Origin of the sequence: Streptomyces sp. NBC_01176 (assembly GCF_045039825.1) — a bacterium.
Taxonomy (GTDB): Bacteria; Actinomycetota; Actinomycetes; order Streptomycetales; family Streptomycetaceae; genus Streptomyces.
This window is the reverse complement of record NZ_CP108600.1, coordinates 743,663-800,481: the sequence shown is the minus strand read 5'-3', so window position 1 is coordinate 800,481 and position 56,819 is coordinate 743,663. Positions and strand designations below refer to the sequence as shown.

Annotated in this window: 51 protein-coding genes (2 of these 51 running past the window's edge); 25 read left to right on the top strand and 26 right to left on the bottom strand. The window is 69.7% G+C overall.

Translation table 11 applies throughout. The features are described 5' to 3' along the window. Window positions 1-901, top strand: the 3' portion of a protein-coding gene (locus OG199_RS03160) for an NF041680 family putative transposase (RefSeq protein ID WP_331727747.1). It extends 542 nt beyond the left edge of the window; only the last 901 of its 1,443 coding nucleotides appear in the window; its start codon lies beyond the left edge, outside the window; the stop codon is at window positions 899-901. Between the two features lie 305 nt (window positions 902-1,206). Here the strand turns inward: OG199_RS03160 and OG199_RS03155 are convergent, their stop codons facing one another. From OG199_RS03155 to OG199_RS03130, 6 genes are all read right to left on the bottom strand, one after another. Continuing rightward, complete coding sequence (locus tag OG199_RS03155) at window positions 1,207-2,415, bottom strand: IS701 family transposase (protein WP_405827786.1); 1,209 nt, start codon at window positions 2,413-2,415, stop codon at window positions 1,207-1,209. Window positions 2,416-2,620: 205 nt separating this feature from the next. Further along, the gene (locus OG199_RS03150) at window positions 2,621-3,052 is read right to left on the bottom strand and encodes an ankyrin repeat domain-containing protein (RefSeq protein WP_405827784.1); all 432 of its coding nucleotides are present in this window, start codon (window positions 3,050-3,052) and stop codon (window positions 2,621-2,623) included. Between the two features lie 285 nt (window positions 3,053-3,337). After that, entirely contained in the window at window positions 3,338-4,039 is a 702-nt protein-coding gene (locus OG199_RS03145; RefSeq protein WP_405827782.1) for a hypothetical protein, read from the bottom strand. Window positions 4,040-4,420: 381 nt separating this feature from the next. Continuing rightward, entirely contained in the window at window positions 4,421-5,335 is a 915-nt protein-coding gene (locus tag OG199_RS03140) for an RNA polymerase subunit sigma-70 (protein WP_401809203.1), read from the bottom strand. Window positions 5,336-5,346: 11 nt separating this feature from the next. Further along, window positions 5,347-5,901: a dihydrofolate reductase family protein gene (locus tag OG199_RS03135; protein ID WP_401809205.1), complete on the bottom strand. Its 555-nt coding sequence runs from the start codon at window positions 5,899-5,901 to the stop codon at window positions 5,347-5,349. Between the two features lie 367 nt (window positions 5,902-6,268). Continuing rightward, window positions 6,269-6,484: a 4-oxalocrotonate tautomerase family protein gene (locus OG199_RS03130; protein WP_057602221.1), complete on the bottom strand. Its 216-nt coding sequence runs from the start codon at window positions 6,482-6,484 to the stop codon at window positions 6,269-6,271. A gap of 167 nt (window positions 6,485-6,651) precedes the next feature. Here OG199_RS03130 and OG199_RS03125 point away from each other — a divergent pair, with 167 nt between their 5' ends. Continuing rightward, on the top strand, window positions 6,652-7,617 hold the full coding sequence (locus OG199_RS03125) for a helix-turn-helix domain-containing protein (protein WP_401809210.1): 966 nt from the start codon (window positions 6,652-6,654) through the stop codon (window positions 7,615-7,617). A gap of 7 nt (window positions 7,618-7,624) precedes the next feature. Here the strand turns inward: OG199_RS03125 and OG199_RS03120 are convergent, their stop codons facing one another. From OG199_RS03120 to OG199_RS03110, 3 genes are all read right to left on the bottom strand, one after another. Next, window positions 7,625-8,284, bottom strand: a complete 660-nt coding sequence (locus OG199_RS03120; RefSeq protein WP_405834409.1) for an NADPH-dependent F420 reductase — start codon at window positions 8,282-8,284, stop codon at window positions 7,625-7,627. 78 nt (window positions 8,285-8,362) lie between these two features. Next, on the bottom strand, window positions 8,363-9,301 hold the full coding sequence (locus tag OG199_RS03115) for an SDR family oxidoreductase (RefSeq protein ID WP_405827779.1): 939 nt from the start codon (window positions 9,299-9,301) through the stop codon (window positions 8,363-8,365). 92 nt (window positions 9,302-9,393) lie between these two features. Beyond that, complete coding sequence (locus OG199_RS03110; protein WP_356802522.1) at window positions 9,394-10,026, bottom strand: NAD(P)-binding domain-containing protein; 633 nt, start codon at window positions 10,024-10,026, stop codon at window positions 9,394-9,396. A gap of 278 nt (window positions 10,027-10,304) precedes the next feature. On the opposite strand from OG199_RS03110, the gene OG199_RS03105 reads away from it, so the two are divergent. After that, window positions 10,305-11,216 carry a LysR family transcriptional regulator gene (locus OG199_RS03105; protein WP_405827777.1) on the top strand — a complete coding sequence of 304 codons (912 nt, stop codon included), beginning with the start codon at window positions 10,305-10,307 and terminating at the stop codon, window positions 11,214-11,216. Between the two features lie 542 nt (window positions 11,217-11,758). On the opposite strand, the gene OG199_RS03100 is transcribed toward OG199_RS03105, so the two are convergent. Then, window positions 11,759-12,370: a TetR/AcrR family transcriptional regulator gene (locus tag OG199_RS03100; RefSeq protein ID WP_405827775.1), complete on the bottom strand. Its 612-nt coding sequence runs from the start codon at window positions 12,368-12,370 to the stop codon at window positions 11,759-11,761. Window positions 12,371-12,513: 143 nt separating this feature from the next. Between OG199_RS03100 and OG199_RS03095 the strand changes: the two genes are divergently transcribed. From OG199_RS03095 to OG199_RS03075, 5 genes are all read left to right on the top strand, one after another. Next, window positions 12,514-13,248 carry an SDR family NAD(P)-dependent oxidoreductase gene (locus tag OG199_RS03095; protein WP_405827773.1) on the top strand — a complete coding sequence of 245 codons (735 nt, stop codon included), beginning with the start codon at window positions 12,514-12,516 and terminating at the stop codon, window positions 13,246-13,248. Window positions 13,249-13,281: 33 nt separating this feature from the next. Then, window positions 13,282-13,905 (top strand): NADPH-dependent F420 reductase, encoded by a 624-nt coding sequence (locus OG199_RS03090; protein WP_405827771.1) that lies wholly within the window; start codon window positions 13,282-13,284, stop codon window positions 13,903-13,905. Between the two features lie 473 nt (window positions 13,906-14,378). Continuing rightward, entirely contained in the window at window positions 14,379-14,783 is a 405-nt protein-coding gene (locus OG199_RS03085; RefSeq protein WP_356802515.1) for an STAS domain-containing protein, read from the top strand. Window positions 14,784-14,905: 122 nt separating this feature from the next. Beyond that, entirely contained in the window at window positions 14,906-15,454 is a 549-nt protein-coding gene (locus OG199_RS03080) for an ABATE domain-containing protein (RefSeq protein ID WP_356802513.1), read from the top strand. A 199-nt stretch (window positions 15,455-15,653) separates the two neighbouring features. After that, complete coding sequence (locus OG199_RS03075) at window positions 15,654-16,319, top strand: nitroreductase (protein WP_401804391.1); 666 nt, start codon at window positions 15,654-15,656, stop codon at window positions 16,317-16,319. A 255-nt stretch (window positions 16,320-16,574) separates the two neighbouring features. Here the strand turns inward: OG199_RS03075 and OG199_RS03070 are convergent, their stop codons facing one another. The 3 genes from OG199_RS03070 to OG199_RS03060 all read right to left on the bottom strand — a co-directional run bounded on the left by OG199_RS03070 (window position 16,575) and on the right by OG199_RS03060 (window position 20,849). Next, a complete protein-coding gene (locus tag OG199_RS03070) occupies window positions 16,575-17,471 on the bottom strand; it encodes an alpha/beta fold hydrolase (RefSeq protein ID WP_405827768.1) in 897 nt (298 codons plus the stop codon). Window positions 17,472-17,702: 231 nt separating this feature from the next. After that, a complete protein-coding gene (locus OG199_RS03065; RefSeq protein ID WP_405827766.1) occupies window positions 17,703-18,806 on the bottom strand; it encodes a Gfo/Idh/MocA family protein in 1,104 nt (367 codons plus the stop codon). Window positions 18,807-19,202: 396 nt separating this feature from the next. Next, window positions 19,203-20,849 (bottom strand): alkaline phosphatase D family protein, encoded by a 1,647-nt coding sequence (locus tag OG199_RS03060; RefSeq protein ID WP_405827764.1) that lies wholly within the window; start codon window positions 20,847-20,849, stop codon window positions 19,203-19,205. Between the two features lie 376 nt (window positions 20,850-21,225). Here OG199_RS03060 and OG199_RS03055 point away from each other — a divergent pair, with 376 nt between their 5' ends. Next, window positions 21,226-21,984, top strand: a complete 759-nt coding sequence (locus OG199_RS03055; protein ID WP_405827762.1) for a DUF899 family protein — start codon at window positions 21,226-21,228, stop codon at window positions 21,982-21,984. A gap of 100 nt (window positions 21,985-22,084) precedes the next feature. Here the strand turns inward: OG199_RS03055 and OG199_RS03050 are convergent, their stop codons facing one another. The 3 genes from OG199_RS03050 to OG199_RS03040 form a co-directional block, all read right to left on the bottom strand. Beyond that, the gene (locus tag OG199_RS03050) at window positions 22,085-22,708 is read right to left on the bottom strand and encodes a hypothetical protein (RefSeq protein ID WP_401804404.1); all 624 of its coding nucleotides are present in this window, start codon (window positions 22,706-22,708) and stop codon (window positions 22,085-22,087) included. 144 nt (window positions 22,709-22,852) lie between these two features. After that, window positions 22,853-23,545 carry a DUF4142 domain-containing protein gene (locus tag OG199_RS03045; RefSeq protein WP_401805032.1) on the bottom strand — a complete coding sequence of 231 codons (693 nt, stop codon included), beginning with the start codon at window positions 23,543-23,545 and terminating at the stop codon, window positions 22,853-22,855. Between the two features lie 293 nt (window positions 23,546-23,838). Further along, window positions 23,839-25,776, bottom strand: a complete 1,938-nt coding sequence (locus OG199_RS03040; protein WP_405827760.1) for a BTAD domain-containing putative transcriptional regulator — start codon at window positions 25,774-25,776, stop codon at window positions 23,839-23,841. Between the two features lie 110 nt (window positions 25,777-25,886). Between OG199_RS03040 and OG199_RS03035 the strand changes: the two genes are divergently transcribed. Next, window positions 25,887-26,765: an alpha/beta fold hydrolase gene (locus OG199_RS03035; RefSeq protein WP_405827758.1), complete on the top strand. Its 879-nt coding sequence runs from the start codon at window positions 25,887-25,889 to the stop codon at window positions 26,763-26,765. A 328-nt stretch (window positions 26,766-27,093) separates the two neighbouring features. Further along, complete coding sequence (locus OG199_RS03030) at window positions 27,094-28,131, top strand: DUF6215 domain-containing protein (protein ID WP_405827757.1); 1,038 nt, start codon at window positions 27,094-27,096, stop codon at window positions 28,129-28,131. 153 nt (window positions 28,132-28,284) lie between these two features. Here the strand turns inward: OG199_RS03030 and OG199_RS03025 are convergent, their stop codons facing one another. Both OG199_RS03025 and OG199_RS03020 read right to left on the bottom strand, forming a co-directional pair. Continuing rightward, entirely contained in the window at window positions 28,285-29,160 is an 876-nt protein-coding gene (locus tag OG199_RS03025) for a PhzF family phenazine biosynthesis protein (protein WP_405827755.1), read from the bottom strand. Window positions 29,161-29,265: 105 nt separating this feature from the next. Next, window positions 29,266-29,961, bottom strand: coding sequence for a TetR/AcrR family transcriptional regulator (locus OG199_RS03020; protein WP_405827753.1), 696 nt, complete (start codon window positions 29,959-29,961; stop codon window positions 29,266-29,268). A gap of 261 nt (window positions 29,962-30,222) precedes the next feature. Between OG199_RS03020 and OG199_RS03015 the strand changes: the two genes are divergently transcribed. Further along, window positions 30,223-30,699 carry a hypothetical protein gene (locus OG199_RS03015; protein ID WP_405827752.1) on the top strand — a complete coding sequence of 159 codons (477 nt, stop codon included), beginning with the start codon at window positions 30,223-30,225 and terminating at the stop codon, window positions 30,697-30,699. A gap of 422 nt (window positions 30,700-31,121) precedes the next feature. Here the strand turns inward: OG199_RS03015 and OG199_RS03010 are convergent, their stop codons facing one another. After that, window positions 31,122-31,679 carry a TetR/AcrR family transcriptional regulator gene (locus OG199_RS03010; protein WP_405827750.1) on the bottom strand — a complete coding sequence of 186 codons (558 nt, stop codon included), beginning with the start codon at window positions 31,677-31,679 and terminating at the stop codon, window positions 31,122-31,124. A gap of 93 nt (window positions 31,680-31,772) precedes the next feature. Here OG199_RS03010 and OG199_RS03005 point away from each other — a divergent pair, with 93 nt between their 5' ends. From OG199_RS03005 to OG199_RS02995, 3 genes are all read left to right on the top strand, one after another. Further along, entirely contained in the window at window positions 31,773-32,822 is a 1,050-nt protein-coding gene (locus OG199_RS03005) for a zinc-binding dehydrogenase (RefSeq protein WP_405827748.1), read from the top strand. A 230-nt stretch (window positions 32,823-33,052) separates the two neighbouring features. Then, window positions 33,053-34,051 carry an NADPH:quinone reductase gene (locus OG199_RS03000; protein ID WP_356804867.1) on the top strand — a complete coding sequence of 333 codons (999 nt, stop codon included), beginning with the start codon at window positions 33,053-33,055 and terminating at the stop codon, window positions 34,049-34,051. 294 nt (window positions 34,052-34,345) lie between these two features. Further along, on the top strand, window positions 34,346-35,656 hold the full coding sequence (locus OG199_RS02995; RefSeq protein ID WP_405827746.1) for a PQQ-binding-like beta-propeller repeat protein: 1,311 nt from the start codon (window positions 34,346-34,348) through the stop codon (window positions 35,654-35,656). 148 nt (window positions 35,657-35,804) lie between these two features. On the opposite strand, the gene OG199_RS02990 is transcribed toward OG199_RS02995, so the two are convergent. Continuing rightward, complete coding sequence (locus OG199_RS02990) at window positions 35,805-36,845, bottom strand: hypothetical protein (protein WP_401804432.1); 1,041 nt, start codon at window positions 36,843-36,845, stop codon at window positions 35,805-35,807. A 389-nt stretch (window positions 36,846-37,234) separates the two neighbouring features. Further along, window positions 37,235-38,080 (bottom strand): helix-turn-helix transcriptional regulator, encoded by an 846-nt coding sequence (locus OG199_RS02985; RefSeq protein WP_405827745.1) that lies wholly within the window; start codon window positions 38,078-38,080, stop codon window positions 37,235-37,237. Between the two features lie 200 nt (window positions 38,081-38,280). Between OG199_RS02985 and OG199_RS02980 the strand changes: the two genes are divergently transcribed. Then, window positions 38,281-39,744, top strand: a complete 1,464-nt coding sequence (locus OG199_RS02980) for an aldehyde dehydrogenase (protein WP_405827743.1) — start codon at window positions 38,281-38,283, stop codon at window positions 39,742-39,744. 151 nt (window positions 39,745-39,895) lie between these two features. Here OG199_RS02980 and OG199_RS02975 read toward each other — a convergent pair whose 3' ends face one another. Beyond that, the gene (locus OG199_RS02975) at window positions 39,896-41,629 is read right to left on the bottom strand and encodes a RecQ family ATP-dependent DNA helicase (protein WP_401804439.1); all 1,734 of its coding nucleotides are present in this window, start codon (window positions 41,627-41,629) and stop codon (window positions 39,896-39,898) included. Between the two features lie 402 nt (window positions 41,630-42,031). Between OG199_RS02975 and OG199_RS02970 the strand changes: the two genes are divergently transcribed. The 3 genes from OG199_RS02970 to OG199_RS02960 all read left to right on the top strand — a co-directional run bounded on the left by OG199_RS02970 (window position 42,032) and on the right by OG199_RS02960 (window position 44,399). Then, window positions 42,032-42,694 (top strand): class I SAM-dependent methyltransferase, encoded by a 663-nt coding sequence (locus tag OG199_RS02970; RefSeq protein ID WP_356804855.1) that lies wholly within the window; start codon window positions 42,032-42,034, stop codon window positions 42,692-42,694. A 171-nt stretch (window positions 42,695-42,865) separates the two neighbouring features. Continuing rightward, on the top strand, window positions 42,866-43,447 hold the full coding sequence (locus tag OG199_RS02965) for a TIGR00730 family Rossman fold protein (RefSeq protein ID WP_405827740.1): 582 nt from the start codon (window positions 42,866-42,868) through the stop codon (window positions 43,445-43,447). Window positions 43,448-43,883: 436 nt separating this feature from the next. Then, window positions 43,884-44,399: a DinB family protein gene (locus tag OG199_RS02960; RefSeq protein WP_405827738.1), complete on the top strand. Its 516-nt coding sequence runs from the start codon at window positions 43,884-43,886 to the stop codon at window positions 44,397-44,399. Between the two features lie 84 nt (window positions 44,400-44,483). On the opposite strand, the gene OG199_RS02955 is transcribed toward OG199_RS02960, so the two are convergent. Continuing rightward, on the bottom strand, window positions 44,484-46,388 hold the full coding sequence (locus tag OG199_RS02955; protein ID WP_405827736.1) for an AMP-dependent synthetase/ligase: 1,905 nt from the start codon (window positions 46,386-46,388) through the stop codon (window positions 44,484-44,486). Between the two features lie 484 nt (window positions 46,389-46,872). Between OG199_RS02955 and OG199_RS02950 the strand changes: the two genes are divergently transcribed. Then, window positions 46,873-48,408 carry an AMP-binding protein gene (locus OG199_RS02950; protein WP_401805035.1) on the top strand — a complete coding sequence of 512 codons (1,536 nt, stop codon included), beginning with the start codon at window positions 46,873-46,875 and terminating at the stop codon, window positions 48,406-48,408. Window positions 48,409-48,464: 56 nt separating this feature from the next. Here the strand turns inward: OG199_RS02950 and OG199_RS02945 are convergent, their stop codons facing one another. Both OG199_RS02945 and OG199_RS02940 read right to left on the bottom strand, forming a co-directional pair. Next, the gene (locus OG199_RS02945; RefSeq protein WP_356804846.1) at window positions 48,465-49,469 is read right to left on the bottom strand and encodes a helix-turn-helix domain-containing protein; all 1,005 of its coding nucleotides are present in this window, start codon (window positions 49,467-49,469) and stop codon (window positions 48,465-48,467) included. A 146-nt stretch (window positions 49,470-49,615) separates the two neighbouring features. Further along, complete coding sequence (locus tag OG199_RS02940; RefSeq protein WP_405827734.1) at window positions 49,616-50,806, bottom strand: S1 family peptidase; 1,191 nt, start codon at window positions 50,804-50,806, stop codon at window positions 49,616-49,618. 498 nt (window positions 50,807-51,304) lie between these two features. On the opposite strand from OG199_RS02940, the gene OG199_RS02935 reads away from it, so the two are divergent. Then, entirely contained in the window at window positions 51,305-51,994 is a 690-nt protein-coding gene (locus OG199_RS02935) for a lamin tail domain-containing protein (RefSeq protein WP_405834406.1), read from the top strand. A gap of 233 nt (window positions 51,995-52,227) precedes the next feature. On the opposite strand, the gene OG199_RS02930 is transcribed toward OG199_RS02935, so the two are convergent. After that, window positions 52,228-52,680, bottom strand: coding sequence for a MarR family winged helix-turn-helix transcriptional regulator (locus OG199_RS02930; RefSeq protein ID WP_356807113.1), 453 nt, complete (start codon window positions 52,678-52,680; stop codon window positions 52,228-52,230). Window positions 52,681-52,899: 219 nt separating this feature from the next. Between OG199_RS02930 and OG199_RS02925 the strand changes: the two genes are divergently transcribed. The 4 genes from OG199_RS02925 to OG199_RS02910 all read left to right on the top strand — a co-directional run. Further along, window positions 52,900-53,943 carry a hypothetical protein gene (locus OG199_RS02925; protein WP_405827732.1) on the top strand — a complete coding sequence of 348 codons (1,044 nt, stop codon included), beginning with the start codon at window positions 52,900-52,902 and terminating at the stop codon, window positions 53,941-53,943. Between the two features lie 276 nt (window positions 53,944-54,219). Beyond that, entirely contained in the window at window positions 54,220-55,125 is a 906-nt protein-coding gene (locus tag OG199_RS02920; RefSeq protein WP_356807116.1) for an NAD(P)H-binding protein, read from the top strand. A gap of 187 nt (window positions 55,126-55,312) precedes the next feature. Beyond that, entirely contained in the window at window positions 55,313-56,596 is a 1,284-nt protein-coding gene (locus OG199_RS02915; protein WP_405827730.1) for a methyltransferase domain-containing protein, read from the top strand. 102 nt (window positions 56,597-56,698) lie between these two features. Next, window positions 56,699-56,819 carry the start of a cytochrome c biogenesis protein CcdA gene (locus OG199_RS02910; RefSeq protein ID WP_405827728.1) on the top strand. It continues 1,694 nt past the right edge of the window, so the window shows 121 of its 1,815 coding nt (coding positions 1-121); its start codon is at window positions 56,699-56,701; its stop codon lies beyond the right edge, outside the window.

Genomic DNA, 56,819 nt, shown 5'->3' with positions numbered 1-56,819 from the left:
GCTCATCGACGCGGGCCAGTGGCAGGCCGGGAACCCGGACATCCTGATCGTCAGCGACGCGGGCTACGACGTCACCCGCCTGGCGTGGGTCCTGCGTGACCTCCCCGTCGAGCTGGTCGGCCGGGTCCGCTCCGACCGCGTGATGCGGCTGCCGAAGCCACCGCGGATGCATGGGGTCAACGGCCGGCCGCCCAAGCACGGCCCGGAGTTCCGCTTCGCCAAGCCGGAGACCTGGCCCGAGCCCGCGATCACCACAGTCACCGACACCACCAACTACGGCAAGGCCGAGACCCAGGCGTGGGACCGGGTCCATCCCCGGCTCACCCACCGCTCTTCATGGCTCGACCACGACGGCGAACTGCCGCTGGTCGAGGGCACGTTGATCCGGCTGAAGGTCGAGCACCTGTCGAAGGACCGGGATGCCCCGCCCGTGTGGTTATGGTCCTCCAAGACCGGCGCCACCCCCGACGACGTGGACCGCTTCTGGCAGGCATTCCTCCGCCGCTTCGACCTGGAGCACACCTTCCGCTTCGCGAAGCAGACACTCGGCTGGACCACCCCGAAACTCCGTACTCCGGAGGCGGCGGACCGCTGGACCTGGATTCTGATCGTCGCCCACACCCAGCTCCGGCTCGCCCGGCCCCTCGCCACCGACCTCCGCCGGCCCTGGGAGAAACCCACAGCCTCCGACCGGCTCACCCCAGCCCGGGTCCGCCGAGGGTTCCGGAACATCCGCGCGCACCTCGCCTGCCCGACCCGAGTTCCCAAACCCCGCGGCACCGGACCCGGACGGCCACCCGGCGCCAAGAACAAACACCGGGCACCCCGCTACGACGTCGGCAAAACCGTCAAACGCCCCGAGACCCTCAAGGCCATCGGCAAGCCCGGAAGGTCTTGGTAGATAAAGAACAAGCTTAGGGCGTGTTGCGAAAGTCCCGCCTGCCTCGCGGCGTCTGGCACGTGCTCTCGCCGCACCGGGCGAAAACCCGAGTACGTCCAGTACGCGGGCTTCCGCCCGGCACGCCGAGAGCACGCACCAGACGCCGCGAGGCCCGCCCTCCGGGCGGACGACGGGACGTTCGCGACACGCCCTAGTAGTGCTTGGTCATGTTGGTGCGGGGTCTGGCATGTCACGGTGACAGGTGGGGCAGGCGCCGGTCCAGATCACGAGGAGTATCTGCAGCTCGCGGACGACTCGGTAGAGGGTCAGGCCGGCGCCGTCTCTTTTGGGGATCGGTTCAGTCGTTGCAGGGTGCAGAAGGCGTGGGCGACCGAGACGAGGGTGACGTGGTGGTGCCAGCCTGGCCAGGTCCGGCCTTCGAAGTGGGCCAGGCCCAGGGCCTGTTTCATCTCGCGGTAGTCGTTCTCGATGCGCCAGCGGAGCTTCGCGGTGCGCACGAGGACGGGCAACGGGGTGGTCTCGGGCAGGTTGGAGAGCCAGAACTGCACGGGCTCGTCCTGGTCGGCGGGCCATTCGGCCAGCAGCCAGCGGACCGGAAGCCCGGTGCCGGCCGTGGCCTTGCGGATCTCACGCCCGGCGGGCCGGATCCGCAGGGCCACGAAGCGCGAGTACATGCGCTTGTGCCCACTGCGGCCACTGCCCGGCCGTGATCCCTCCCTCCACTGCACCGGCCGTGCGGATGATTTACCGGCCGCGATGACCAGGCTCTTCACCCTCTGGGCAGGCTCGGGGTAGGCAGGAACCGGCGGTCTGCCCCGGCCTGTGTGGGCCGGGGTGCAGGGCTGTGCGTCCTCGGGTTGCGCGGTGGTCGTGGTCGAGATGCCCACCACGTAGTCGAGACCGCGTTCTTCCAGGCCGAGCCGGAAGGCGGCGGTGTCGCCATAGCCGCCGTCGGCGATGACCTGGGGCACCTCGATGCCCCAGGACCGCGTCTCGTCGATCATGTCGAGGGCCAGCTGCCACTTCTCGACATGGCCGATCTGGGCGGGGATGGCGCACTTGTCACGGCGGGCCACCTTGGCCGGATCGGCCTTCGGCGAGGCGGGATCCCAGCTCCCGGGCAGGAACAGACGCCAGTTCACCGCCACCGAGGCTCCGTTGGAAGCAAGGTGCAGCGAGACCCCGGCCTGGCAGTTGGTGACCTTGCCCGCGGTGCCGGTGTACTGCCGGGTCACGCACGCCGACGCATCCCCGTCCTTGAGGAACCCGGTGTCATCGATGACCAGCGCGGTGGGCTTGATGACCGGCTGCATACGCCAGGCCAACCGGGCCCGCACATGCGCCGCATCCCACGGGCTGGAGGTGACGAAGTGGGCCAGGGCCTGCCGGTTACCGTCCTCGCCCAAGCGGGCAGCCATCGGCTCCACCGACTTGCGCCCGCCGTCCAGCAGCAGCCCCCGTAGATAGACCCCGCCCCACCGTCGCTGATCCGCCCGCGCGAACGGCTCGAACATCTCCGCCGCGAAGTCCTCCAGATCACACCGGACCGCAGCCAGCTCCCCACTCAGCACACCCGATCAACGACACGACCGATCAAGAAGACACGCCGTCACGGACCGCACATGACCAAGCCCTACTAGGGGCGTGTTGCGAAAGTGACTCGAGATCCAGCGCGGTAGTCGGAGCGCGGTAGCGGAGCCCGGATGACGAACGGGGACGCTAGGGAGCTCCCCCAGGGGTGGCTCCCGCCGCGATGAGGAGATCGGCGGTTTCGGGATGGGGGCCGCGGGTCGCCCACGTCAGGGGGGCCCAGCCCGTGCCGTGATCCTCGTGCAGGTTCGCATCGGCGCCGTGCGCCAACAGTTCGCGCACCGTTTCGGTGTGCCCCCAGCATGCGGCCGCGCACAAGGGCGTGCCTTCCGCGCCGAGTCCGCGGCTCTCGGCGTCCGGAGAAGCCCCAGCGGCCAGAAGCAGACGGACGATCTCGGTCTTCCCGTTCACGGATGCCTCGTACAGAGGGGTGGTTCCCTCACTGTCCGCTCGACCCGGGTCGACTCCAGCCCGCAGAAGCGCCTTCACGACGGCGGTGTCACCCCCGGGAATGGCTTCGAAGAGACGTCGGGTGAGCTTCTTGCGCTGCCGCTGGTTCATGGGGGCTGAGGTTAGCGACCGGCTACGTGGCGGGGCCAGTCATATCCACTCGTCGAAGGCCGTGACCAGCACGTTCGCCAAGTAGCGGACGGCAAGCTGGTCCGCTCTCTTCTTGCCACCGCCCGATGCCTCTTCAAGTGGTGATCACACACTCCACCGCGCGGCGCTCGCGTTCGTCGGCCTTGCTGATCGTGCATTCCTCTCACCGCACTCGGCATCACGTGATCAAACCAGCTGTCACGCCGCCGACTGCCAGGCCACGCGGAACCGGATCGGTCCGCCGATCTACGCCGGGACAAGGACGGTGAGCCATTCCGCTTCACGTGGCCGGTACCCGTGACGGTCCCACAGTCCCGAGACGATCGCAGGGACGTGGCCGGCTCCGTAAACGATGGCCACCCGGATCGGTTCGTCGCCGCGCTGCCCGTGGATCTCACCGAGTGCGTCGAGCAACCGCTGGTCGCGCCGACCAGTCATCGCGCGCTCCACAGGATCGTCGGCCATCATCTCCACCCGGAGTGTTGACGGCAGATCCTCGACCGCCAGGTCTTCATCGAGGAAGGCGCGTGGACCGCGCAACGCGAACACCAGGCCCAGGACCGGGGCCGCGACGATGAGGAGCAAGTACATCCACCGCGGCAGTGCCTTCAAGTCGGCGATCGCCTCCGCCGCGGTCACGTCCGGGTTGATCACCGGCACGTCGTCGGGAAGGAGCAGCTCGTCGCGTTGCTCCTGCAGTCCGTTGCGCCGCCGGCGTGGGGCGAACCGGTAAGCGAGCGTAAGGGCGCTCACTGCGACCGAACTCCCCCGGATTCCCTCGATGACTATGAGGTCGCATTGCCGGAGCCTGACGCGGACCTGGGAGTAGAACGTCGGCGAAGCCACGTGCAGCATCGGGAAGATCACGAATTCGAGTGGCGCCCCTGTGCGTCTCATAGTGATCACAGCAGATCGGACGGCGTACCCGGTCACCTCGATGATCTGCATGATTCCCCCCCGTGAACCTTGCCCGGTTCCCCATCCACCCGTACCAGGACACGAGCTCGCCCGGGGCCGTGGTTCCCTCCCGGCGTCGACAACCGCCGGGCTGCGCAGACACTCCCACGACACCGGGCAAGGATCTGGACGTGGCCACTTCTCTCGGCACGACTGACATCCGGCAGTCGTTCGCTCTGTGCCGCGATGGTCCCTCGCGCGTGCTCCGCCACGAGAAACGCGCATGCATCTACCCCGGCACCGTCACCCTCGCCGTGCTCGTGACCTGGCTCCGCACAGGATCCGAGAACCAGGTGCCTCCTGCTCCATCCGTAGACCGTGAGCCTCTGGCGTGGTGGTCCGAGACCGCGAGACCGCCGCGGGTATGCGCGGTCATGCGAGCGCAGGGAATCCGAACCGCTTGACGAGCGCCGGATCCCCGAACGCGTTGATGCTCGCGATGCCCGTCGAGGTCACCGTGAGCATGAGGATGCCGTAGGGCCGCCCATGGTGATACCCGACGGCCGCGGGCCGGCCGTTCGCGCTGGTCGGCAGCAACCGCCAGTCGCCCGGCGAGCCCAGGACCCGGTGCACGAGGTAGGGCACACAGGTGGCACGGCCGGAGAACCAGGTGCGCCAAGGCGTCGCCTCGACCCTGGCATCAACACGTAGCAGCTGTTCGAGGGCGGCTCCGTCGGCCTCCTCGACGGCCGCGATGTACTGGGCGAGGACGTCGCTCAGGTCGCCGGGATCGACCGCTTCCTCGACATCGGGAGGCGCATGGTGCAGTCGCGCACGCGCACGCTGCAGTGTGCTCTTGACGGCTGCCGTGCTGGTGCCCATCACCTGCGCGACGTCCGACGCCGACCACGCCAGGACGTCTCGCAGGATGAAGACCGCCCGCTGACGACCGGGCAACTCCTGGAGGGCGGCGATCAGCGCGATCCGCAGGCTGTCGCGCGCCGTGACGATCACTGCCGGGTCGAGCATCGAGGTGGGCACGGGTTGCACCCATGGTGTTCCCGCAGCCGTCAGCGAGGCCAAGGGGTCCTCGGCAGGTCCGCCCAGACCCGACGGCAGGAAACGCCTACTGCGGTGCGACAACGCGGAAAGGCATGCGTTGGTGGCAATCCGGTAGAGCCAGTTGCGCACCGACGATCTGCCTTCGAACGACTCGAACGAACGCCAGGCACGCAGGTAGGTCTCCTGGACGACGTCCTCGGCGTCGTCCACCGATCCGAGGATGCGGTAGCAGTGCGCCAGCAGTTCACGCCGGTACGGTTCGGTGTCCGTCGTGAAATCGGCCATCCCGCTCGCCATCACGGAGCGTAGGTGAGTGTGACGACGCCTGTCGCACTCGGAGTTGCGGCGACGAACCGCGGCGAGCGCGGCAGCGCGGCGTCGAAGAGCCTCCTTCCCGCGCCGACGACAACGGGGTGGACACCGAGGTTCAGTTCGTCGATCAGGCCGTGCTGCAGCAGCGTTCGCATCAAGGTGAAGCTGCCGTACATGATGATGTCGCGGCCGCGCTCCTGCTTGAGCTTCGCGACCGTCTGCGCCGCTTCACCGTTGAGGGCGGTGGCCTTCCAGGGCAACGGCCCGCTCAGCGTGTTCGTGACGACTGCCTTGGGCAGGTTGTTCATCGCCTCGGCATACGGTCCGGTATTGCTCGACCAGGCCTTTTCGAGGATCTCGTAGGTCACCCGTCCCAGCAGGAAGGTGTCGCTCGCCAACAGGGCGTCGGTGGCCCGCCGACGCGACAGGTCGTCGAAGTACTCCAGCGCCCAGCCGCCGCTTTCGATCTCGCCGAAGCCGCCCGGATCCTGGACCACGTTGTCGAGCGTGACGAACGCTCCCGCGATGAGCTTGCGCATGTCGGTCTCCGTCCTCAGGACCGGCCGTTCCGGACCTCTGGAATGAAGACTCGGGTCGGCTCCGAAACGAATCGGTCGGCATGCCGGGGCGGTCGACGGTGCGCCAGGGCGGGTTCGAAGGGCTCGGCGTCGACCGCGGTCCGCTGAACGGCGACCGCCCTGCCCGGGGCCGGACGCGATCGCCCCGGAACTGGAGTGGAACGCGGGTGCGGTCGGGGTGAGGACGATCGCCCAGTTCACACGCCACGGGTGGGGGCGCGTGCCCGGACGCGCCCTTTGCACCGTGACTGTGGCCCCGTCGAGATCCGCACCGCCCTCCACGGGGCGAAGCATGCGGCCTCGCTGCGGGCGGTGACCCGCCAGGCCGTCACTCCTGCGGCGTCTGCCGGATCTTGGCCAGCGTCAGAACACCGCCGCCGATACCCCATCCCGCGTCGGCGACCTCTTCGACCAGTACGAGTGTGGTGGCCCGGGCGCGGTCGCCGAAGATCTCGGCGTACAGGTCGGTGGTGCGCGTGATGATCTGCTCCTTCTGCTCTGCGGTGAGGGCGCCGGCGGGGACCTTGAAGTTCGCGAACGGCATGGTGCTCTCTTTTCGTGCGGGGGCGCCGGAGCTGCTCACGACGAGCAGGTGGTCGACCCGGATGGGAGCAACGATCCGTCCGAGTCACCTGCTCCGACCAGGGCTGAGCCCACCCAGGGGTCACCAGCCCCTGGCTCGGACCTCGTCGGAGAGGCGACGATGAGCGGGTGAACCTCCCCGAGCTTGCAGCGTTCCTCAGGTCCCGGCGTGATCGGATCCGGCCCGCCGATGTCGGCCTGCCCGCCGGGCCCCGGCGTCGGGTGCCCGGCCTGCGGCGCGAGGAGGTCGCGCAGTTGGCGGGCCTGTCGGCCGACTACTACACCGAGCTGGAGCGCGGACGCGGCGCCCAGCCGTCGCCCCAGACACTGGCCGCCCTCGCCCGGGCGCTGCGGCTGGGCGGCGACCAGCGCGACCACCTGTTCCATCTCGCCGACCGCCCTCTGCCCGCATCGCCGCACGGCGCGAGCGCGCGACACGTCCAGCCCGCCCTGCTGGGGCTGCTCGACCGGTTGACCACCACGCCGGCCCAGGTCATCACCGACCTGCACGAGACCCTCGTCCAGAACGAGCAGGCCGTGGCACTGCTCGGCCGGGCCCCGGAGCCGCGCGGCCCCGCCAACGGCTTCGCCTACCGCTGGTTCACCGATCCGGCCTCCCGGGCGGTCTACCCGCCGGAGGATCACCCGCACCACTCACGGGTCTTCGTCGCTGACCTGCACGCGGTAGCCGCCCGCCGCGGCCGTGACACCGAGGTCGCCCGGATGACGGCGGCACTGCGGCAGCGCAGCGCGGAGTTCGCCGCCCTGTGGGACACCCACGACGTCGGCCTGCGCCGCACCGACCACAAGCGCATCGTGCACCCCGCGCTGGGTGTCATCGAGTTGGACTGCCACAGTCTGTTCAGCGAGGACGGCCGCCAGCGACTCCTGTGGTTCACGGCCCCGCCGGGCACCGAGGGCGCCGCTCAGCTTGCACTGCTCGGCGTCATCGGCACACAGGACATGGCGGCGACCGAGGGAGCCTCCCGCACCGAAGGCGACGGATTCGACGCCCTTGCGTGCGAAATATGCCCCCGCCCGGTATCCACCGGGCGGGGACATGGCACGGCCGGACCACATCACGGTCCGCGATAATCGACGGTCACCGCGTTGCGGCGGCCAATGCCGCGTGGATGGCGTCCTCGCCGGCCGGCCGGCCCTTCTCGTTCGAGTACGGCCCGTACGGTGTTCCCCACACCGGCGTGCCCGTCGCCTGCCGCCAGCTGTCGGACAGCGTTCCCGCGTCCACCACGCTGTAGCCGATGGAGTCGATGAATTCGGCCACCGCCGCCTTTGCCGATGCGGAGTCTCCGGCGATCGGAAGGTAGGAGCGGTCGGCCGCCCGTGCCGGGCGGGCGAGTGACAGCAGGTGCTTGAAGAAGATGGTGTTGAACGCCTTTACGAGCAGGGCGTCGGGGACGTACCGCAGGAGCAGCTCGCTCGAGGTGAGGGATTTGCTGTCGAGCTCAGGGATGTGCCCGTCACGCTCGGGGCCGTAGTTGCAGGTGTCGATGACCGTCTTCCCGGCCAGTGGCGCGGCGGGCACGTGGCGGAAGGCGCTGACCGGCACCGTGACCACGACCAGGTCACCGGCCGCCGCGGCCTCTTCGCTCGTCGCCGCGGACGCCCGCGGCCCCAGTTCCTGGGCCGTGTCCACGAGCGTTTCGGGACCGCGCGAGTTGCTGAGCACCACCTGGTGCCCGGCCCCGACGGCGAGTCGCGCGATGGTCCTGCCGATGCTTCCGCTTCCGATGAATCCCACAGTCGTCATTGTCTCAACGTCCTTCAGAAGAGCCGAAGTTGCCGGTTGCCGGGCTCGTTCCGGTCCCGGTTCCCGCCGTCACCCGGCGGGGAAATAGTGGCCGTTGTCCATGTCGGCGAGCAGGCCGCGCCGGGCGGGTTCCCAACCGAGCGTCCGGCGGGTGATGAGGTTGGACGCTGGGTAGCTCTGCGTGACGATATTCGTGAGGAACCCGAAGTACCCCGGCGTCATCAGGGAATCGTCGGGAACGCTCACGGCGGGCAGGCCCAGACGGCCGGCGATGGCCTCGGCGATCTCGCGGAACGGGATGGCCCCGTCCCCCACCGCGTGCCAGTACCTGCCGGCTGACCCCTTCTCCAGCGCCAGGCGGAACAAGGTGGCGGCATCGCGGATGTGCACGGCGTTCCACAGGTTCGCGCCGTCGCCGTGGTAGCCGACGAAACCCTTCTCCTTCGCGAGCGCGATCAGCGTGGGGAGGAAGCCGGCACGATCGGTCGTACTGTGCGCGATGTTGGCGATCCGAACGACCGAAGACCGCACCCCCTGCTCGGCGAGGTCGACCACGGCCCTTTCCACGACGTTGCGGATCCGCAGGGTGCCTTGGTGCTCCTCGCCGGCGGGGAGGGCCGGGTCCTCCTCGGTGGCCGGCCGGCCCAGGTGCTGTCCGGGTGAGCCAATACTCCCGGCCGCGACCAGCGGTTTTCCGGTTCCCGCCAGTGCCTCGCCGTACGCGAGCATGATCGGGAGCTCCGCGGCGGCCACGGCGTCCATCCCCCCGGAGGGCAGCAGATCCTGCCTGTGGGCCACGTGGATGACGCCATCGGACACCGACGCTGCCTCCTTGAGCCCGTCGAGATCCTGGACGTCGCCGCGACGCACCTTCGCGCCGAGCGCGGACAGGGCCGCCGCGGCCGCGTCCGACCGGGCCAGGCCCGTGACCTCGTGCCCGGCGGTGATGAGCTCGGGGATGATGTACGAACCGGAATGGCCGGTCCCCCCGGCGATGAATATTCGCATCTGACTTTCCTTGTGAGGGTAGGTACAGCGTCTTTTCGTGCCGCAAGTGAACTGGCGCAACGCGGCACGAAAGGCAGGGACAACGGGTGTGCTCAGCCGAGAAGGGTGATGCCGAGGGAGAAATTGGTGTGCTTGACGGAGTGGTTCATGAGGCCCAGCTCCAGCAGGCCGACGTTCTCCAGCGCCCGCGCCATGAACAGTTCCCCGGTGTCCCAGGGGCGCAGTCCCAGGCTCTCGACGAACGCCGACACGCGGGCCTTCGCCTGCGGGTCGTCGCCGGCGATGAACACGTCCAGCGGGCGATCGTCGGCCGGGCCGGCCGCCAGAACGTGGGAGAACACAGTGTTGAACGCCTTGACGACATACGCGTCGTCGGGAGCCGCCTTGGCGATCTCCTGTGCTCCAGAACTGTCGTCGGGGACGACGAGGCCCCGCAGGTCGGGGGCTACGGGGTTGGTGATGTCAACGATGATCTTGCCGCTGAGTACGTCCCCGTAATCCCTCACCACCGCCGCCGCCCCGGCGTACGGCACGGCGAGGACAACGATGTCCCCGGCCGGTGCGGTGCCGGCCGTCCCGACCGTGGCGCCACCGAGCGCAGCGGCCACTTCCTTGGCCTTGGCCTGGTCGCGGCCGATGATCTCGACGGTGTTACCGCCGGCGAGCGCCCGGTCGGCCAAAACGCGGGCCACGTTCCCCAGGCCGATCATGCTGATGCTGCTCATGGAGTTCCTGCTTTCCGGAGCTGGATAGGACGCCATGTCCAACCCGTCGTTTTTGACGGTTGTGTCGTCGACGCCGTCGAATGACACGATCGGACACGATCGGGGCGTTCAATTCCTGACGTGCTCATTCTGGGCCTGGGCCCTCCGATGTCGAATTCTTGTGCCGAATTCGCTCGGACCATTAGGTACCTATTCAGGTTGCCATTGGCCTGAGTGGGCGTCCAAGACTTCTTTTCGTTGCGGTGATACCCTGGAGGTATCACCGGCTCGGAGGGGTCATGGATCTGGACCTGCGCAAACTGCGTTACTTCGTCGCTGTGGCCGACCAGTTGCACTTCGGCCGCGCCGCCGATGAGCTGCACATCGCGCAGCCGGTGCTCAGCCGGCAGATCCGTGCGCTCGAGCAGGATCTCGGCGCCTCGCTGTTCACGAGGGATCGCCACGGCGTGGAGTTGACAGATGCGGGCCGGCAACTGCTGGCCGACGCCGGTCCGCTGCTCGCCTCAACCCACGCGGTCCGCCGCCGGGTGTCCGCGGCCGCCGGCGGCAAGCGGCGGCTGATGGTCGGCTTCCGGGCAGGCGTCGCAGTCACCCCGGCGGCCCGTGCGTTCGAGGACCGGCACCCGGACGTGGTCGTGGACGTGCAGCGGATCGAAGGGGACGACCAGGCTGCGATGCTGCTCGACGGCCGCATCGACGTCGGCTACGTGCGGCTGCCCATCGACGAGGCCGGCCTGCGCGTCACCCCGCTGTACACCGAGCCACGGGTAGCGGTACTGCCCGCCGGACACCGGTTCGCCGGCAAGGAGCAGGTCACCGAGGCCGACCTGGCCGGCGAACCGCTGGTCTGGCAGGGCGGCCCGAGCACGCAGCCCACCAAGCGCCCGCTCCCCAATGCCGGGTACCCGGTGCGTGGGGTGGACGAGACGCTCGAGCATGTCGCGGCCGGACGGGGCATCTCCTTCCTGGCCCGTTCGGCGTCCGTGTTCTACTCGCATCCGGACGTCGTCTATGTGCCCAGCCCGGATCTGGAGCCCGACCAGGTGTGCCTCGCGGTGGCGGCATCGCACATCTCACCGGTAGTGGATGACTTCGTCACTGCGGCCCAGTCGACGGCCGAGATCACGGCAGAATGCGGGAACTACGAAATGTGGCAGCTTGGTGGCGATGCGGTCACAAGGCGTGCTTGAGCAGTTCGGCTGACCCCCGAGACCGACTGGAAGTACGCGCCGCGGACGCGGCTCAAGTCGGCTGATCGCCCTGTAGTCGGAGCGGAGCCGTTCACCGACGGTCTGTCGTTCGTGGCGCCGAGAGTGGGTCCTTGCGATCCAGAACCCGACGGTGGGTTCCAGCCGGACGTGTTGGCTGCCCGGCCGTTGGCCTTCGTTTCCTGCCGGCGTGGACCAGATGGGCCACCCGCATCTTCAGAACCCCCAGCTGCATACGAGTCTTTCATGCGCCACCGTGTATACGGACTCATGTGATCAGCCGTCTGTTCGAACGGGCGGGGCGTGAGCGCCCTGGGCCGGGATGGCGGCCTCGAACTCCTGAAGCGTTCGGGAGGCGCCGGTCTCCCCGGCGGCCTCTGCCGCGGCTTTCGGCAGGCGGGCGGCCAGTTCCGTAAAAGCCCGCGGGTCCGGGCGAGGCGCCGGGCGGGGTCCGCTGGTGTCGCGTACCAGCGGGTGCAGCCGCGCGACCGGCAGCGCGTCCAGCCCGGCCGCGGAGGGTCAGGTCAACTCGACACTTCCTCCCGCCGCCGGTCATCGCCGGCTGTGGCGGGGATGGCGTTGTCGATGAGGACGGCGGCGATGGCGGCGGCGGTGGGGAAGGCGTCGGCGTTGAGGACCCGAGTGCGTGCCGCGGCGCCGTCGATGAGCAGCGCGAGCTGCTCGCCGAGCTGTTCAGGGTCGACGGCGCCGGCTTCGCGGGCCGTGTCGGCGAGCCGCGCGGCGACGGCTTTCTTGTAGTCGCGTGCGTACTGGGACGCGGGGTGCTCGGGGTCGTGGAGTTCGACGGCGGCGGCGATGTAGGGGCACAGGGGAGTGGTGGCGGGGATGTCGAAGGCGGCGAGGAGCCGTTCGCGCGGCGTGAGGTCGGCGCGGTCGAACACGTCGGACAGTACGGAGGGGTCGAACCGGCGCAGGTACTCGGCGACGAGTTCGTCCTTGCCGGTGAAGTGCTGGTAGGCCGTGCGCTTGGACACCTCGGCCGCCGCACAGAGCTGGTCCATGCCGGTGCGGTTGATGCCCTGCTCGCGGAACAGCTGCTGGGACGCGCTGATGATGCGCTCGCGGGCGCCTCGGCCGCGGCGCCGCCCCGTGGGGCCCTTCTCCAACTCCGTCATGGCTCCATCGTACCTCCCTTGGGTAACGACCGGTGTACATAGTTGCGTCCCGACCGCCCACCCCATAACGTAAGCACACAGGGCGGTGTACATAACGCCGCCGTCCCAGGTGCACACGGCACCACCGACTCAAGGGAGTGACGATGGGAAAGCTCGACGGCAAGGTCGCGGTCATCACCGGCGGCACCACCGGCATGGCGCTGGCCGGCGCGAAGCTGTTCGTCGACGAGGGAGCGCACGTCTTCATCACCGGCCGCCGCCAGGAGGCCCTGGACAAGGCCGTGCAGCAGATCGGCCGCAACGTCACCGGAGTTCAGGGCGACGCCTCCGACCTGGACGACCTGGACCGCCTGTACGACACCGTCAAGCGGGAGAAGGGCAGCCTCGACGTGCTGTGGGCCAGCGCCGGAGGGGGCGAGCCCGCCCCGCTCGGCGAGATCACCGAGACCCAGTTCGACACCTGGTTCGGGCTCAACGCCCGCGGCACCCTGTTCACCGTCCAGAAGGCCCTTCCGCTCTTCAACGACGGCGGCTCCATCCTCATGACCGGCTCCAACGCCTCCCTCGGCGCCTTCCCCGGCTGGAGCGTCTACGCCGGCAGCAAGGCCGTCCAGCAGGCCTGGGCCCGCATCTGGCTCAACGAACTCAAGGACCGCCGCATCCGCGTCAACGTCCTGACCCCTGGCCAGGTCGCCACCGCCAAGCAGGAAGAACTCTTCGACGAGGCCACCAAGCGCCAGTTCGAGTCCCTCATCCCGCGCGGACAGATGGCCCGCCCCGACGAGATCGCCACCGCCGCCCTCTTCCTCGCCTCCGACGACTCCAGCTACGTCAACGGCATGGAACTCGTCGCCGACGGCGGCACCACCGCCATCTGAACCGAACAACCCACAACCAGGGCAGGACTTCTCATGAGCAGCATCAGCATCATCGGCACCGGGAACATGGCCCGCACCATCGGTGCGCGGGCGATAGCGGGCGGCAACACCGTCGAGGTCATGGGCCGCGATCACTCCAAGGCCGCGGACCTGGCCACGGCGCTCGGCGGCGGCACCACGACGGGAGAATGGGGCACCGCCCCGGCCGGGGACATCGTCATAGTGGCCCTGCTGTACGACGGCGTCGTTCCGGCCGTCGCCCACTACGGAGACGCCCTCGCGGGCAAGATCATCGTCGACATCAGCAACCCCTTCAACTCCAGGTTCGACGGGCTGGCCCACCGCGAGGAGACCTCGATCGCGCAGGAAGTCGCCAAGGCGGCCCCGGCCGGCGCCGGCGTGGTGAAGGCGTTCAACACCGTCTTCCGCCATGTCCTGGAGAAGGGTCGGCCCGACGTCTTCCTCGCCGGCGACGATGCGCAGGCCAAGGCGCGTGTGGAGGCGTTCATCGAGAGCCTCGGGCTGCGCCCGCTGGACGTCGGCGGCCTGAAGATGGCGCACTGGCTGGAAGGAGCGGGCGTGGTCACGGTGGGCCTCGCCAACCACGGGGTGGGCAACCTGGACTTCGCCCTCAGCGTCACCGAACTTCCTGCCTGAGCAAACGGTCGACGGATCACCGAAAGGAGAGCGCACGCCGCGCAGCCCGCCGCCGCATCATGGCGCCGGGCAGCAGGCGGCACCCAGGCCATCCGAATGGATTGCGGGAGACGGAGTGCGAGCACGGAGACCTCGGCGTGCTCGCGGTCGGCGCCGGTGAGGGCGCTCTCGCGGCCGTAGAAGTTCTTGTCGTTGGTGGAGTTCCAGCTCTCGACGACCTGCAGTCCGCCGTTGATCGCGCGCCGGAGATGCTCATCAGCGAGATCACCGTCGGTTGTCACGGGCCCCCCGGCGCGTCTCGGAACACCTGTGGCGCAACCGAATCCGCATCGAGGCCGCGAACACGATGACGCCACGGCCTGGGGGCTCGTATGGTGGACACGAAGGGCGACATATACCGATACCGGCTGGTATCACGGAGGTGCGCGTCGCCGGGGGCTTCAGCCGTACCCGCCGCGGAGAAAGAGCCAGAGATGCGAACGAACATCATCCGCAACCGCGCCGTAGCCGTCAGTCACCACAGCCTCAACGGCTGGACCGTCTTCGAGGTCGACGGCGAAATCGATTTCCACACGGCCCCCCAAATACGCGAGGCGGCGATCGGCCTCCTCGACCAGGGGCACCGCCATTTCGTGCTGGACCTGTGCTTCGTCCCCTTCCTCGACTCCACAGGACTCGGCGCCATCGTCGCGATCACCAAACGCGTCAAAGCCTGCCAGGGCTCCCTCCGCATCGCCTGCCCCTCGCCCCGGATACGCAGAGTCTTCGAAATCAACAGCCTGCAACCGATCTACGACTTCTACGACTCGCCTCAGGACGCCACCCAGCACCCACCCACTCCGGACGGCCTCGCCCACTGGCCGCACCCCATAGTCTGAAACCCCGGCCGCCCCGGAAGCCGCACCTTCCGTCACCTCATGAAATCGGATGGTTTCGACAGGTCGCGTCGGTGGCCGGGGCGGGCGTTGCACATTCGGCTGTCACCGGTCAATATGGTGACGTGAACCATGCCTTTCCCTGCGGAACGCTTCCTCTCGACTTCGTCGGCACCCTGCGCGCGCGACGCAACGCGGTGCCCACGGAGAAGCTCCCCTCACCCGATCTGCTCGACGCGTGGTTCGTCGAGTCCGGGATGCTCGATGCGGAGCCCGGCGCGAACGACGCGGACCTCAAAGCCGCCTTGGAACTCCGTGAGTTGATCTACGAACTGGTCGTGGTGCGCCTCGCGGGTGAGGAACTGCCCGCGGCGGCGGTCACTGCGTTGAACCAGCGAGCGGCCGGTATGCCTGTGGAAGTGCGGCTCGGCCCGGACGGCGTGAGCCACACCGGGTCGGCCTCCCAGGGGCTTGCCGGCCTCGCGCGTGAGGCGGTCGAGATTCTCGGGGGTGATGAGGGGACACTGCTGCGCGAGTGCGCACGACCCGAGTGCACCCAGGTCTACCTCGACCGGTCGCGTGGTCACCGCAGAGAGTGGTGCGCGATGAAGACCTGCGGGAGTCGGGTCAAGTCGGCCGCCTATCGGGCGCGTCAGCGCAGCACGAAGAGCTGACGGGCCGCTCCGGGAGCCCCACCGGTCACCGGCGGGCACAGAGGACGTCGTCCAGGCCGACGAAGCCGCCCTCCTGTCACCCGCAGCCCCATCAACGACCCAACTGCCCGTCAGGAGACCGCCCTTGCCGGGTACCGGCCGACGCTGCCCGCTGAATACGGTTGCGGTGGTCCGTTGTTGAGGGAGAGGGCGGGAGACCGTGGATGTGTACGAAGCCGTGGAGAGCCGCCGGGCCGTGCGGGCGTTCAGTGATGAGCCGGTACCCATGGAGATACTCGAACGAGTGCTGTCCGCAGCCGCGCGAGCTCCGTCGAGCGGGAACCTCCAGCCGTGGCATGTGTACGTCGTAACCGGCGATCCCTTGGCCGAACTGAAGAGGCGCGCGACGGCCAGGGCACTGGCCGGAGACCCGGGTGACGAGCGGGAGTACCCGATGTACCCGGCCGACTTGACCTCGCCGTATCTGGACCGCTTCTCCGCCGCGGCCGCACAGCGTTACGCAACCCTGGGAATCGAGCGCGACGACCCGGAGAGGCCCCAAAAGATCGCCACCTTGAACGCGGGGGCGTTCGGGGCACCGGTCGTACTGTTCTGCTACCTCGACCGCGCGATGGGGCCCGGACAGTGGGGAGACGCGGGGATGTACCTGCAGACGGTCATGCTGTTGCTACGGGCGGAAGGGCTGCACAGTTGCCCCCAGGTGATGTGGACGATGTTTCGCAGGACTGTCACCCGGACGGTCGGAGCCGATGACGGACTCGCCCTGTTCTGCGGTGTCGCAGTCGGGTTCGAGAAGGAAGGCGTGACACATCTGCGTACGGGGCGGGCCGACATGGCGGAAACAGTGAGCTTCATCGGAGTGTGACCGCCACAACCGCAGTGGCCTCGGCGACGGCACACGATGCCGCCTTGCCGCACCGGGCAAGCAGGCTGCTGGCCCGGCGTGCGCCACCGTGGGCGGCCGACCGGTCCCGGGGGCCGCGGTGGGCGCACGCCGAAAGATGCGGCACCGCGTCGCGTCGTCGGACCGCCCGGACACCCCCGGTACGCGGACGGCCCTGCGCCCCACGACGCATCCCGTTCGGTGCCGCGCTGATCACCGAGGAGTACGGGACAGCCGTCAGGCCCCCGAGTGTCCGGCCCCCTCGCCAAGGAACTCGGTCACGGTGCGCACGAACGCCTCAGGTTCTTCGAGGTGCACGAAGTGACCGCTGCTCTCGAAGACGGTGAGCCGGGAACCCGGTATCCCCTCGTGCATCTCCTCGGCCCATCGGACGGGGCATATCCAGTCGTAGCGGCCGACGAGAATCTGTGTGGGGATGCCGACCTTTCCCAGAGCGCCCCGCACATCCCAGTTTCCCGCGGACGGAATGTACTCGACCTCCACGCTTCCGACGGCTTCCCTCAGCTCGTTCGGCATCCCCCAGTAGTCGGCGAAGTACGCGGGAATCAGGCGCCGTACGTGCTCCGTGACCTCGGCCTTGGTGGTCCGGGGTGTTTCCGACTGCCGGTAGGCGGTCACGACATCCGCGACCTCGGAACGCCCGGCGTTCCGTCGCTCGAACGCGCTCATCTGCACCTCCGCTTCCGCGTGCAGGTCCGGGCCGAGGAGGGGGGCGCTGTCGTAAAGGATCAGTCCCGCAAGTTTGCCCGGGTGGTCCAGCTCGTACTGCAGGGCGACGAATCCTCCCGCGGAGTGCCCCAACAGATAGACCTCCGGTACTCCCAGGTGGTCCACCAGCCCGTCGACGAAGCGCGCGTACCGCTCCATGCTGTAGTGGCCGTCGGGGAGCTCTCCGGACTCCCCGGCTCCTACCGGGGCCACATAGACGGCCGTCATGTGCCTTTCGAGGAGTGGCATCCGCAGGTATTCCCAGTGGACTCCCGGACCGCCGGAGTGCACCAGGCACACCGGGCCGTCGCCTGCCACGTGATAGCGCTGGATGACGCCGTCGATCACGATCTCGTGCACGCCGGGCGCGAGAGTCTCACTACGTTCGAGGTTGCGTTCGAACACTTCTTCTGTCCTTCTGATGCCGTCGAGGTGTCGCCCGCCGGTGCGGCCGACGCCTGTATGACCTGCCATCAGGGCCGGTTGTGACATGGGCACCGACGCGCGCGCAGGCTCGGGACGAACGGCGAGGCGAGGGCGGCCCACAGGGCGTTGCCGTCGACCGGTGTGCGTTCGCTCGGCAACCGTCGGCGAGACTCTCGACCAGGAGCAGACCTCCGCTGCTCGGCCGGTGGATCAGCGTGCCGCCCACGCCTCCACCGCGGTCGTCACCGGCGCTCCCGTACGCGCCGACTCTTCGACGGCCAACGCCAGCAGATGGTCCTGGCAGCCTTCGGCCAGCGGATACGGTTCGGGTCCGGCGTCCCGGACCCATGCCCCCGTGCGGCACAGCAGGTCCACGACGGCGAGATCGTCCTCGGACAAGCTCGCGCCCAGATAGTCGTTGCGCCACATCACCCGTCCGTCGAACGAGATGTGGTGCACCTCCGCCCCTTCCAGGTTGAGATCCGTCCCGGTTCGGCGACGCATCAGCGGGGACTCCACGGGCGTGCGCGGATCGGCCATCCGTACCACCGTGTCGTCCACCATCTCGCCGAGCGAGCCGCGTACCACGATCCGGCGGGCGCGCAGCGGATTCCACCACTGGTTGTCCGTGAAGTCGTAGAGGCCCGTGCGGGCCCCACCGAAGTCCAGGAAGGCGAGGGTGGTGACGGCGTCCTTGGGAGTGAGATCGTCCGACCAGCCGGCGGGGGACAGCGGATCGGAGAGCGGGGCGGTGAAGGCCTTCGCGGTCACGGTGACAGGCCCGCAGGCGACACCCAGCGTGTGCCGGATCAGCGACATCGCGTGATACATGTGCGTCGAGGACACCTGGACGGACGTGACGTCGCCGATCACGCCCTCGCGTACGAGGGCGATGCGAGCGGCGTGGCCGGGCATCAGGGTGTACTGTTCCGCGACCTGGACGAGCCCGCCGCCCCCGGCGCGTGTCGCGCCTCCCACGGCATCCCACAACTCCCGAAGGCCGCGGACGTCGGGCGCCGGCGGAGTCTCGGCGAGGACCGGCACCTCACGCTCGACGAGTTCCTGTACGACCTGCGGCGTGATCTCCCACGGCACCGACGGGATGACGAACTCGGGTTCGGCGGCGCACAGTTCGCCGACCGTCTGGAAGGCGGGTACACCCCACTCCGCCTCCAGCTGGGCAACGCGCTCGGCCGAACGTGTCACCACGCCGGCCACCGCCAGGCGCTCGGGCAGGAGCCTCGCCAGCCGGACGAAGAATTCGGCCCGCCAGCCACTGCCCACGATGCCGAACCGTATGGGTGATGTCCTCACGTGTCCGTTCCTCCCCGCATTCGCGGCCCGAGTCTAGCCCGGTGACCTGGGGCACGCGCCACCACGACCGGGCGTATGACCGGGCGCATGCGGCCCTGCGCCGCCTTCCGTACCACCCGATCAGGCAATGACCGTCCCGGAGGACCACGAGGACCACGAGGACCACGAGGACCACGAGGACCAGGAGGACCAGGAGGACCACGAGGACCACGAGGGCCCCAGCGGCGCGCGGCGCGCGGAGTTCTCGGCGGACGCCACCTGGCGGACCACCACGGTCGGTCCCGCGGCCAGGAGCCGGGTCCTGTGGTGTATCTGCTGGTGGGGCTGGCCGGGTCACGGCACGAGCCCCGGGGCACGCGCCCCGGGACTCGCCGTGTACCGCGACCGGTCAGAGGATCAGGCGGACCTGAGTCCCGGGTTGCCGGCCTCGGTGACGAAGGAGGCGGCCGTGGTGATGGGGGCGCCGGGCGTGGTCACCGCGGACACCGTCTTGAAGTCGGCGCGCGCCGTGTCCTCGCCGAGGGTCACCAAGGCATAGCCGCGCCGGCCGTTGTAGAACTTCAGGTGCGGGTTGGCCTGCATGTAGGTGGCCCAGTTGGACGGCTTGTCGGAGCCGTCCTTGCCGCTGGTGATCGAGCTGGTGACGATCTCGGTGCCGAGGGTCTTCGAGGCCGGGTCGTCGAAGTCCTTCTTGATGTCGAAGCCGTAGTGGACGTGTACGTCGCCGGTGAGGACGACGAGGTTGTCCCGGCCGGCGGACTCCCAGCCGTCGAGGAGGCGCTGCCGGGATGCCGGGTAGCCGTCCCAGGAGTCCATGGACACCTTGAAGTCCGGTGTCGTGCGGTCCTTGCGCTGGGCGAAGGTGACCTGCTGGGGAACGACGTTCCAGGTCGCCTTCGAGGTGCGCCAGCCGTCGATGAGCCAGCGCTCCTGGGTGGCGCCCGGCAACGTGCGGGCCGGGTCCTGCGACTCAGGGCCCGGGACCTGCCAGCCGTCGCCGTACGCCTGGTCGGAGCGGTACTGGCGGGTGTCGAGGATGTCGAACTGGGCGAGCCGCCCAAACTGCAGACGACGGTAGAGCTGAGCGTCGGGGCCGTGCGGGAGCTGCCGGCGCCGCAGCGGCTGGTTCTCCCAGTACGCGCGGTAGGCGGAGGCCCGCCGCAGCAGGAACTCCTCCGGGGGCACGTTGTTCTCGGGGGTGTCGTCCGCGTAGTTGTTCTCCGTCTCGTGGTCGTCCCAGGTGACCACGAACGGGTGTGCCGCGTGGGCCGCCATCAGGTCGGGGTCGGACTTGTAGAGGGCGTACCTGAGCCGGTAGTCCTCCAGTGTGAGGGTCTCCCGGTTGAAGATCTCGGGCAGGACGCGGTCGGTGTAGGCGCGGGCGCCCCCGGTCGCGGACACCGCGTACTCGTAGAGGTAGTCACCGAGGTGCAAGACCGCGTCGAGGTCCTCGTCGGCCAGGTGACGGTAGGCGGTGAAGTAGCCGTCGTGGTACGCCTGGCAGGACACCGCGGCCAGGCGCAGTTCGGTCAGCCGGGCGCCCTTCGACGGGGCGGTGCGGGTACGGCCCACGGGGCTCGCCCACTGGCCCACGCGGAAGCGGTAGTAGAGGACGCGGTCGGCGTCCAGGCCGTCCACCTCGACGTGCACGGCGTGGTTGTACTCCGGGTGCGCGTCGACGGTGCCGCGCCTGGTGACGCGGGTGAAGCGCTCGTCGTGGGCGAGTTCCCAGCGGACCTTGAAACGCTTCTGGGGCAGGCCGCTGCCGCTCTCGTAGGGGCGGGGGGCGAGCCGGGTCCACAGCAGTACCGAATCGGGCATCGGGTCACCCGAGGCCACGCCCAGCGTGAAGGGGTTCTCGGTGATCTGCACGGCGCTCGCCTCGGCCGCCGCGGCGGTGCCGCCGAGCGGGATGTTCGCGGCGAAGGCCAGCGTCGCCGCCGCCCCGGTGACGGTCAGGAAGCGGCGTCTGTCCAAGTGGCGTGCGGCGTGGCGTAGTTCGGGGGAGTGCCCGGACGGAGAAGCTGATGCGGAAGGCTGCATGGGTGTGCGCAATCCCTGACGTGCGGAGTACGGCCGTGGGGCCCGGCCGGTGGTGCCAGGGCATTGCAGTGGTGCAGTGCGGCGCGCAGTTGCCGGATGGTTGGCGCGTCCATGTCGAGCGGGTGACTGTTGATCTTCCCCGCCGTCCCGAGGCCTCTCTTCACGGTTCCCGCACGGATCCGCCATTCCCGAGGGGTTGTTCGGCGCGGTGCGGCCCGTCGCCGACGGCATCTACAACAGGGTCTGCCCGTCCTGTTCCACCTGTTGCCGGCGGTGCTGATGTCGGCGGGCGGGGCGTGGACCGGCTGCGGACGCGTGGCCCGCCTGCCTCGGACCCCGCCGATGAGTTTCTGTCGGTTGCCGGGTCAGTACGGGTATGACTGCTACGAACAGGCCGCCGGTCGTCTCCCGCTCGGAGTGGCTGGCCGCACATGACGCCCTCCGCGCCCGGGAGAAGGCGCACACCTGGGAGGGCGACGCGATCGCCGCCGCACGGCGACGGCTGCCCATGACCGAGGTCGACCCGTCGACCCCGCTCGTCGGAGGCAACGGAACGGTCTCCCTGATCGACGTCTTCGACGGCCGTACCCAGCTGTTCGCGTCGTACCACATGTGGCACGACGGCCGCCCCGCCGCCGACCAGTGTGAGGGCTGCACCTTCTTCACCGGCCAGGTCCGCGAACTGTCCTATCTGCACCAGCGCGACGTCACCTTCGCCGCCTTCTGCCAGGGCCCCTACGAGGAGTCCGAACGCTACCGGCGCTTCATGGGCTGGGAGATGCCCTGGTACTCCGTACCCGCCGAGTCCCACGAACGGCTCCTCACCGGCCGTCACTTCGGCATGAAGGCGTGCTACCTCCGCGACGGCGACCGCGTCTACGAGACGTACTGGACCACCGGACGAGGCGTCGAGCCCATGACGCCCTCCTACGGCATCCTCGACATGACCCTCTACGGACGGCAGGAGGTCTGGGAGGACTCCCCGGAAGGCTGGCCGCAGCCGTACGAGACCCGCGGCCAGCAGTTCCGCAAGAACGGACGGCCGACCGCGCAATGGGCACGGATCGCCGCCGGGCACGAGGACGACCTCCACGGCGGACAGCCCGGCACGGGCAGCACGGGCTGCTGCGGCTGAGCCCGGGCCCGACAGCCCCAGCGGAACCCGACAGCCCCAGCGGAACCACCGTCCCGAAGACCGCGGTGGGCACAGCGCGCGTGCCCACCGCGGTTCGCCCTCACTCGCTCTCCCACTCCCTGGGAGAGCGACGACCTCCGATGGAGGCGATCAATGCGTCCGCCACGATCGCCGCATCCGCCTCTGCGACATCCGCCGGGTATTCCGGCAGCAGATCGTCCCAGACGGGCATCCACGATCCGTACAGCTGGGTTTGTCCCTCGGGCCTGGCGAAGAACCAGATGTGCAGGTGTGCGCCTCCATCTCCGATGCGGTAGACGTGGGCTCGCGAAATGTGCGGCAGGGCCTGCACATGGCGGACGATGTGAGTGGACAGGACCCCCAGCTCGGCTGCCAGCTCATCGGGCAAATCAGCCATGTCGTGGTGCTCACGCGGATGCAGCATGAGCACCAGCGGCACACCGACTCCCGGGATCCGCGTGAGCCGCCAACTGTCGTTGAACCAGATGCCGTCGTCTCGGGCACGGCACGCCCCGCAGTCCGACGGGTCCTCGCCGTGTCGCGGAGGCTCGGGCAGAACCGGAGGGCGCAGCGCCGCGACGCGCAGTCCCTCCGGTTCGAACGGGCTGATGTCCCACCCTGTCATGCGCGCGAGCGGGAGCCGACGCTCACCGTCCGCAGCGGCAAGCGCGTGGTCGTAGAACTCGTCAGGTCGCAAGGCCATGGTCCGAAGGTTAGTTCGGCCTCGACACCCAGAGAGGGCCAGGGTGGCGGCGAACGCCGGCGTGCGGGTGATGCCAGGTGTGGACTGGTGAGCCGCTCCGGCACCACCGCGACGGCGGTCGCATCAGCCGAACCCTCGCGCCGTTCAGGAGGCGCTCAAATCCAGTGGTGTGGAAGTCGGGTTGGGCGGCGGGTTGAGAACGACCTGGGGCTGACCGGGCACCGGGTTCGGCGGGGTCATGTCGGACTTGGGCAGCTTGGGTGGGGTGGTCTGGTTGAAGACCGTGGTGTCGAAGTCGACAAGGCCGGTCTTCTCCATCACGGTGATGTGGTCGAGCACCGTGTCGTTCGCCTGATTGGCCAGGGCGCGGATCAGCGAGTTCTTGGTGGTCGAACGGACCTTGGCGATCGTGTTGAAGATCGAGCCGTGGGTCATGCGAAGGATGTTGGCGAAGTCGACGTCGAACTGCCGCCCCGATTCCCCCTTCAACTGGGTGACGAAGCCCTCCTGTTGAGGACTCGCCACGTTGGGCAGCGTGATGTTCAGCATCGGTGCGATCTTGCGGCAACTGGTGTCCAGGGCGGCGTGCCCGTCGACGAGGTGCTGGCTCGCGGTCTTCACGGCTTTGCTCTGTCCCTTCTGCAGGCCGATCTGGCCGAGCGGGTGCTCCCACAGGCCGGCCGCGCGCACCTTGACCACGAAGTCCCGCTCGCCTTCTGTCAGTGGTCCCCACTGCGTGTTGGCGATGACCCGGTCGGGCGTGGTCGACACGGTGTCCAGGCCGAGCATCGCTGGGTACGCGAGGGCGCAGAGTGTCAGGGCCAGCGCGCCGCCCACAAAAAGTGTCCCGATCACATTTCCCGAACGCTGCACCGTTCCTCCTGCCTGTCGACTTGTCCGCCGATCTGTCGTCGCCTGGTGCGGGCGGACGAAGAGGAGTACGCACGGGGAGCCGCTCGGACTCAGCGGACCTGGTGAAACCTGAGGATCCGAGATTCTTGCTCTCCGGCCGCCCCTGGTCGGCGAAGCCACGAACGGAGAGCGAGGCCGGCCCCATGACACCGGCCATGGCACCTTCCGCCACGTCGTCGAGCACGGACGGGGCTCGGGCCTTGCGCACCGCCCGGTGCCTACCCCGCTGCGACGCACGCCTCCGCCTCCGCCAAGTACAGCGCCACCGGGCCCAGAGTCAGCATGCCGCTGCCGGCGCCGGCGTGTTCTGCACAGGCATCACGCAGGGAAGCCTCCGCGCGTGCGGCGATTGCGCGCTCGCCGAGGCGTGCGGCGGCGCGGGCGGTCAGGCACCACATGGCCTCCTGCATGTGGTCACGCGCTGGTTCGGGCGCCGCGGTGAGGGCGGTACGCGCCTCCTCTCCCCGGTTCTGGGCGAGCAGCACGAGGGGTCGCGCCCAAGGCCGGTACGGGCCCCAGTCGAGGTGCGGATCAGTGGGCGCGGGCCGGTCGTGCAGCAGGCGCAGCCCGAGTAGGGCCAGCGGGAACAGACCGCGGTGCAGCCCCGGCATTCCGGCCGTCCGGAGGGCGTTCTTGGCAGCGCGGTAGTGCGCTGCGGCCGTGGCCGCGGTCGGTCCGCCGGGTTCAGCGCTGCGAGCTGCCGCGCTCCGGGCCCGGAACCATCCGGTGAGGACGGGGACGAGGGGCGCCTCGATGGTGGCGGCGAGCTCTTCGGCCGCTTTGGCGTGCGCGGTCGCGGCGTCGAGGTCGCCGAGGGCCGAGGCGGATTGAAGGCGGATGAGTCGGCCGAGCACGGCGAAGTTCGGCAGCTCGTGCCGGGTTGCCAGATCGAGGATCTCGACGCCGGTCCGGTCCCGTACCGCCGCCAGCCCGGGGCGGGCGAACGACTGCAGGAACACCCCGTTGAGGGCGAAGGCCAGCAGAGCGGGATCGGCCAGGGCCCGTGCCAGCGCCTCGGCTTGCTGTGCCGCCTGCCGCACACGCCTCCGCTCGGTACCGGACAGGTCGGCACTTCGGCTCTCGACGGCGATCGTGGCGAGGAGGCGGGCGGACAGATCGGCGGGGCCGTCGGGGCCGAGCGCGGCGAGCGTGCGTTCGGCAGCCGCGACGACGGCGCGGGACTGCTCGGGGTCGTCGGCCCGGCTCCAGACGGCGGGCACGTCGTAGGCGCCGATGACCCGGGCGGTCAGGGAGAGGTCTCCCGTGCGTTCCGCCGCCTGGATGGCGGCGAGGCGGTCGCGTCGCGAGTGGACGAGCGCGTCGCCACCCGCCAGTGCGAGGGTGCGGGCCACATCCACGGTGGTGCGCGGGCCGAGACGGACACCTATGCCGGTCCACGCGGTACGAGCGCCTTCGGGGGGCACGGACCCGTTGAGGATGTCGGTCTCCAGGCGTTGGAGGTCGGCAGCGGGGTCGAGTCCGAGTTGATCAACGAGCATGGCGCGGGCGCGGCGGAGGGCAGCCAGCGCGTCGGCCTGGCGACCCGCGCGGTACAGCGCGCGGGCAAGCAGCCCCCAGGCCGGCTCGCGCCACGGATGCTCGGCGACGTGGGCACCCAACTCGGCGACGAGATCACCCCCTTCCCCGTGGTCGAGGAGGATGCGGGCGCGCACCTCCACCCCTTCCAACCGCAACTCCTCCAGCCGGGTCCGCTCGCGCTGCGCCCACGCGGAGCCGGGCACATCGGCGTAGGCGGGTCCGCGCCAGGCCGCGAGTGCCGCGCCGAGGTCGGTCACCGCGTCGGGGTCGCGCCGGGCGCGGGCCAGGGTGTCCTGGAACCGATGGACGTCCACGTCCTCACGCGGCAGGCGCAGCGCGTAGCCGGGACCTTCGGTGACGAGAACGCGCGGCGGATCGCGGGGTGGCCGGCCGGGTTCGAGGGCGCGGCGCAGCGCGGCGACGAACGTACGCAGAGCACCCACGGCGCGGGTCGGCGGATCGGTCCACAGGTCATCGACGAGGGTGTCGGTGGTGACCATCCGCCCCTCGGCGGCGACCAGCCGGGCGAGCACCTCGCGATGGCGGGGTCCGCCCAGGTCGATCGGGCTGCCGTCGTCGCCGAGGGCTCGCACGGCACCGAGCACGTCGATTCGCATACCCCCATCCTCCGTGCCGGGCGTCGGCCGCGCCCACCCGTACTGATCGGCTGCTGATCGCTGTCGCCCAGGCTGATCCGGTCGGTCCCCGACCCGAAAGGACGGCTTTCATGACGCTCACCATTCCCGGCTTCGCTCACATCCGCCTGCCCGGTGCGGACGGTGTGGAGCTGGCTGCCGCTGTCGGCGGCAGCGGCAGCCCGGTCGTGCTGCTGCACGGCTTCCCCCAGACCCATCTGATGTGGCGACACGTCGCCGAGCGACTCTCCGTCGAGCACACGGTGATCTGCCCCGACCTGCGGGGCTACGGCGCCAGTGACAAACCGGCGGCCACCGAGCCCGACGCGTACGCCAAGCGCACCATGGCCGCCGACATCGTGACCCTGGCGGCGGCGCTCGGCCATGAACGCTTTGCCCTCGTCGGCCACGACCGAGGCGCCCTGGTCGCCTTCCGGGCGGGGCTTGACCACCCGGAGACCATCACGCACCTGGGCATCCTCGACATCGTGCCGACGCTCGACATGTGGAACGTCCTGCGCGGCACCTCGGCGGCGGTCGGCTACCACCTCTTTCTGATGGCGCAGCCGCCAGGCCTGCCGGAGGAGATGATCGCCAACAGCGCGGACATGTTCTTCGGCTCGTTCCTCGACGCCTGGGCCAACGACCCGACCGCCATACCGGAGGACGTGCGTGCCGAATACCTGCGGGCCGGCGCGGGGGCCGTGACGTCGATCGTCGCGGACTACCGGGCCTCGGCGGGCATCGACGTCGTGCACGACCAGGCGGACCTGGACGCAGGGTCGCAACTGGCCATGCCCGTGACGGTCGTCCAGCAGGACTGGGGCTCGCAGTTGGGCTACGACGCCGCCGCGGTGTGGAAGGCGTGGGCCCCGGATCTGGACCACCGACTGACCCGAGCGGGACACTTCATGGCCGAGGAGGCACCCGACGAGATCGCGGTGGTGATCCAGGATCTGCTGGTCCGTTGAACCGCCTGTTCGCGACTCGTCGGCCGGGCGCACGGTCGGTCTGCGGCGAGCCTTGACTGCGGCCGGGCCCCGCACCGGGGGACAACGAACTGCCTCATGTCCTAGGGAGCCTACGGAGCCTGTCCTACGGAGCCGGCTCGACCGGCGCCTTCGGTTCCCCTTTTGACCGGCGAGGGATCGGGGAAGTGACGGGTTCGGCTCAACCGTGGCCGGGCCCGTCCTGCAAGTCGGCGACATCCGGTTCGCCGACGCGCATCGGCCCTTGCCCGTACCCGGAACTGTGGCTTCCACCACGGCGAACGCGATCTTGCCGTGGTGAGATCATCGGATGCTCGGTTTCCTCCTCCGTCTCCTGCCGTTCTGGGTGCGCGAGCCCCTGCTCATCGCGGTCGGGTCCGTTCTCGGCGTACGCATCATGTATCTCGCCGTCAGCGATCACGATCGGGTCGCGGCCGGTCTCGGCGTGGTGTTCCTCGTGTTCACCGCCATACGTGTGCACATGGTGGTCCGGGCCCTGCGCGCACGACGGAACCCGAGCCGCGCGGCCTCCGAGGACGGAGCGGCGGTCGAGGCTGCGGCCCGGACCGGAGCTGAGCCGCGCCGTGCCCCGGACGCTCCGGCCGCTCCGGACGCTCCGGATGTCGCGGACGCTCGCGACGCTCCGGAGAAGGATCACAACGCGGGGGCCCAGGCCGTCGCGGCCGTGGCCGTGTTCGGCGCACTCGCGGCCGTGCTGTGGTGGGCACCACGCGTGATGCCGTCCGACGACAACTCCGCGCGGCCCGCCTCGTGTTCGGGTGAAAAGCCAGCGGAGCTGCCGAAGGTCTACAAGGAGAAGCCCCAGCCGGTGACCGGCGCAGAGCTGTGCAAGGCGCTCAACCGGCCCGACCTGGCCAAGCTCCTCGGGACGCCTGGAGAGACCGCGACCACCGCTTCCGGCACCAGCAACACCGCTCTCCTGACCGACGGGAAGGTCGCCCAGCCGGAGGCCGAGGTCGCGTTCGACACGTACACCGTGAATGTCTCGGCCACTTACAACGAGATGTCCACCGACCAGTATGTGAAGCTGATGAAGTTCGGGGACGAGACGGACGTCAAGACCCTTACGGTTCTCGGTCGGCCCGCGGTCTTCTCCTCGGATCACACCGTGAGGTTCCAGATCAGTCTCGGGAGTGGTGGAACCGGCGGACCGGCCGAACAAGGCCCCCTGGCCAGGACGCTGTCCGTGGCCTTTGACCGTGATGACCGGGGCGGCTACTACGACATCACCGTGTGGAGCACGTCCGGAGCCCTCCCGGACGACAGCGTTCTCCTCGGCATCGCCGAGAAGGTTCTTCCGACGATTCGCGGACGAGCTGTTCGATGAGGCGCCGAGATCCCCTCAGCGTTCCCGCACCGACCCTCCAGGAAAGAGGAAGAGGCGGGTGCGGGAGCACTTCGGGGATCGGGTGTCGCTGGGGCCTGGTTGCGCGTCGGCGGCGGCCTCCGTGCTCGCGGCCCGCGACGGTCCTGCCTTGCTTCAGCCGATGCGTGCTCCCGCGCCGCTGACTCGGACGTGCGGGTCACCCGCACGCAGCGTCACGGTGAGCTCGCCGGGGCGGCCCAGGTCCTCACCCTGATGCAGGGTGAGGACGGCGTCCCCGGCGACCAGGCCGAGTTCACGGACGTAGGCACCGAACGCGGCGGCCGCGGCGCCGGTCGCCGGGTCCTCGACGACGCCGCCGACGGGGAACGGGTCACGGACGTGGAAGACGGTGGCCGACTCCCGCCACACGAGCTGGACCGTCGTGAGGTCCAGGCGGTGCATGAGGGCTTCGAGGCGGGCGAAGTCGTAGGCGAGATCCGCGAGACGGGCGCGCGTCGCCGCCGCGAGGACGAGATGGCGGGCGCCGGCGAAGGCGATACGGGGCGGGAAGGCCGGGTCGAGATCGGTGGCCGGCCAGTCGAGCGCGGCGAGCGCCTCCGCGAGGTCGGCGTCGGCGATGTCCTCGGTGTGCGGCTCGACGCTGGTGAGCGTGGCCCGGAGCGTCCCGTCCTCCTCGGCCACCTCCACCGGCACGATGCCGGCGCGCGTGGCGAACACCAGCTTTCCGGGGCCTGTCCGCTCGGCGAGCGCGACGGCGGTCGCGATGGTGGCGTGCCCGCAGAACGGCACCTCGGCCTTGGGACTGAAGTAACGAATGCTGTACGCCCGCCCCTCCTGGCCGTCGAGGCCCTCCGGGGGCGGGGTCAGGAACGCGGACTCCGAGTATCCGAGGTCGGCGGCGATGGCCAGCATGTCGCTGTCGTCCAGGGCAGTGGCGTCCAGAACGACACCGGCGGGGTTTCCACCGTCGGGGGAGCTGGAGAAGGCGGTGTAGCGCAGCACCTCGGAACTCGGCGTATTCGTCGTCATGTTCGTGGCAACGCCGGGTGGGGCCGCGGCTGTTCCCGGACGCGCGTGGAGGCGGAAGTGGGCGTCCGCGGCGGGTCCTTGAGCCCGGCCTCGTCTCTCGCGCGGTCAGGACTGCTCGCGGCAGTCCTCTTCGTCGCACTCGAGGGCGACGAGGGTCTGGTCGACCTGCTGGCTGGTGAGAGGAGGTTCGGCCAGTTCGTGGGCGCCCTCGGTGCGGAAGGCGTCGAGCATCAGGTGAAGGTGGCGGCGCCAGGCTTGGGGAGCGACGGTGCGGGTGGCCTGGATGATCCCGGCCTGGGACCAGATCACGAAGGCGATGTCCTGCGCGGTGACGTCGCGACGCAGGACGCCCTGGTCCTGCGCGTTGCGCATGACCTGGGTGCAGAGTTCCTTGGCGCGTTCGAACATCGCGCGGCCGGCCACGTGAAGGGGCAGCTGTGCGGAGACCAGGTCGTTGAAGGCGCGGTCGCAGGCCTGCAGCTGGCAGAGTTTCTCCAGGTAGCGGCAGAACCCTTCCCAGGCGTCGTCCATGACCGCGGCCTCTTCCGCGGTGGCGAGCAGTTCCGTGTACTTCGCGTCGAAGAGCGTCTCGACCAGGGCGAGGCGGGTGGGGAAGTGTCGGTAGAGCGTGCCGATCGCGACGCCGGCCTCGCGGGCGACGCCCTCCAGGGACGCTCCGAGGCCCTGCTCTGCGAAGGCGGTGCGGGCGGCGGCCACGATCGCGTCCCTGTTGCGCTGTGCGTCACGGCGCAGGGGTTTCGCCCGTGTCCCACTCGCGGTCAGGACGTGATGGTGACTCATGGCTCGACCGTAACATGAGGCACCCCTCCAATTGGACAGCTGTCATGTTTCCGGTCGCAATTTCATGCCCCTGACGTGCTGTGATGATGCTCACTGCAAACATGAGGCATCCCTCGGGTACGGTGGCGGAGTCAACGTGAGGCACCCCTCCGGATGACCTTGGAGCCAGCCGACCGACCCGGGATTTCCGGATCTCGGTTCACATGGAAGCGGCGCCCGCCTGATCGGCGAAGCCGCGGCAGTTCTGTAAGGGAAATGACCATGAGCAGCATGACGAAGCGCCTCTCGATCGCACTCGCCTCCACGGCACTGGCCGGCGGAGCCCTTCTCGGGGCCGGCGGCTCGGCGTCGGCGGCCACGGCGTCGGTGCCCGTGCAGCACACGCAGTACGTGTCCGCGACCAGCGGCGAGCAGGCGGGCCGCCACACGGACGGCGACCGCCGTGGGCTGGACACGGTGCGCTACGTACGGGCCGCCGACCACGAGGGCGAGGCGGCTTCGTGGCACGGTGTGAGCGCCGCTCGTTGGTACGAGGACCAGGTCGACGAGGCGGCTTCGTGGCACGGTGTCAGTGCGGCCCGGTGGTACGAGGACCAGCTTGACGAGGCGGCTTCGTGGCACGGTGTCACTGCGGCCCGTTGGTACGAGGACCAGGTCGACGAGGCTGCCTCGGGACACGATGTCAGCGCCGCCCGCTGGTACGAGGGCCAGGTCGTGTGGTCCCTGGACCACAGCTGACGCGGCCCGAGCCGCGCCACTCGGGAACGTGGACGCCGGCCCGCGCGGCAGTACGACCGCACCCCCGGCCCACCTGAATCCCTGATCGCGCGCTGAATCCCTGATCGCGCGCACCGCGGCGGTCCGCACCCGCGTCGAGACGAACGCCGTACGCAAGGCGAAGGCAGTCCGGGCCCCAGTGCCCGCCGCACCGGCCGCGGCCAGGCCCGCACCGACACATGAACCTCGCCGACCGCCTCTCTTGCGGATCACCTCCCCACACGCCGTGACACCCCGCCGGGCCGGGCAGGTACTCTCCACGCCGGGACAGCCATCGGACGCGGTGGTGAGCGTGATCCAACCTCGGCGATCCTCCGCCCCGCGAGCGCAGGCTCCGGGTGCCGCCCTGCCCGGCCGAACGGCGGCCCCTTGTCGAAAGCGCTCTACCGGCGGGGCGATGTACTGGCCTGGACCAGGGCTCGTGCCAGGTCGATGCACTCCGGAAGGTTGTCGAGCGAGAGGGGCTGCGTGGCGACAGCCCCCTCGTGCAGTACGAAGAGCTGGGTGGCGAGGGTGGCCGGATGTGAGCAGCCCGCTGTGGCGGCGAGTTCCTTGAAAAGGTTCAGCAGCCAGAGCTTCTGGTCCGCGGCGATGCGGTGTGCGGGATGCGAGGGGTCCGGGAGTTCTGCCAGCGCGTTGATGAAGGCGCATCCGCGGGTGTTGGTCCCGCTCCAGGTCCGCAGTGCCTCGAAGGGGGCGGTGACGGCCTCGGCCGGAGTGTCGCTGGCGTCAACGGCGGCACGGACGAGTGACCGCCAGCGCCGGTCGCGTTCCGTGAGATAGGCCGCCACGAGGTGGTCCTTCGAACCGAACACGTTGTACAGGGTCCGCTTGGTCACGCCTGAGTACTCGGCGATCAGATCCACACCGACCGCCGTGATGCCGCGGCCGTAGAACAGCTCCTCGGCGGCCGCCACGATGCGGCGGCCGGCCGGCGTCATGGGCCGCGCTTCCTGCACTACGGGACCCCTTCACAGATCGGTGTACGGTGGGGGATGTTCACAGATCAGTATACCTGTGCGGAGGTTCAAGCGATGGGTGTGCCCGATGTCATGCGAGCGGTTCTCATCACCAGGCACGGAGGACCGGAGGTCCTTGAGCCGGCGGAGGTCGCCGTCCCCGTTCCTCGGGCAGGGGAGGTGCTGGTCCAGGTCGGCGCGGTGGCACTGAACAACACCGACCTGTGGACCCGGGAGGGCGCCTACGGTCGTCCGGACGACCCGAAGGCGCTGTCGGGCTGGCGAGGCCCGATCGACTTCCCGCGCATCCAGGGCGCCGACGTGGCCGGCCGGGTCGTGGCCGTCGGGTCCGGAGTCATGGGGGGACTCGTAGGACGTCGAGTGGTCGTCGACCCCGCGATCTACGACACCGAAGGGCCGGACGCCCACCCGGTGGGCCTGATGGGGAGCGAACGCGACGGCGGATACGCCGAATACGTGACGGCGCCGGTGGAGCGTGTACACGACGTGACGGAATCGCCGCTCACGGACGAGCAGCTCGCGACACTGCCGACCGCCTACGGCACGGCGCTGGGCATGATCGAGCGAGGCCGGCTGCGGAAGGGGGAAACCGCCCTGGTCTCGGGGGCGTCCGGCGGCGTCGGCCTCGCGCTGATTCAGATCGCCCGTGCCCGCGGCGCCAGGGTGCTCGCCATCAGTAGTGGACCCAAGATCGACACGGTGCGCGAAGCGGGCGCGCACGAAGTCATCGACCGCGCAGGAGACATCGCCGAGCAGATCCGTGCCGCCGCCCCGGAGGGCGTCGACGTCGCACTCGATGTCGTGGCGGGCGAACTGGTCAGCGAGGGGCTGCCGTTGCTCCGCGAAGGGGGCCGGTGGGTCATCGCCGGCGCACTCGGCGGGTACGACGTGGCCTTCGACGTGCGCCGCCTCTACCTGCACAACGCCCAGGTCATCGGGTCCGCGATGCACACGCCCACGCACTTCGAGCTCCTCATGAACCTCGCTCGTCGGGCAGAGGTCCAGCCCGTCATCGCCGCGACCTTCGCACTGAACCAGGCCGCTCAGGCCCAGGAAGAACTCTCCCGCAGGGAGCACGTGGGAAAGATCGTCATGCACCCGTGAGTCCATCCGACCGATCACGGGCGCAGCCATGAGCGATCTGAGGTGAAGTGCCGTGACGGGGGAGAGCGATATAGGGGAGCGTCGGACGCGGTCGCCTTTGGTGGCTGGACGTGGACGTGGACGTGGACGACGTCCGGCTGATGGTCGAGTGCGACGGACGAATGGACGAACGGACGAAGCGAACGTGTCGGGCCGGGAAGAACCAGGCTCGGCTGGGCCTTGTGCAGATCATGAAGGCAATCGTGTACACGGAAGGCGGCGGCCCTGAGGTGCTGCGCCTGACCGAACGTCCGCTGCCGGAGCCGGGGCCGGGCGAGGTGCGGGTACGGGTCGAGGTGTCCGGGGTGAACCCGACGGACTGGAAGTCGCGCACGGCCGGGCCGCGGGACAAGGGCGAGCAGGTGCCCAACCAGGACGGCGCCGGACTGGTCGACGCGGTCGGGGAGGGGGTCGACCCGGCCAGGACCGGTCAGCGCGTCTGGATCTGGGAGGCCGCCTGGCAGCGCCCGGACGGCACGGCGCAGGAGTACGTGGTGCTCCCCGAGGAACAGGCCGTACCGCTGCCCGACCACGCGTCCCTCGACCTCGGCGCGAGCATCCCCATTCCCGCGATGACGGCCCACCGCGCCCTCACCGTGCGGGACGGCGGCCCGGCCCGGCTCGGACCCGGCGCACTGCGCGAACGTACCGTGCTGGTCGCCGGCGGCGCGGGCGCGGTCGGCAACATGGCGATCCAGCTTGCGCGCTGGGCAGGGGCGACCGTGGTGGCCACCGTCAGCAGCCCGTTCAAGGCGCGTCTGGCCGAGGCCGCCGGCGCACACCATGTCGTCGACTACAAGGCCGAGGACGCGGCGGCGGCGATCCGCCGGGTGGCCCCGGACGGCGTCGACATCGTGGTGGAGGTCGCCATGGCGGCGAACGCGCGGCTCGACGTCTCGGTGACGGCCCAGAACGCCGCCGTCGCGTACTACGACGACGGCGCCGACGTGACACTGCCCCGCCGGACCTTCTTCGGCAACCTGCGCTTCCAGGGCGTACTCGTCTACACCATGCCGGCCGAGGCCAAGCGGGACGCCGTCGCCGCCATTACCGCCGCCCTCGCCGACGGGGCGCTGCGCGTGGGCGAGGAGGCGGGCCTGCCGCTGCACCGCTTCCCGCTGGAACGCACCGCGGACGCGCACACCGCTGTCGAGAAGGGAGCGGTGGGCAAGGTCCTCATCGACGTGTGAGTCCAGCGCAGCCGTCGCGTCCGCTCATCCTGTGAACCGTCGGCCGGCGGCTGAGGTGGGTGGCCCCAGTGATGCCCGGCTGACGGCACAAGGGATCTTGCCGCGCGTTCGGCCCGTCGGCGACGCTCGCCCTCGCGCCGGCTCTGGGCCCGGTCCGCTGCCCGACTCCCGGTGCCCGCCCCGGATCCCGGATCGTGACAGGTGTTTGACCTGTCCATGCTCGAACATCCGGCGCTACGCTGAAACACGGTCGGTGTGGCGTCGCTGCCGCAGGCACATCGTCAGGGGGTTCCGATGTGGTTCGGACGCACCATCAAGGCGACTGCCGGAGTCTGCGCGCTGGGGGCTCTGCTGCTGGTGGCCGGCTGCGGCGACAACGGGGACGAGCGCTCCGAACGGCCGCGCTCCGGCCGTTCCCACGACCCTTCCGCCGACGGAAGTCCGTCATCGACCGCCGCACCCAGGACGAGTTTTCCGTCGCCTCACACGTTCGACCTGACCAGTGCGGTCCCCCTGCCCGACGAGGCCGAGGGAGGTAGGCAGGTCACCCTGCACGGGACCACGGCCTACGTCTGGTCCCCGGAGAGCCTCCAGGCCGTCGACACCAGCACCGGCACCGTCCTCGCTCGTGTCACCCCCGAACGGGAAGCGGCGTTCAAGGTCACCGATGTGCTGCGCAGGGTGCCCCGGCCACCGGCCGTCAGCGGAACGGGAGCCGACGCGGAAGTCATTGCGCTCTTCCTGGTCAAGATCCCGGGATCCGGTACCGAGCCCGCCGATTACGGCCTGGAGATCATCGGCGTCGAGGCCGCGACCTCACGTCCGACATGGCGGACCGAGATCGTCCTTCCCACCTGGTCACGCGACAGGTATCCGACTCTGAGCGCCGAAGTCGCCGGCGTGGAGAACGGCATCGCGGTCGTCAGAGCCTCCGACGACGACAACGAGATGACTTATGCGGTAGACCTCTCCACCCACAAGACCGTCTGGCGGAAGGAACTCGCTCCCTGGGCCGTCACCGGTGGCGCGGTTGTCGGGCCGAACGTCGCCGACCCTTATGCGAAGAGGCACTTGACGGCCTTCGACATCCGCACCGGCAGGACGCTGTGGACCGGCGGCAAGTCCTCGGGGGCCGCGTCCGCCCGAGAGGCGGGTCCTCACCTCGTCCAGTTCACCGGGGGGTGGGGGATCGGCGAAAGGTTCGTGCAACTTCTCGACGCACGCACCGGCAAGGTGAGGAGCTCGATCGACGGCTCCTTCGCCGACATGGGCTGCACCTACGACGGCAGAGCCGTGATTGTCTGTACGGGCGGTGGTCTGCCCGCGTACGCGTTCGCCCTCGACGCCACCAGCGCGGACCTCGTGTGGCAACTCCCCGACAAGTCCACCGACCGGGTGGCTCCCACGGTCACCGCGGTGTTCAACGGCGCGGTCTACGGGAAGGTCACCGGCACCGAGGGAGCCGGTCCTGTCGTCCTCGACTCCCGGACCGGACTCGACATCGAGACATCACCAGGGATCGCCCCGGTCGCCGTGAACGGCTACGTGGGCATCGCCGAGGACAGCGGCAGCGACGCGGCCCTTGCCTACCGCACCACGGGTTAGTCCGACCAGCAGCACACAGGACCGACGACCGAAGGCGTCTCCGTAACTGACCGCTGTCCCCCCCCCCGCACGCCTGTGGGCGGGACCGGTGCGAGCGGACCGTGCCGACCGGCTTCCCGGGGGTGGCACGGTCCGCGTGTGTGGTTGCTCAGGTCCAGGTCTCGCGTTGCAGCCAGAGGTTGCGCGCGGTGCCCGATCCCTGGGTGAACACGTAGAGGAGCGCTTCCTGGTTGGCGATGGCGGGGCTCACGTCGACGTCGCCGATGACGCCGTCCAGGGACTGGAAGTCCTGGTACGTGGTGTCGTTCTCGGCGGCTTGGACGGCGACCCACAGGGCCTTGTCGGTGCCCTTGGCGAACACGTTGACCCGTCCGTCTAAGCCGAGGGCGGCGGTGGGCCGGTTGATGATCTGGCCGCCCAGGCTGGCAGAGGTCTGGAAGGTCTCGTAGTCGTCGTTCTGGCCGACGCGCCAGGCCGAGCCGTTCGAGCCGCGGTAGAGGATCTGCACGCGGGCCGCGGCGTCCAGAACCACGGAGGAGCGGGTGGTCACGCCGGTGGTCTCCTGGTTGTAGGGCTTCCAGTTGTCGAGACCGTTGGGTGTCTTCTGCTGGATGGTGTACAGGGTGTCGCTGCCGCCCTTGACCGCGACGACGATGCGGCCGGATCCGTCGAGGATGGGCGAGGGGGTGGCGTAGATGCTTCCGCCCAGCGATACGGGGCTGGTGTAGGCCTCGTAGAGGAGACCCTGGTTGCGGGTGTACCACAGAGCGCCGTCGGTGCCGCGGAAGAAGACCTGGATGCGGCCGTCGGCGTTCAGTGCGGCGGCCGGGTCGCCGCCGATGTTGGTCACGATCTGCTGCGGCGCGCCGAAGCCGGTGTTGGGGGTGTTCTGGGTGATGACTTCGAGGTGTCCGGCGGAGGAGCGGTAGAAGACCCGGATCTTGCCGTCCTTGCCGCGCACCGGGCTGGGAACGCCGGTGATCGCCACGCCCGGGTGCTGGTACCAGGGCGCCCAGGTCCGGCCCGCGTCACGCTGTTCCCAGCGGCTCCACAGGGTGTTGGAACCGCCCAGGACGAACACCTGGACGCGGTTGTCGGCGTTGAGGACGGGGGCGGGCTCGGCGAAGATGCCGCCCTCGAGATTGATCCATGTGCCCCAGGTGGTCCCGGGCGCGGTGGAAACGGGCATGGCGCTCTCTCTTTCACTCGCTGTTTCGGTGCGGATCCGCACCGAAACGGAGGGTGCCCATCCGAATGGCTCGCCATACAGGACGAATAGCACCTTGCCCGGATATCTATCAAATGGCCTTAAATACACTCATTTTAATGATGGGATGTTCGCTCTCTCTGTCTGCTGCCTCGGGGAAGCAAGTCCGCAGGCGCCCGCGGAGATGACGTGTCGAGGGCGGGGCGGCAGGCTGCCCCGGTGCACACGAGCCGGCGTTCAACCCGCGAAATCCGCTGACCGGGTCCGCCACGCAGTTCTTGACCGCCGACAAACGCCGAGTGGGCAACGGTCTGGGCGGGGTGGCGGTCCGGGCGTGGGGGAGGGGGCCGCCTGATGCCGGCCGCCGGGCCTCACAGGGCAGACGGCCGGGCCCGCCACTCGGTCACGAGTCGCTCGACTGCCTCTTCCGTGGGAGAACCCGGCTTCATCATGAAGATGTAGAGAGTCTGATCCCTGTCGGAGGGCGGCGATACACCCTCCACCTCGAATTCCAGGGTGCCCGCCGTGGGATGGCGGACCACTTTATGTGCGGGCACGTCGATCGCTACCCGGTTTTTCTCCCAGAATTCACAGAAGAGCGGGCTCTTCGCCTTCATGTCTTCGACGAGGGACTGCAGTCGGGAGTCGGAAGGATAGCGGCCGATATCGAGCCGGAGAACGCCGATGATGTCTCCGGCGACCTTGTCCCAGTCGTCGAACCGTCGTGAATCCTCGTCGAGGAAGAACCAGCGGGCGACATTGCGGTCCCTGGCGGGCTTCGCGTAGAAGTCGGTGATCACGGCGCGCGCCGCCTCGTTGACGGCCAGCACGTCCGTGCCCCGTCCGTGCAGGACGGCGGGGGTGGTGCCGAGGGTTTCCATGAGGCGGATCAGGCCCGGCCGCGCCGACTGTGCCGAGCCTCCTCCGTCGCGGACGGGTGCCGGTGAGTGGGCCAGGTCGAACAGGTGCAGGCGCTCCGTCTCGTCGAGGTCGAGCGCTGCCGCGATGGAGGTCAGGACACTTTCCGACGGGGCGGCCTGGCGGCCCTGCTCGAGGCGGGCGTAGTAGTCGACGCTGACACCGGCGAGCTGCGCGATCTCTTCGCGCCGCAGGCCGCGTACCCGGCGGAGCCCCGAGGACGGGAGCGGAGCCGATCCAGGATCGCTCGCCTTCCGCCGTGAGCGCAGGAATTCGCCCAAGGTGACATCCAGTGTCATTTTGGTCAGATCCTCATCACGGAATGCGCTTCTGTCAGGGTAGCACTGACAGACCTAGGAACCTGAGGGCGCAAGGACGGCCCCCATCGGTGAGCGCATGGTGTTTCGATGGCAGGAAACGAATCGGAAGAGGCAGGAATGCAGGTCTCTGCCGCAGTCCCCTCGAACTTCCGGCGAAGCGCCGATCCTGGTAGGTATCCATGCCTGAATTCCCTGTCGATATCCCGGACGAGTTCCGTCACTGCTTCTACGTGAACGGTCGCTGGACCCGCAGTGATTCCGACCGCCGCGTCACCCTGATCTCACCGGCGACGGAGGAGGAGACGCTGACCCTCCCTCTCGCCGACAGCACCGACGTCGAGCGCGCGGTCACCTCCGCCCGTATCGCCTTCGAAACGGGACCGTGGCCGCGCATGCCCGCCTCCGAGCGCGCGTCCCATCTCCGTCGCCTGGCCGATGAGACACGCGAACGGCTCCCGCTGCTCGCCCAGCTGTGGACCGCCCAGGTCGGAGCTCCGATCAGCTTCACCCATCAGCTCATTCACGCCGGGCAGAGCCGCTTCGACCACTTCGCCGAACTCGCCGGGAGGTACCCCTTCAGTGAGCGACGGCCCACGCGCCAGGGGCACGCGAGGGTCGTGCGTGAGCCGGTCGGGGTGGCGGCACTCATCGCACCGTGGAACGCCACCTTCAACATCTTCGCCCACAAGGTTCCCGCAGCTCTCGCCGCGGGCTGCACGGTGGTGATCAAGTCGCCGGTCGAAAGCCCCCTCGACGCACTGGTGATCGCCGAATGCGCCGCGGCCGCCGGTGTCCCGCCCGGTGTCGTCAATGTCATCACCGCCGACGCCGAGGAGTCCGCACAGCTTGTCGCCTCCCCCGAAGTGGACAAGATCAGTTTCACCGGCAGCGTGCCGACCGGCCGGCGTATCGCCGAATCCGTGGCGGGGCGCATGGCACGGGCCACGCTCGAACTGGGCGGCAAGTCCGCCGCGATCATCCTCGACGACGTGGATCTGTCCACAGCACTACCGGCCCTGACCCCGTTCACCATGCCGTTCGCCGGACAGATCTGCTTCGCCCAGACGCGCATCCTCGCCCCGCGACACCGCATCGTGGAAGTGGAGGAGGCCTACACCGCCGGTGTGCGGGCCCTGACCGTGGGAGACCCCTGGGACGCCACGACCGATATGGGGCCGGTCCTGAACCCGCGTCAGTACCAGCGGGTCCTCGACTACATCGAGGCTGGCCGGCAGGACGGCGCCCGTGTCCTCACCGGCGGCGGAAGAAGCCCCGGACTCGATACGGGGTACTACATCGAGCCGACCGTGTTCGCTGACGTCAGGCCGGAGATGAAGATCGCCCGCGAGGAGATTTTCGGCCCTGTGGTCACCGTGCAGGGGTACGACGACATCGACGAGGCTGTTCGCCTCGCCAACGACACGGACTTCGGTCTGAGCGGCAGCGTCTTCGGCGCGGATGCGGAGCGCGCTTTCGACGTGGCCCTCCGCGTCACCGCCGGCCATCTCTCTGTGAACGGCTTCGAGATCTCGCCGAACGTTCCTTTCGGCGGCCGGAAAATGTCGGGATACGGGCGGGAAGGGGGACCGGAAGGACTCGCCGGCTTCCTCGAAAGCAAGTCGGTCTTCATGCCTGCTTCCTGATCCGAGACGCAGGCCGACCCACCCGGTCCGCCGACAGGACGCTGAACGCTCCTCACTCCTGGCCCGAAGGCGCTGACGGCGTCAACGGACGGGCCGTCGCGGCCAGCTGATCGCGGCGGCGGCCCTCCGACAGGCGGCCGGCGAGGTGCCGTCAGCTCCTCGTCGCGGTGGACGACACCGGCGTCAGCAGGCCTCGCGCCTTGACGGCGGGGAGGGACAGGGTGCGATAGCCCACGCTCTCGAACAGGACCGTGATCTTGTCCCCTTCCTCGCTCATCACCTCGCCCTCGCCCCACGTGGTGTGCCCCACCCGCATTCCGGGCGGGAAGGCGCCGTCGACCGCCACGGGCTCCAGCGGGGCGGGGCCCGTACCGGAAAGGATGTCTCCAGTCCGCGCGGGGGCCTTCTTCAACTCCTCTGTACGGGCGCACGTGTCGCAGCCCGCGCAGTCGCCTTCTGCCAGACTCTCGCCGAAGTACCCGAGCATGTGGCGCCGACGACAGCCGTTCGTCTCCGCGTACGCCCGCATCATCTCCACCCGGGAACGTTCCAGGTCGACACGGGCGGAAGCGATCCGCATCGCCTCGCGGACGCACGCGTCCCGCTGCGCCCCGGGCACCGCCTGAACGCCGCTTCCGCGCTTGAGCGTTGTGACGGCTCCGGCCTCCTCGAGCAGGTGCAGCATCGACGTCAGCGGCGTCTGGGACAGCCCGGTGCTTTCGCGCAGACCGGTCGCCGTGACCGGGCCCCGGTGCTCGCGCACCGTGTCGATCAGCCCGCCCAGCGTCTCCGGGTCGGGGTGAGCGCCCGTCCGGAACCGTTGCACGCCGAGGTCCTCGGGCCGGTACGCGAGGATCGCCGTCGACGGCTTTCCGTCGCGGCCCGCCCGGCCGATCTCCTGGTAGTAGGTGTCGAGGGAACCCGGCACGGATGCGTGCAGCACGAAGCGGATGTTCGGCTTGTCGATGCCCATCCCGAACGCGGAGGTGGCGACGACCACGTCGAGCTCGCCGGCCTGGAAGCGGTCGTGCGTCCGGGAGCGCTCAGCCGCCGACAGCCCCGCGTGGTAGGCGGCGCTGTCGAATCCGAGCGCCGACAGTTCCTGCGCGTACTCCTCGGACTCCCGCCGCGTTCCCGCGTAGACGATGCCCGGTTTGGCCTCGGCCGCGGCCCGCTCCACTACCCACCGGCGCTTCCCCGCTTTCTCCGGGTGCCGTACGACCTCCAGCGTGATGTTGCGGCGGTCGAACCCCGCTACCAGCTCGTACACCTCGTGCATGCCGAGCCGCTCCACGATGTCCGCCCGCACGGGAGCCGCCGCGCTGGCGGTGAGAGCGAGGAGCGGAGGCCGGCCGATGCGTTCGCGCACATGTCGCAGGGACAGGTAGTCGGGCCGGAAGTCGTATCCCCACGAGGACACGCAGTGCGCCTCGTCGACCACCATCAGCGCGGGAGCGGCCGCGGCGATCTGCTCCACCACCTCGTCCTTCGCGAGCTGCTCCGGCGAGACGAACAGAAAGTCCAAGCTGCCTTCGCGAACGCGTTCCCACACGGCCTCGTTGTCCCGTGCGCGCTGCGCGGAGTTGACGGCCGAGGCGCCGGATCCCTTGATGCGGGCGAGATGGGCGACCTGGTCCCGCTGGAGCGCAATCAGGGGTGAGACCACGAGGGTCGGCCCCTCCAACAGCACACCCGGCACCTGGTACACGGCGGACTTCCCCGCCCCCGTCGGCATCACCACGATGGTGTCACGCCCCTGCATCACGGCCGTCATGGCGTCGAGTTGCGGCGGGCGCAGGCTCTTCCAGCCGAACACCTCACGGGCACAGCGCTGGAGGCGTCGCCTGAGTGACCTGGTCTTGAAGTATCCGACCTTGACGCGCATGGCACTCCTGACGCCGCTCTCCAGTGGGGTTCGGCGCTCGAGTACCCCCGACCGGACGAAAAACAGGCCGCTGGCGAGGAGTTGCCGTTCCGTGTCCTAGGAGCGCGAGGGCACGGTGTTCTCTCGTGGCTTCGGCGCGCCGGCTCGTCCCGACGGATCGGTACCCGACTCGCCGCCCTACTCGCGCGCGACGGCCGACCGCACCTGGAACTTCGGCTGCGGCAGGAGGACAGCCACGAAGCGCAGTCTTCCGTCGTGGGACTGCCCCGCTGGACGGGATCGTGACGTGGGAGGGAGCGGCCGACACGGGCTTCCTCGAAATGACGACAGACCGGGCGAACGGGCGGGAAGGAGAACGTGATCTCCCGGCTGGCCTCAGGGCCAGGAACTACTATCCCGCGCATGGTCGAACTCGATTCCCTCAGTGCCACTCGCGAGGCGTACGACGCTGCTGCCGCCACCTACGCGCACCTGTTCCGCGACTCGTTGCGTGACAGTCCCCTGGACCGCGGGATCTTGGGTGTCTTCGCTGAACTCGTCCGTGCGCGTGGGGACGGTCGGGTCGCGGACCTGGGGTGTGGACCCGGCCACATCACCGCATATCTGGACGAGCTGGGGCTGGCGGCGTTCGGTGTCGACGCCTCTCCCGCGATGATCGAGCTGGCTCGTCAGGATTATCCGCGCCTGCGGTTCGACGTGGGCTCGATGGCCGCGTTGGACATCGCCGACGGCGCGCTGGACGGCGTACTCTCGCGGTGGTCCATCATCCACACGCCACCGCCGGAACTCCCCGTCGTCCTGGCGGAGTTCCATCGCGTACTGGCGCCCGGCGGCCACCTTCTGGTCGGCTTCTCGGCAAGCGAAGGTCCGTCTCACCCGACGCAGGTCTTCGATCACGCGGTCGTGCCGGCCCATCGGTGGTGGCCTGATCACCTCGCCGCGACGCTGCGCGAGTCCGGGTTGGCCGAGGTGGCCCGGATGGTCCGCGAGCCTCAGCCCACCGACCGACGGCAGTTCCAGGAGATCCACCTGCTCGCCCGCAAGGCCCAGGTCCTGTCTCCTTGAAGGCTATGGGCGCCATTCTTGGCGGTAGGCGGGCCGCTCGGCGTGTGACTGGGCAAGGACTCGCAGGCCGCGAGCCGTCCCACGGGCTCTTCCTCGCGAGAAAGCCTTGGTCAGCGCCGGAGTGGCTGTGGTAGACCGAAGGGTCTGCCACCGCCGTTTCCGGAGATCTTCATGCGCCGTCTCGCCGTCTTTCTCGCCTCGTCCAACGGACACGATCCGGCGTACGCCGCGCTGGCCGCCAGCGTTGGCGCAGAGCTGGCCCGGCAAGGAATCGGCCTCGTCTACGGCGGTGGCCGGCGGGGCCTGATGGGCGTGATGGCGGACAGCGCGCTGAAGGCGGGTGGCGAGGTGATCGGTGTCATGCCGCGCAGCATGGTCGAACGGGAGTGGGCGCACGAAGGGGTGACGGAGCTGCTCATGTGCGACTCGATGCACGAGCGCAAGGCGCTCATGGCCGAGCGTGCCGACGCCTTCGTCGCCCTGCCGGGCGGTCTCGGCACCCTGGAGGAGATCTTCGAGGTGTGGTCGTGGCGCCAGCTCGGTTTCCACGCCAAGCCCATCGGCTTCCTTGACGCCGGAGGCTTCTGGACGCCGCTGCTCGGCGCCCTGCGCGGCGTCGCCGACTCTGGCTTCCTCCCCGCAGCCACTCTGGACGACCTCGCCGTTGCTCCCGATCTGCCCGGTCTGCTGGAGGCGCTGCGGGAGCGGCTCCGCAGCATTCCGGAGCCCGCGCACGGAGAGAATCTGCGGTAGCTGATCCGGTCTGCGGCGCGGCCGCCGAATGCCGGAGGCCCCGATCACGAGGCGTAACGCTCGGTGCGTGCCACCTGCGCGTCCGAGGGCGACGTGGCGGGGGCCGGGTCGCGGAGCCGATCGCGGAGGTTTTCGATGCGGTCGGCCGATCACGGGACGGGGCGGCCGGAGCCGGTGTCGACGGCTGCCCCCGCGGGCATGGGGGCGTTCCGGCCAGGGCCGGGCGGATCAGTGGGAGATGAGGGCGGCACGCTGGTCGTGTTCGGTGGCCGCACTGTCCGAGGACGTGGCCGCGAACCTGCGGGCCAAGTACACGTACGTCCCGTGCGGCGGATCTTGCCTGGCTCTTCCTGAGGACAGCCGGCGCTGTGGCACTTGACGGTACTTCCGGTCAATTGAGTCGACACCTATTCCGAACTGCGGGAGACTCCCCGCGATGACTCAACGAACCGACACGCCTCCCGCGTGGGACGAGCGTACGCAGCTGGCCACCTTCCTGGACTATGCCCGTGACACCGCGCGAGCCAAGTGTGAGGGCGTGTCCGCCGAAGACGCTCGCACGGCTCCACTCCCGCGTTCACCGCTGATGACGTTGTGCGGGCTGATCAGCCATCTGCGGTGGGTCGAGTACTACTGGTTCCAAGTGATATTTCTGGGCGAGGAGCTGGTGGGGCCGCTCGCCGAGGCGACCGACGACGATCCCGATCCTGAGATGCGGACAGCAGCCGACATCCCGTTGTCCCGGCTTCTCACCGAGTACGACGAGCAGAGTGCCCGCTACCGTCGCCTGGTGTCCGACCACGAGCTGAACTCAACGGCCAAGCGTCCCATCAGCGACGGTCGCCACGTCGACCTCCGTTGGGTGATCCTCCACGTCATTGAGGAGACGTCCCGCCACAACGGCCACCTCGACATCGTGCGTGAGCTCGTCGACGGACATACCGGCGTCTGAGACAGAGGCCGCCTGGCGCATTCGATGACCGCATCCGATGACCGCATCCGGTCCGCCGGACGGGGAGCCGCCAGGCCGCTTCCCTCAGCGGAACACGTTGTCCGAGTCGTCCCAGACCGACGGCTCGTTCGGCGTGTACTCCCGCGGCCGTCGCGACGACGTCTGGTACATGGCGTCGATCTCGGCGGAGAACCGTTGTGAGATGGCGTCCCGACGCAGCTTCATCGAAGGGGTCAACAACCCGTTGGCCAGGTCGAAAGGCTCCGGAAGGACACGGAACACCCTGATGGACTCCGTGGGGGACACCGTGCTGTTGGCCGAGGCCACGGCACGCCTGACCTCCTCGCGCAGCTCGTTCTCCTCCCGGGCATCGCGCGGTGCCGCCGCCTCCCCCTTGGTCCACGTTCCGCGCCAGTGCGCGAGGAAGTCGGGATCCAGGGTGATGAGGGCGCCCACACAGGGCCGGTTGTCGCCCACGATCACCGCCTGATGGATCAACGGATGGACGCGCAGACGCTCTTCGAGGGCGGCGGGAGCCACGCTCTTGCCGCCGCTCGTGACGATGATGTCCTTCTTGCGGCCGGTGATGGTGAGATACCGCTCGGTGTCGAGGTGGCCGATGTCGCCCGTCGCGAGCCAGCCGTCCTGGAACGACGCGTGGGTGGCGGCCTCGTCGTTGATGTACCCCTGGAACACCGACGGCCCCCAGACCAGGATCTCCCCGTCGTCGGCCACCCGGATGTCCGTGCCCGGCAGCGCCTGTCCGACGGTACCGAACTTCGCCCGGCCCACCGGCTGCGCGGTGATGCCGCCGCTCGTCTCGGTGAGCCCGTAGCCGTCGTGGACGAGGATCCCGATGCCCGCGTAGAAGAGCGCGAGTTCCCGGTTGAGGGGCGATCCGCCCGAGACCGCACCGCACACCCGTCCGCCCAGGGTGGCGCGCAGCTTCCGGTAGACGGTCTTCTCGTAGAGGGCGTGCTGCAGCTTCAGGTCGAAGCCGGGACCGGGCCCGGTTCCCAGCCGCTGGCGCTCGGCGGCCGCGGCGAAGTCCTTGGCGGTCTGGACGGCACGCTCGAACAGCGCGCCCCGGCCGGTCTGCTGCGCCGTCCGCACGAAGTTCTTGTAGATCTTCTCGAAGACGAACGGGACGGCGTAGAGGAAGGTGGGACGGAAGGAGAGCAGCGCCGCGGAGAGCGCCTCCTCGCTCAGGTCCGGCTCGTGTCCCAGGAGGATGCCGCCACGCAGACACAGTCCCTGGATCAACAGGCCGTACACATGGGAGAAGGGGAGGAAGGCGAGGATGGCGGGCTGTTCACCGGGCGGCGCGGCCGTGTGTCTCCAGCCGGTGAGCAGGGTGTCGACGGGGCTGGCCAGGCTGCGGTGGGTCAGGGAGCAGCCCTTCGGGTTCCCCGTCGTGCCGGAGGTGTACGCGATGACCGCGGTCGAGTCGGGCAGCACGATGCGGCGGAGCGAGTCGACCGTCGTCGGCGGGATCGCCCGGCCCCGCTCGGCGAGCTGCGTCAGGGCCCCGGTGTCCAACTGCCAGACGTGGCGCAGTGACGGGAGCGACGCGCACGCCGAGCCGACCGTCATGATGCCCTGTTCGTCCTCGACGACCACGGCGACACAGGCCGAGTCCTGCAGGATCCACGCGACCTGCTCGTGCGACGAGGTCGGGTAGATCGGGACGAGTTCGGCGCCCACCGTCCACAGCGCGTAGCTGAGCACGGTCCACTCGTAGCGTGTGCGCGCCATGATGGCGACGCGGTTGCCCGGGCGTATCCCGGAGGCGACCAACCCCCTGGCGACGTCCACGACCTCGTCCCACAGCTCGGCCGCGGTGATCGATGCCCAGGTACCGGAAACCCCGTCGAGACGGCGCGCCACCTGGGCGAGTGCCGGCTCACGCCGCGCCGTTTCGAAGAGACTGTCGGCGAGTCCCCCCTGCATGACGCCGGTGGCCGGTGGAGGAAGTTCGAACGCGTGCATCCCCGCTCCAGAATTCTCCTCGCCATGGCCTCACAGAGAGGCGCCTGTGCCGAGGATTCCTGAATCTAGCCCAGACCGACGACCACTGTGCCGGAATCGCCAAGCAGTTCGTCTACCGATGCGGTCACGGTCCGGGGGCGGGTCTCCTTCGCTGGTGAGCGGAGGGCCGGACGCGCTCGACGAGGGCTGGTCGGGGTCGGTGCGGGCCGTCCCGCCGGGACGGAGCCGACGGTCACCTTGGTGGCGCCTTCCGACAGGTGATCCTCCGCGTCCGACCCGGCGAGGACCTTCGTCGGCGCAGCGGCACGGGACATCGCCGCCGGGGCCGGGGCCGGGCGGTGCAGCGCGACTCGGGGCCCCGGCTCCGGCTCCGACTCTGGCGGTGGCTGTCGGCGGCGTGGCTCGCCGAGCTCGTGGGGTTGTCCCGACGGCCGCGTCGTGGCCGGATGGAAGCCGCACATCTACTGAGCTTCGGGAGGCCATGATGATCGTCCCGTTCGGGGCCCGTGATTTTCTGGACCGCGCCACGACCGTGTACGCCGACCGGATCGGCATCGTCGACGAGCCGGAGCAGCCGGCGGAGCCCTGGGACGGGCTGACGTACCGGCGGATCGGCGAGCTGGCGCGCGCCCAGGCCGCCGGACTCGACGCGCTCGGCGTGCCTCACGGCGCGCGGGTCGCGGTGGTCTCACCCAACAGCGCACGGCTGCTCACCGCGTTCTTCGGCGTCAGCGGATTCGGGCGGGTCCTGGTGCCGGTCAACTTCCGGCTGACGGCGGACGAGGTGAACTACATCGTCGACCACTCGGGGGCGAGCGTCGTCCTCGTCGACCCCGAACTGACGGACCGGCTGGCCGGAATCACCTGCAAGCACCGGTTCACCATCGGCGCCGCCGCGGACGCGGAGCTGTACCGGTTCGGCGCCGAACCGGCGCCCTGGCGGCCGGACGAGAACGCCACCGCGACCATCAACTACACCAGCGGCACGACTGCCCGCCCCAAGGGCGTACAGATCACCCACCGCAACATCTGGGTGAACGCGGTGACCTTCGCCCTGCACGCGGGGGTCACGGACCGGGACGTGTACCTGCACACGCTCCCCATGTTCCATGCCAACGGCTGGGGCATGCCGTTCGCGATGTCGGCCCTGGGCGTACGGCAGATCGTCCTGCGCAAGGTCGACGGCGCCGAGATCCTGCGCCGGGTGGCCGAGCACGGCGTGACGGTGATGTGCGCGGCTCCCGCGGTCGTCAACGCGGTGCTCACCGCGGCCCGTTCCTGGGAGGGCGAGATCCCCGGCCGCGACCGCGTACGGATCATCGTCGCCGGCGCCCCACCGCCCACCCGGACCGTCGCCCGCGTCGAATCCGAACTGGGCTGGGAGTTCATCCAGATCTACGGCCTCACCGAGACCTCCCCCCTCCTCACGATCAACCGCACCCGCGCCGAGTGGGACGGCCTCGACACCCAGGCGCGCGCGGAGCACCTGGTCCGGGCCGGCGCTCCCGCGCTCGGCGTGACCCTGCGCACGGACGACGAGGGTGAGATCCTCGCCCGCTCGAACGTGGTCCTGGAGGGCTACTGGGACCAACCCGAAGAGACCGCCCGGGCGTTGTCCGACGGCTGGTTCCACACCGGCGACGGCGGCTCGGTCGGCGAGTACGGCCACCTGACCATCAGCGACCGCAAGAAGGACGTGATCATCACCGGTGGCGAGAACGTGTCCTCGATCGAGGTGGAGGATGTGCTCTTCAGCCACCCCGCGGTCGCCGAGGTCGCGGTGATCGGCGTCCCGCACGAGAGGTGGGGCGAGACGGTCAAGGCGCTGGTCGTCCTCGCGCCCGGCACCGAGGTGACGGAGGACGAGCTGGTCCAGTACTGCAAGGAACGCCTCGCCGGATTCAAGGCGCCGACCTCCGTGGAGTTCCGGGACCAACTGGCCCGTACGGCGACCGGCAAACTCCAGAAGTACAAACTGCGTGAGAAGTACTGGGAAGGACACAACCGAGGCGTCAACTGACGGACCGTGTCGATCCACGACGGCCTGGTGTCATACGGCCTGGTTCCTCGTGGTCCTCAGAGCCATCCCCGGCGCGCGGCCTGCCAGGCGAGTTGCATCCGGGTGGCCGCACCGGCGAGTTCCATCATGTGCTGGATGTGACGCTGCACGGTGCGGCGGCTCAGGCCCATCTGCGTGGCGATCGCCTTGTCGGCGACACCGGCCACGAGGAGGGACAGCAGCCGCCGGTCCGTGGACGAGAGCAGGTCGCCCGCCCCGACCCCGTCGGTACCGGCCACCGCGCCGGAGTCGTCGACGTCCAGGGGAACGGCGTCCTCCCAGTAGCGTTCGAACAGCGCGATGAGAGCGGCCAGCAGGTTGCTGTCCCGTACCAGCGCCGCGGTGGGCTCGTCGGGACTGCCCTGCGGGCCGCCGGGCACGAGCGGACAGACCGCGATGGCACGGTCCGCGACCGCCAGGCGCAGCGGCAGATGGGGGACCGCGCGTGCGACCTCCCCGGCCCGCACGCCCGCCACCACGTTGTCCACGGCGCCCGCGTCGTCGAAGAAGGCCTTCTCGTACAGGACCCGGTAGCGCACACCCCGCGCCAGCGCCTCGAACTCCGAGCTGTTGCTGCCCGACGGCATGGCGACGTACTGGGCCTTGCAGAACCAGAGCATCTCGTCCTGCACACTCGCCTGGATGTGGCGCAGATGCTGGCGCAGCGCCTCGGCCCCGGTGATGACCTCGATCAGTTCGCTGGCGTCCTGCCGGCGCATCGTGTCGCGGTAGGCCTGGAGCAGGCTGGTGGCCTCCGCCCTGGCGAGGTCCAACGCGTCGGCGTTCCGCTTCAGCCGCGGCATCAGCGCCACGTCGGGCGGAGTGGCCTGGAAGTGGCGGGGGAGCACGTCGGTGTGGCTGGCCATGCCTTTGGCCGAGAGCGCGTCGAGCGCCTGCTCGGCCTCCGCGCGGCTCAGTCCGGTGCGTTCGGCGACGTCCTGGGCCGAGGCCCGGCCCGTCGTCACCAGGTGTCGGTAGACGAACTCCTCGGTCACCGACACCCCTGCCGCCTCAAGCGACACAGCGCCCTCCCCGAGACCGACCGGCTTGACGGTTGAATACCGTACTGCATGCTGTGCGCCGGCAGTGGCCGACCGTCGCCGCACACCGTTCCGACGCCCGGATCGCGCCCCGGGGCCCGGTGTGCGGCGATATGAGCCGGTACGGGTCAGGCCGTGTGGAGAGTGAGTCCGTACCGGCTGAGGATCTCGTTGATCGGCTGGTACCAGGTCTCACCGCCGCTGCTGCAGTTGCCCCAGCCGCCGGAGGTGACGCCCTGGGCCTGGTCGCCGCTGATGAACGAGCCGCCGGAGTCGCCGGGTTCGGCACAGACGCTCGTCTTCGTCATCTGGTGCACGGCGCCCTGGCTGTAGTTGACGGTCTCGTTCTTCGCCAGCACGGTCCCGCAGTGCCAGTGCGACGTGGACCCCGAGCGGCAGATGGAGGCGCCGACGGGGGCCTCCGCCGAACCGCGGACGAGCTGGTCGGAGACGGTTCCCCAGCCCAGCACGACGGGCACGGTCCACCAGCCGCTGCCTACGTTGACCCAGGCGTAGTCGTTGTCGGGGAAGGACGATCCCTGGAAGTTGCCGATGTAGCTGCCGTCCCAGCCGCTGACACCGGCTCCCGGCTGCGCGCAGTGGCCCGCGGTGACGAATCCGCCGTACACCGAGAAGCCTATGGAACAACGGACATTGCCCGTGTAGTACGGATCGCCGCCCACCGTCCCCGCGGCGAAGGTGCGAGGTGCCTGCCGCGTCTCCTCGACGGTCACCGGACCGCTCCGCCGGGCTCGGTCCAGGAAGGTACGGACATCGTTGTCATCCTTGTGCGTGCCGACCACGCCGACGACGACCGAGTTGCTCCTGGTGTCCACGTGCCAACTGCCCACACCGGCCGGAGCCTTGAGGGCGTCGATGCGCTTCAGCGTCGCGTCGAGCTGCCGCTCGTTGTGCCGGACGAGTGCGACCTCCGCCCCCGTCGCCTCGACGGCCTTCCGCCGCGAGCTGTCGGCGACGGCGACGGTGAGTTTCCCGGTTCTGGCCTCGAACCACGATCCGCCGTATGCGTCGCCCGCGGCACGCTTGGCCGCGCCGTCCACCGTCCGGGCCGTCGCTTCGGCCTTGAGCCGTGCGGTGGCTTCGTCCTTGGACAGGCCCAAGTCCTTCTGCATGGCGGTGATCAGAGCCGACGACGCCGGGGCTTTGGGCGCGGAGGGGGACGCGCCCACGGGAGTGTCGGAGGCCGAGGCCTGGGTGCTGAGACCGGTGGCCACGGTGCTCAGGAGCAGCGCCGCGGACAGGCCGGCGCGCAGAACTGTCTTGCGTCTCAAGGGAGTTGCCTTTCGTCGTTCCGTCATGGGGGAGTGGAGCGGAAGGGCAGGCTGAGAGCGCTCTCAGAGACGTGCGACGCCGAGGTTAGCGACCGAGCGCGTGGAGGTCCATACCAAAGTCAGTGATCGTGTGGGCGGCCACTCCGGCGGTCCTTGCCGTCAGGCTCGAGCGCTGCGTCGAACCGAGTCTGGGTTGCGGGTTGTTACTCACTTTCGGGTGAGGGGTGGGGTGGCGCGAAGGGTGGCGTTTGTGGTGGCGTCCAGTGTTTTGGGAGATTGTGGCGTCAATCTGACGTTGTGGGGGATACGTGCAGCGTGCAGGCGAGGATCACAGCCTTGTCGTTGATCGGTAATGCCGTGCGGGTGGTGGACTCGAACGGCGTGGTGGGGCGGGAGGGTGTGGTTCTCGGCCAGTGGGCCGGGGCTCAAACTCGCGGATCCCGATGTGCGGTCCGCCTGTTCCTCTAGGGGGCGTTCGTGTCTGTTTCGCAGTCTGTGTTGGTTCGTCGTGCCGCCGTGGCCGCGATGGCCGCCGGTGTGGTGGCGGGTGCGGCGGCGCTGCCGGCGTCGGCGGACCAGGGGCGGTTTCCGCACCGTGCGCAGGTGCAGATCAGCCGGGTGCAGTACGACTCTCCGGGTTGGGACTCGGGGAGCAACGCGTCGCTGAACAAGGAGTGGGTGGAGGTGACGAACACGGGCCGTTCGGGGGTGAATCTGAACGGCTGGACGCTGGCGGGCCGTGACGGCCGCGCGTACGTGTTCCACCTGCGTCTCGGGGGCCGGACGACGGTGCGGGTGCACACGGGTGTGGGGCGTGATGCGGGTCGGGACGTGTTCCAGGACCGTCGTGGCTACGCCTGGGACAACCGCGCGGACACGGCGACGCTGCGCAACGACCGTCATCGTGTGATCGACGTGGTGACGTGGGGTCGCGGACCGGTCGGCCGCGGGCACGGCGCCCCCGGCGGACACAACGGGCGCGGACACGGCCTCCCCGGTGGTCACAACGGTCGCGGTCACCAGGTACCGGGTGGTCACAACGGTCGGGGTCACCAGGTACCGGGTGGTCACAACGGTCGGGGTCACGAGGTTCCGGGTGGTCACGACGGCCGTGGTCACGAGGTTCCGGGTGGTCACGACGGCCGTGGTCACGAGGTTCCGGGCGGTCACGACGGCCGTGGTCACGAGGTTCCGGGCGGACACCCTCGTCGCTGACACCCTCAGGGGAAGGCGAGGAGTCGAGCGCCGGTCGGCGCTCGGCGGGCCGGTGCGTGCGTGGGCGCGCACCGGCCTCGGCATGACCCGGTGCCGCGCGAACGTGATCGGTATCGGGGACCGGCGATGCTGCTTCCCGGGATGGTCTGCGTCGCGGCACCGCCGTTGCCGGTACCCGTGTCACCGTGGGAGGCAACGGTGCCGGCCGGGCGGGCACCCGGCGGCCCGGAGCCCTATTCGGCCCAGGGCTGGAAGCCGGTGTCGAGGACGGCCTTGAGGGACGTGCGCAGCCGGGCCGCCTCGTCGCCGCCGAAGCTCTCCTCGAATTGGGCCTGCACGGCCCTCCACAGCGGGAGCGCCGCCTTCAGCCGGGAGAGGCCGTCCGGCGTGATGGCGGCGATCCGTGCGCGGCGGTCGGTCGCCGACGGCTCGACGGTCACCAGGCCCTCCCGTGCGAGCGGCTTGAGGTTCGAGGCCATCGTCGTACGGTCCATCGCGATCGTGTCGGCGAGGCTGGTGATCGTCATCTCGCCGTGCGCGCTCAGCCTCTGCAGAATGCTGAACTGCGTGGCCCGGAGGCCGACGGGGGCCAAGGCCTTGTCGTACGTCGCCCCCAGGTATCGGGCCGCCTTGCGCAGCGCCAGGTTGTTGCACTGGTCGGCGACGCTCGTCGACGTAGGGGTCATGATCTCCTCCTGAGCTCCCCGTCCATCGTACGAGCCCATGCTCCTGTTCACGGCAAGCCCGACGGGGCGAGGGCCCGGGCCGGGGGATCAGGTGGAGGGGCCGGTCCGAAGGGCACGGTGGTTGCCGATCTGCAAATACGAGCATATGCTCCTAACGGTCGGTGTGGCGTGCCTGTCCGCCTGATCCGTTCCCGCGCCCTCTCCCCAGAAAGCCCCGCCATGGAATCCCCCGTCGGAGCCGCGCCCGAGCGTGAGCAGACACGTACGACCGTGGCCGAGCCGTCGCGGCCGCCCCGCTCCATCCGCCCCAGGCCACCGGTGAGGGCGTGGCTCCAGCCGGCCGTGATCTCCCTGGTCGTCGCGGCGGCCTTCATCTCCTGCTATGTCGGCCTGCAGCGTGATCCCCAGCCGCATCAGGTCCCGATCGCCGTCGCCGCACCTCTCATGCCGGGAGCGGTGCACGAGGCCCTCGGCGACACCGTCGAGGTGCACCCGGTCGTCGACGCCGGCGCCGCGCGCCGGGCGGTGGAGGGTCACGACGTCGTCGCCGCGCTGAGCGCGGACGGTTCGGACGGGCTGCGCCTGGAGATCGCGGGAGCCGACGGCACGTCCACCACGTCGGCCGTGAAGACGCTCGTGGGCGCCTACGCCCACGGGGCCGGCAAGCACCTCACCACCGACGACGTCGTACCCTTCGCCCACTTCGACACCAGGGGGCTGGCCGGCTTCTACATGGCCTTCGGTGTGACCCTGTCCGGCTTCGTCCTCGGCTCGAACGCGCTCGGACTGGCCGGTCTCCTGCACCTGCGCCACCGGTTCTGGCTGCTGGCCGGCGCCTCCGTGGCCATCGGCACCCTCGCCGCGATCATCGCGGGCCCCGTTCTCGGAGCGGTCCCGGCCCCGGTCGTCCCCCTAATAGTCACGCTCACCCTGCTGGCCGCCGCCGCAGCCTTCACCACCAAACTGCTGGGCACCTACCTCGGCCCCGTGGGAGTCCCCGTCGCCACCCTCCTGCTCCTCACCGTCGGCAACGCCACCAGCGGTGCCACCATCGGCGCCGATCTGCTGCCCGCCGCGGCCCGGACCGTCTCCGCGCTGCTGCCCCCGGGTGCCGCCGTCCGCGCCGTCACCGACCTGAGCTACTTCGACGGCGCGCACGCGGCAGGTCCCGTGATCACGCTCGCGCTGTGGGCCTGCGTCGCCGCGCTCCTGCTCGCCCTGCGCCCCCGTCTGAGGCGACGGCGCACCGAAGCCGCCGCCTGAACCGGTACGCCGGCCCCGGTCGATCCTCCACCACCGCCGTACACCGAGCGCGGCTCCGGTGTCGGGCGTCCACACGAGGTCAGGCCGGAGCGTGGCCTTCCGGCGAGCGAGGCCCCACAGGCCTCCATAGATTGGGAGAGGAAGAGACGGGGTCGTCCTCACCGCGGAGCGGCTCGGCCCTCAGCAAGTCACCCACCCGGTCACGCACCCCCGTGACGCGCTCCACCCACCCACCCCTTAACGCGCCCAGTCGCCGATGCAGCAGGAGGCCGACCGATGACCACCAGCGACCTTGTTCTCCTTTCCAACGCCGGTGACGTGGGCCGCGCGGTACTCGAGCAACTCCGCGCCCTGGACATGCCTGTCCGCGTACTGGTCCGCCGCGACGACGATCGCGCTGCCGGGCTGCGCGCGCTCGGAGCCGAGGTCGTCGTCGGTGATCTGACCCGTCCGGAGAGCGTCGCCGCCGCACTGCGCGGCGTCGGGAGGATGTACTTCGCGATGCCCGTGTCGCCGGACCATCTGCTGGCGACGACCGTGGTGGCCAGCGTGGCCCGCGACTGCGCGGAGCTGGACGTGCTGGTCGGCATGTCGCAGATGACGGTGTCGCAGATGACCGCCACCAGTACCGCGGAGTCGAACCAGCAGCGACTGCACTGGCTGGGCGAGCAGGTGCTGAACTGGTCGGGGCTGCCGGTGGTGCACATCCGCCCCACGTCGTTCCTGGACAACCCTCTCTTCACCACGCTGGCGGCACGGTCGATCCGGGAGAACGGCACCATCGCGCTGCCCTTCGGAACCGGGCGCACCTCACCGGTCGCCGTCGACGACGTCGCCCGGGTCGTCGCCACGGTCCTCCGTGATCCGGCTCCGCACATCGGCCATGTCTACGAGCTGACCGGTCCCCGCTCGGTCGACATGACCGAGATCGCCGAGGAGTTCTCGCGAGCCCTCGGGCGTCCGGTGTCCTACGTGGACGTGCCGCTGGACCAATGGCGGGCCGAGGTGCTCGCCAAGGCGGGCCTGCCGCCGCACACCGAACAGCACATCGCCACCATGGCCCGACTGCACCACGAGAACCGCTACGACCGGACCTCCGACGACGTCGAACGCCTGACGGGGGTACCGGCCCAGTCGGTCGAGACGTTCGTGGCCGCGCACAAGGACGTCTATCTGGGCTGACCCGCTACGGGCCGTCGGCCTGGGGCGCTCGCCGGAGGGAGCGACGCGGTGTCACGCGCGCGCGGTGGAGCACTCGGGACGCGGCCGACTGTCGAACCGCGCATGCGAACCAACCTGTGCGCATTGACTCGCATGTGCGGTGTAATCACCCTGGTCTGTGTCGTATCTGCTGACTGGGGGCGAAGCTGTGGGCGTACTGGTGGTGCAGCACCTGCGGGAGGAAGGCCCGTACGCGGTGGGCGAGGCGCTGGCGGCCGCGGGTCTGCGGATGCGGCCCTGCCGGGTGTGGGCAGGGGATCCGCTGCCCGAGAACCTGGCCGGAGTCGAGGCGCTCGTGGTGATGGGCGGCCCGATGGCCGCGTACAGCGACGCCGGGTTTCCCACCCGAGGCGCCGAACTCGACCTATTGCGGGCGGCGTTGGCCGCCGAGGTGCCGGTGCTCGGGGTGTGCCTGGGTGCGCAGCTGCTGGCGGTGGCGGCGGGCGGGACGGCCCGTACCGGGTCCGGGGCGCAGGTGGGCTGGGGCGAGGTGCGGACGTGTTCCGCGGCGGGCAGGGACCCACTGTTCATGGGGACGCCCGAGCGGCTGCGCGTGCTCCACTGGCATGCCGACACCATGGAACTGCCGCCCGGGGCCGTGCCGTTGGCGTTCTGCGAGCGGTATCCGGCGCAGGCCTTCCGCGTGGGCGGGGCCGCATGGGGCCTCCAGTTCCACCTGGAGGCCGACGAGGCGGCCGTGGACGCGTTCGCGGCGGCGTTCCCGGAGGACGCCGCCACCGCTCCGGGGCTGCGGGAGGCCGCGCCGGGCGAGCTGGCCGCACTGGCTCCGCACCGGGACCGGGTGTTCGGGAGGTTCGCGGCGCTGGTGGCCGCGCGAGCCGAACGCACCGCGACACGGACCTTCTTCACTCCGAAGGCCGCCGCCTGGGAGACGCGGTTCGCCGCCGACGGCCCGCGCTATGAGACCGCCGTCGCCCGCCTGGGACTGAGCCCCGGCCAGACGGCCCTGGACCTGGGCTGTGGCACCGGACGTGCTCTGCCGGCCCTGCGCGCGGAGGTGGGCGACAAGGGGACGGTGCTGGGCGTGGACGTCACTTCCGCCATGCTCGTGACCGCTGCCCGCGAGGGCCGCGCCGACCAGGCCTGCCTGCTGCTCGCCGACTGTCATCGGCTGCCGCTGCCACCTGGCGTGGTGGACGGAATCTTCACCGCCGGGCTGCTCGACCACCTTCCCGACCCGACGACCGCCCTGCGCGAATGGGCGAGGGTCACCACGCCGGGCGGCGCACTGCTCCTGTTCCATCCCTCGGGCCGCGCCGAACGCGCCCGCCGTCACGGCCGCCCACTGAGCCCCGACGACCCACTGGCCGAGCCGAACCTGCGGCCCGCGCTGGACGGCAGCGGCTGGCAACTGGACTCCTACGAGGACACCTCCGGGTATTTCCTGGCCCGCGTCGTTCGCACCTGCTGAGGCGATCGGTGCGGCCGCCGGACCAATCCGTGCGGGTGAGCGGCTTCGTACCAGGAGTGAGCGGGCCGAAGGGCCCGGACAGCGCTTCGGAGGCCACATCGCATGATCACTTTGGTTCTGATCGGACTGCTCGGCGGGTTGATCACCGCGGTGTCTCCCTGCATTCTCCCGGTGCTTCCCGTGGTGTTCCTGGCCGGCGGACCCACCACCGACAGCCCACGGG

Bases quoted from the DNA above. Each gene is read 5' to 3' on its own strand.
- OG199_RS03155 (WP_405827786.1), bottom strand. From the start codon at position 2,415: ATGTTCGAGCCGTTCGCGCGGGCGGATCAGCGACGGTGGGGCGGGGTC.
- OG199_RS03150 (WP_405827784.1), bottom strand. From the start codon at position 3,052: ATGAACCAGCGGCAGCGCAAGAAGCTCACCCGACGTCTCTTCGAAGCC.
- OG199_RS03145 (WP_405827782.1), bottom strand. From the start codon at position 4,039: ATGCAGATCATCGAGGTGACCGGGTACGCCGTCCGATCTGCTGTGATC.
- OG199_RS03140 (WP_401809203.1), bottom strand. From the start codon at position 5,335: ATGGCCGATTTCACGACGGACACCGAACCGTACCGGCGTGAACTGCTG.
- OG199_RS03135 (WP_401809205.1), bottom strand. From the start codon at position 5,901: ATGCGCAAGCTCATCGCGGGAGCGTTCGTCACGCTCGACAACGTGGTC.
- OG199_RS03130 (WP_057602221.1), bottom strand. From the start codon at position 6,484: ATGCCGTTCGCGAACTTCAAGGTCCCCGCCGGCGCCCTCACCGCAGAG.
- OG199_RS03115 (WP_405827779.1), bottom strand. From the start codon at position 9,301: ATGCGAATATTCATCGCCGGGGGGACCGGCCATTCCGGTTCGTACATC.
- OG199_RS03110 (WP_356802522.1), bottom strand. From the start codon at position 10,026: ATGAGCAGCATCAGCATGATCGGCCTGGGGAACGTGGCCCGCGTTTTG.
- OG199_RS03105 (WP_405827777.1), top strand. From the start codon at position 10,305: ATGGATCTGGACCTGCGCAAACTGCGTTACTTCGTCGCTGTGGCCGAC.
- OG199_RS03100 (WP_405827775.1), bottom strand. From the start codon at position 12,370: ATGACGGAGTTGGAGAAGGGCCCCACGGGGCGGCGCCGCGGCCGAGGC.
- OG199_RS03095 (WP_405827773.1), top strand. From the start codon at position 12,514: ATGGGAAAGCTCGACGGCAAGGTCGCGGTCATCACCGGCGGCACCACC.
- OG199_RS03090 (WP_405827771.1), top strand. From the start codon at position 13,282: ATGAGCAGCATCAGCATCATCGGCACCGGGAACATGGCCCGCACCATC.
- OG199_RS03085 (WP_356802515.1), top strand. From the start codon at position 14,379: ATGCGAACGAACATCATCCGCAACCGCGCCGTAGCCGTCAGTCACCAC.
- OG199_RS03060 (WP_405827764.1), bottom strand. From the start codon at position 20,849: ATGCAGCCTTCCGCATCAGCTTCTCCGTCCGGGCACTCCCCCGAACTA.
- OG199_RS03055 (WP_405827762.1), top strand. From the start codon at position 21,226: ATGACTGCTACGAACAGGCCGCCGGTCGTCTCCCGCTCGGAGTGGCTG.
- OG199_RS03050 (WP_401804404.1), bottom strand. From the start codon at position 22,708: ATGGCCTTGCGACCTGACGAGTTCTACGACCACGCGCTTGCCGCTGCG.
- OG199_RS03040 (WP_405827760.1), bottom strand. From the start codon at position 25,776: ATGCGAATCGACGTGCTCGGTGCCGTGCGAGCCCTCGGCGACGACGGC.
- OG199_RS03035 (WP_405827758.1), top strand. From the start codon at position 25,887: ATGACGCTCACCATTCCCGGCTTCGCTCACATCCGCCTGCCCGGTGCG.
- OG199_RS03030 (WP_405827757.1), top strand. From the start codon at position 27,094: ATGCTCGGTTTCCTCCTCCGTCTCCTGCCGTTCTGGGTGCGCGAGCCC.
- OG199_RS03025 (WP_405827755.1), bottom strand. From the start codon at position 29,160: ATGACGACGAATACGCCGAGTTCCGAGGTGCTGCGCTACACCGCCTTC.
- OG199_RS03020 (WP_405827753.1), bottom strand. From the start codon at position 29,961: ATGAGTCACCATCACGTCCTGACCGCGAGTGGGACACGGGCGAAACCC.
- OG199_RS03015 (WP_405827752.1), top strand. From the start codon at position 30,223: ATGAGCAGCATGACGAAGCGCCTCTCGATCGCACTCGCCTCCACGGCA.
- OG199_RS03010 (WP_405827750.1), bottom strand. From the start codon at position 31,679: ATGACGCCGGCCGGCCGCCGCATCGTGGCGGCCGCCGAGGAGCTGTTC.
- OG199_RS03005 (WP_405827748.1), top strand. From the start codon at position 31,773: ATGGGTGTGCCCGATGTCATGCGAGCGGTTCTCATCACCAGGCACGGA.
- OG199_RS03000 (WP_356804867.1), top strand. From the start codon at position 33,053: ATGAAGGCAATCGTGTACACGGAAGGCGGCGGCCCTGAGGTGCTGCGC.
- OG199_RS02995 (WP_405827746.1), top strand. From the start codon at position 34,346: ATGTGGTTCGGACGCACCATCAAGGCGACTGCCGGAGTCTGCGCGCTG.
- OG199_RS02990 (WP_401804432.1), bottom strand. From the start codon at position 36,845: ATGCCCGTTTCCACCGCGCCCGGGACCACCTGGGGCACATGGATCAAT.
- OG199_RS02985 (WP_405827745.1), bottom strand. From the start codon at position 38,080: ATGACACTGGATGTCACCTTGGGCGAATTCCTGCGCTCACGGCGGAAG.
- OG199_RS02980 (WP_405827743.1), top strand. From the start codon at position 38,281: ATGCCTGAATTCCCTGTCGATATCCCGGACGAGTTCCGTCACTGCTTC.
- OG199_RS02975 (WP_401804439.1), bottom strand. From the start codon at position 41,629: ATGCGCGTCAAGGTCGGATACTTCAAGACCAGGTCACTCAGGCGACGC.
- OG199_RS02970 (WP_356804855.1), top strand. From the start codon at position 42,032: ATGGTCGAACTCGATTCCCTCAGTGCCACTCGCGAGGCGTACGACGCT.
- OG199_RS02965 (WP_405827740.1), top strand. From the start codon at position 42,866: ATGCGCCGTCTCGCCGTCTTTCTCGCCTCGTCCAACGGACACGATCCG.
- OG199_RS02960 (WP_405827738.1), top strand. From the start codon at position 43,884: ATGACTCAACGAACCGACACGCCTCCCGCGTGGGACGAGCGTACGCAG.
- OG199_RS02955 (WP_405827736.1), bottom strand. From the start codon at position 46,388: ATGCACGCGTTCGAACTTCCTCCACCGGCCACCGGCGTCATGCAGGGG.
- OG199_RS02950 (WP_401805035.1), top strand. From the start codon at position 46,873: ATGATCGTCCCGTTCGGGGCCCGTGATTTTCTGGACCGCGCCACGACC.
- OG199_RS02940 (WP_405827734.1), bottom strand. From the start codon at position 50,806: ATGACGGAACGACGAAAGGCAACTCCCTTGAGACGCAAGACAGTTCTG.
- OG199_RS02935 (WP_405834406.1), top strand. From the start codon at position 51,305: ATGGCCGCCGGTGTGGTGGCGGGTGCGGCGGCGCTGCCGGCGTCGGCG.
- OG199_RS02930 (WP_356807113.1), bottom strand. From the start codon at position 52,680: ATGACCCCTACGTCGACGAGCGTCGCCGACCAGTGCAACAACCTGGCG.
- OG199_RS02925 (WP_405827732.1), top strand. From the start codon at position 52,900: ATGGAATCCCCCGTCGGAGCCGCGCCCGAGCGTGAGCAGACACGTACG.
- OG199_RS02920 (WP_356807116.1), top strand. From the start codon at position 54,220: ATGACCACCAGCGACCTTGTTCTCCTTTCCAACGCCGGTGACGTGGGC.